Source organism: Sphingopyxis terrae subsp. terrae NBRC 15098, assembly GCF_001610975.1.
GTDB lineage: Bacteria > Pseudomonadota > Alphaproteobacteria > Sphingomonadales > Sphingomonadaceae > Sphingopyxis > Sphingopyxis terrae_A.
Window position 1 is genome coordinate 172,101 of the sequence record NZ_CP013342.1, and the last position, 56,969, is coordinate 229,069.

52 protein-coding genes and 6 pseudogenes (2 of these 58 cut by a window edge) are annotated in these 56,969 nt (G+C 60.8%); 39 read left to right on the plus strand and 19 right to left on the minus strand.

The features are described 5' to 3' along the window. The 5 genes and pseudogenes from AOA14_RS00805 to AOA14_RS19040 all read left to right on the plus strand — a co-directional run. Positions 1-1,116: the 3' portion of an HlyD family secretion protein gene (locus AOA14_RS00805; protein ID WP_054590305.1), read on the plus strand. 12 nt of this gene lie to the left of the window's left edge; only the last 1,116 of its 1,128 coding nucleotides appear in the window; the start codon falls outside the window, past its left edge; its stop codon occupies positions 1,114-1,116. Continuing rightward, a complete protein-coding gene (locus tag AOA14_RS00810; RefSeq protein WP_095385529.1) occupies positions 1,113-2,684 on the plus strand; it encodes an MDR family MFS transporter in 1,572 nt (523 codons plus the stop codon). Before AOA14_RS00805 ends, AOA14_RS00810 begins: the two co-directional genes overlap by 4 nt. A 7-nt stretch (positions 2,685-2,691) precedes the next feature. Continuing rightward, on the plus strand, positions 2,692-4,155 hold the full coding sequence (locus AOA14_RS00815; protein WP_039575413.1) for an efflux transporter outer membrane subunit: 1,464 nt from the start codon (positions 2,692-2,694) through the stop codon (positions 4,153-4,155). A 241-nt stretch (positions 4,156-4,396) separates the two neighbouring features. Beyond that, positions 4,397-5,611, plus strand: a complete 1,215-nt coding sequence (locus AOA14_RS19035; RefSeq protein WP_082819773.1) for an MlaE family ABC transporter permease — start codon at positions 4,397-4,399, stop codon at positions 5,609-5,611. Positions 5,612-5,764: 153 nt separating this feature from the next. Beyond that, positions 5,765-6,546 (plus strand): annotated as a pseudogene (locus tag AOA14_RS19040) (IS5 family transposase). A 298-nt stretch (positions 6,547-6,844) separates the two neighbouring features. Here AOA14_RS19040 and AOA14_RS00840 read toward each other — a convergent pair. Continuing rightward, the gene (locus AOA14_RS00840) at positions 6,845-8,167 is read right to left on the minus strand and encodes an Ivy family c-type lysozyme inhibitor (protein ID WP_039575466.1); all 1,323 of its coding nucleotides are present in this window, start codon (positions 8,165-8,167) and stop codon (positions 6,845-6,847) included. A gap of 687 nt (positions 8,168-8,854) precedes the next feature. Between AOA14_RS00840 and AOA14_RS00845 the strand changes: the two genes are divergently transcribed. Further along, positions 8,855-11,791 (plus strand): TonB-dependent receptor, encoded by a 2,937-nt coding sequence (locus AOA14_RS00845; RefSeq protein ID WP_054588702.1) that lies wholly within the window; start codon positions 8,855-8,857, stop codon positions 11,789-11,791. A 246-nt stretch (positions 11,792-12,037) separates the two neighbouring features. On the opposite strand, the pseudogene AOA14_RS00850 reads toward AOA14_RS00845, so the two are convergent. The 6 genes and pseudogenes from AOA14_RS00850 to AOA14_RS00880 all read right to left on the minus strand — a co-directional run. Then, positions 12,038-12,430 (minus strand): annotated as a pseudogene (locus tag AOA14_RS00850) (integrase core domain-containing protein); the annotation flags it as partial. Positions 12,431-12,529: 99 nt separating this feature from the next. After that, positions 12,530-14,112: pseudogene (gene tnpC, locus AOA14_RS00855) on the minus strand (IS66 family transposase). 70 nt (positions 14,113-14,182) lie between these two features. Continuing rightward, positions 14,183-14,536 carry an IS66 family insertion sequence element accessory protein TnpB gene (gene tnpB, locus AOA14_RS00860; RefSeq protein WP_062900420.1) on the minus strand — a complete coding sequence of 118 codons (354 nt, stop codon included), beginning with the start codon at positions 14,534-14,536 and terminating at the stop codon, positions 14,183-14,185. After that, on the minus strand, positions 14,533-14,937 hold the full coding sequence (gene tnpA, locus AOA14_RS00865; RefSeq protein ID WP_081997356.1) for an IS66-like element accessory protein TnpA: 405 nt from the start codon (positions 14,935-14,937) through the stop codon (positions 14,533-14,535). The genes tnpB and tnpA overlap by 4 nt, the downstream gene beginning before the upstream one ends. Positions 14,938-15,062: 125 nt before the next feature. Then, a protein-coding gene (locus AOA14_RS00870; protein ID WP_202988351.1) for an IS3 family transposase occupies positions 15,063-16,210 on the minus strand; the annotation gives its coding sequence in 2 pieces (ribosomal slippage) (positions 15,063-15,952 and positions 15,952-16,210; 1,149 coding nt in all). A gap of 51 nt (positions 16,211-16,261) precedes the next feature. Beyond that, a pseudogene (locus tag AOA14_RS00880) lies at positions 16,262-16,612 on the minus strand (IS481 family transposase); the annotation flags it as partial. 6 nt (positions 16,613-16,618) lie between these two features. On the opposite strand from AOA14_RS00880, the pseudogene AOA14_RS00885 reads away from it, so the two are divergent. Beyond that, a pseudogene (locus AOA14_RS00885) lies at positions 16,619-16,967 on the plus strand (integrase core domain-containing protein); the annotation flags it as partial. Between the two features lie 197 nt (positions 16,968-17,164). Here AOA14_RS00885 and AOA14_RS19050 read toward each other — a convergent pair. Then, the gene (locus AOA14_RS19050; RefSeq protein WP_081997358.1) at positions 17,165-17,641 is read right to left on the minus strand and encodes a helix-turn-helix domain-containing protein; all 477 of its coding nucleotides are present in this window, start codon (positions 17,639-17,641) and stop codon (positions 17,165-17,167) included. Between the two features lie 364 nt (positions 17,642-18,005). Here AOA14_RS19050 and AOA14_RS00890 point away from each other — a divergent pair, with 364 nt between their 5' ends. From AOA14_RS00890 to AOA14_RS00965, 17 genes are all read left to right on the plus strand, one after another. Next, positions 18,006-18,842 (plus strand): DsbC family protein, encoded by an 837-nt coding sequence (locus AOA14_RS00890; RefSeq protein WP_082665251.1) that lies wholly within the window; start codon positions 18,006-18,008, stop codon positions 18,840-18,842. Between the two features lie 184 nt (positions 18,843-19,026). Beyond that, a complete protein-coding gene (locus AOA14_RS00895; RefSeq protein ID WP_054588705.1) occupies positions 19,027-19,341 on the plus strand; it encodes a hypothetical protein in 315 nt (104 codons plus the stop codon). Positions 19,342-19,478: 137 nt separating this feature from the next. Further along, positions 19,479-19,745, plus strand: a complete 267-nt coding sequence (locus AOA14_RS00900; protein ID WP_054588706.1) for a type IV conjugative transfer system protein TraL — start codon at positions 19,479-19,481, stop codon at positions 19,743-19,745. Positions 19,746-19,753: 8 nt separating this feature from the next. Next, positions 19,754-20,395: a TraE/TraK family type IV conjugative transfer system protein gene (locus AOA14_RS00905; RefSeq protein WP_062900422.1), complete on the plus strand. Its 642-nt coding sequence runs from the start codon at positions 19,754-19,756 to the stop codon at positions 20,393-20,395. Continuing rightward, positions 20,379-21,143: a type-F conjugative transfer system secretin TraK gene (locus AOA14_RS00910; RefSeq protein WP_054588708.1), complete on the plus strand. Its 765-nt coding sequence runs from the start codon at positions 20,379-20,381 to the stop codon at positions 21,141-21,143. Before AOA14_RS00905 ends, AOA14_RS00910 begins: the two co-directional genes overlap by 17 nt. Continuing rightward, positions 21,140-22,432 carry a TraB/VirB10 family protein gene (locus AOA14_RS00915; RefSeq protein WP_054588709.1) on the plus strand — a complete coding sequence of 431 codons (1,293 nt, stop codon included), beginning with the start codon at positions 21,140-21,142 and terminating at the stop codon, positions 22,430-22,432. Before AOA14_RS00910 ends, AOA14_RS00915 begins: the two co-directional genes overlap by 4 nt. Positions 22,433-22,461: 29 nt before the next feature. After that, complete coding sequence (locus AOA14_RS00920; RefSeq protein WP_054588710.1) at positions 22,462-23,070, plus strand: TraV family lipoprotein; 609 nt, start codon at positions 22,462-22,464, stop codon at positions 23,068-23,070. Continuing rightward, positions 23,067-25,595, plus strand: coding sequence for a TraC family protein (locus AOA14_RS00925; RefSeq protein WP_054588711.1), 2,529 nt, complete (start codon positions 23,067-23,069; stop codon positions 25,593-25,595). The genes AOA14_RS00920 and AOA14_RS00925 overlap by 4 nt, the downstream gene beginning before the upstream one ends. Then, positions 25,592-25,924 carry a hypothetical protein gene (locus AOA14_RS00930; protein ID WP_054588712.1) on the plus strand — a complete coding sequence of 111 codons (333 nt, stop codon included), beginning with the start codon at positions 25,592-25,594 and terminating at the stop codon, positions 25,922-25,924. Before AOA14_RS00925 ends, AOA14_RS00930 begins: the two co-directional genes overlap by 4 nt. Continuing rightward, positions 25,921-26,163, plus strand: a complete 243-nt coding sequence (locus AOA14_RS19535; RefSeq protein ID WP_054724994.1) for a hypothetical protein — start codon at positions 25,921-25,923, stop codon at positions 26,161-26,163. Before AOA14_RS00930 ends, AOA14_RS19535 begins: the two co-directional genes overlap by 4 nt. A gap of 46 nt (positions 26,164-26,209) precedes the next feature. Continuing rightward, complete coding sequence (locus AOA14_RS00935) at positions 26,210-26,836, plus strand: hypothetical protein (RefSeq protein ID WP_062902937.1); 627 nt, start codon at positions 26,210-26,212, stop codon at positions 26,834-26,836. 660 nt (positions 26,837-27,496) lie between these two features. Then, complete coding sequence (locus AOA14_RS00940) at positions 27,497-28,450, plus strand: TraU family protein (protein ID WP_039581037.1); 954 nt, start codon at positions 27,497-27,499, stop codon at positions 28,448-28,450. A 369-nt stretch (positions 28,451-28,819) separates the two neighbouring features. Further along, positions 28,820-30,724, plus strand: a complete 1,905-nt coding sequence (locus AOA14_RS00945; RefSeq protein WP_238929702.1) for a hypothetical protein — start codon at positions 28,820-28,822, stop codon at positions 30,722-30,724. After that, positions 30,721-31,830 (plus strand): conjugal transfer protein TraN, encoded by a 1,110-nt coding sequence (gene traN / locus AOA14_RS00950; protein WP_039575491.1) that lies wholly within the window; start codon positions 30,721-30,723, stop codon positions 31,828-31,830. The genes AOA14_RS00945 and traN overlap by 4 nt, the downstream gene beginning before the upstream one ends. After that, positions 31,802-32,695: a type-F conjugative transfer system pilin assembly protein TrbC gene (locus AOA14_RS00955; RefSeq protein ID WP_054588714.1), complete on the plus strand. Its 894-nt coding sequence runs from the start codon at positions 31,802-31,804 to the stop codon at positions 32,693-32,695. Before traN ends, AOA14_RS00955 begins: the two co-directional genes overlap by 29 nt. Then, positions 32,667-33,266: a S26 family signal peptidase gene (locus AOA14_RS00960; RefSeq protein ID WP_054588715.1), complete on the plus strand. Its 600-nt coding sequence runs from the start codon at positions 32,667-32,669 to the stop codon at positions 33,264-33,266. Before AOA14_RS00955 ends, AOA14_RS00960 begins: the two co-directional genes overlap by 29 nt. Beyond that, entirely contained in the window at positions 33,263-34,141 is an 879-nt protein-coding gene (locus AOA14_RS00965) for a conjugal transfer protein TraF (RefSeq protein ID WP_082665250.1), read from the plus strand. The genes AOA14_RS00960 and AOA14_RS00965 overlap by 4 nt, the downstream gene beginning before the upstream one ends. Before the next feature lie 35 nt (positions 34,142-34,176). Here the strand turns inward: AOA14_RS00965 and AOA14_RS00970 are convergent, their stop codons facing one another. Next, positions 34,177-34,587 carry a type II toxin-antitoxin system VapC family toxin gene (locus tag AOA14_RS00970; protein WP_054588716.1) on the minus strand — a complete coding sequence of 137 codons (411 nt, stop codon included), beginning with the start codon at positions 34,585-34,587 and terminating at the stop codon, positions 34,177-34,179. Beyond that, positions 34,584-34,835 (minus strand): AbrB/MazE/SpoVT family DNA-binding domain-containing protein, encoded by a 252-nt coding sequence (locus AOA14_RS00975; RefSeq protein ID WP_039575504.1) that lies wholly within the window; start codon positions 34,833-34,835, stop codon positions 34,584-34,586. The genes AOA14_RS00970 and AOA14_RS00975 overlap by 4 nt, the downstream gene beginning before the upstream one ends. Positions 34,836-34,929: 94 nt before the next feature. Between AOA14_RS00975 and AOA14_RS00980 the strand changes: the two genes are divergently transcribed. From AOA14_RS00980 to AOA14_RS00990, 3 genes are all read left to right on the plus strand, one after another. Beyond that, complete coding sequence (locus tag AOA14_RS00980) at positions 34,930-35,460, plus strand: thioredoxin domain-containing protein (RefSeq protein ID WP_052208289.1); 531 nt, start codon at positions 34,930-34,932, stop codon at positions 35,458-35,460. 192 nt (positions 35,461-35,652) lie between these two features. Then, a complete protein-coding gene (locus tag AOA14_RS00985) occupies positions 35,653-35,928 on the plus strand; it encodes a hypothetical protein (RefSeq protein ID WP_223181289.1) in 276 nt (91 codons plus the stop codon). 4 nt (positions 35,929-35,932) lie between these two features. Beyond that, positions 35,933-36,649, plus strand: coding sequence for a nucleotidyl transferase AbiEii/AbiGii toxin family protein (locus AOA14_RS00990; RefSeq protein ID WP_052208291.1), 717 nt, complete (start codon positions 35,933-35,935; stop codon positions 36,647-36,649). Between the two features lie 300 nt (positions 36,650-36,949). On the opposite strand, the gene vapC is transcribed toward AOA14_RS00990, so the two are convergent. Further along, a complete protein-coding gene (gene vapC, locus AOA14_RS00995; RefSeq protein WP_058804244.1) occupies positions 36,950-37,357 on the minus strand; it encodes a type II toxin-antitoxin system VapC family toxin in 408 nt (135 codons plus the stop codon). Then, positions 37,354-37,548, minus strand: coding sequence for a type II toxin-antitoxin system VapB family antitoxin (locus tag AOA14_RS01000; protein ID WP_058804243.1), 195 nt, complete (start codon positions 37,546-37,548; stop codon positions 37,354-37,356). Before AOA14_RS01000 ends, vapC begins: the two co-directional genes overlap by 4 nt. A 289-nt stretch (positions 37,549-37,837) precedes the next feature. On the opposite strand from AOA14_RS01000, the gene AOA14_RS01005 reads away from it, so the two are divergent. Both AOA14_RS01005 and AOA14_RS01010 read left to right on the plus strand, forming a co-directional pair. Continuing rightward, positions 37,838-39,235: a conjugal transfer protein TraH gene (locus AOA14_RS01005; RefSeq protein WP_234178595.1), complete on the plus strand. Its 1,398-nt coding sequence runs from the start codon at positions 37,838-37,840 to the stop codon at positions 39,233-39,235. 5 nt (positions 39,236-39,240) lie between these two features. After that, positions 39,241-42,981, plus strand: a complete 3,741-nt coding sequence (locus tag AOA14_RS01010) for a conjugal transfer protein TraG N-terminal domain-containing protein (protein ID WP_062900423.1) — start codon at positions 39,241-39,243, stop codon at positions 42,979-42,981. Here AOA14_RS01010 and AOA14_RS01015 read toward each other — a convergent pair. Both AOA14_RS01015 and AOA14_RS19055 read right to left on the minus strand, forming a co-directional pair. Next, a complete protein-coding gene (locus tag AOA14_RS01015; protein WP_232014686.1) occupies positions 42,978-43,499 on the minus strand; it encodes a hypothetical protein in 522 nt (173 codons plus the stop codon). The two genes, AOA14_RS01010 and AOA14_RS01015, sit on opposite strands and share 4 nt — an antisense overlap. 173 nt (positions 43,500-43,672) lie before the next feature. Beyond that, positions 43,673-44,071: a MarR family winged helix-turn-helix transcriptional regulator gene (locus AOA14_RS19055; protein WP_082665249.1), complete on the minus strand. Its 399-nt coding sequence runs from the start codon at positions 44,069-44,071 to the stop codon at positions 43,673-43,675. A gap of 225 nt (positions 44,072-44,296) precedes the next feature. Between AOA14_RS19055 and AOA14_RS01020 the strand changes: the two genes are divergently transcribed. The 3 genes and pseudogenes from AOA14_RS01020 (at position 44,297) to AOA14_RS19060 (ending at position 45,467) form a co-directional block, all read left to right on the plus strand. Beyond that, positions 44,297-44,536, plus strand: coding sequence for a ribbon-helix-helix domain-containing protein (locus tag AOA14_RS01020; protein ID WP_058804239.1), 240 nt, complete (start codon positions 44,297-44,299; stop codon positions 44,534-44,536). Between the two features lie 3 nt (positions 44,537-44,539). Then, complete coding sequence (locus AOA14_RS01025; RefSeq protein WP_062900424.1) at positions 44,540-44,968, plus strand: putative toxin-antitoxin system toxin component, PIN family; 429 nt, start codon at positions 44,540-44,542, stop codon at positions 44,966-44,968. A gap of 118 nt (positions 44,969-45,086) precedes the next feature. Continuing rightward, a pseudogene (locus AOA14_RS19060) lies at positions 45,087-45,467 on the plus strand (PRC-barrel domain-containing protein). A 143-nt stretch (positions 45,468-45,610) separates the two neighbouring features. On the opposite strand, the gene AOA14_RS19540 reads toward AOA14_RS19060, so the two are convergent. Further along, on the minus strand, positions 45,611-45,799 hold the full coding sequence (locus tag AOA14_RS19540) for a hypothetical protein (RefSeq protein WP_160328055.1): 189 nt from the start codon (positions 45,797-45,799) through the stop codon (positions 45,611-45,613). A gap of 255 nt (positions 45,800-46,054) precedes the next feature. Between AOA14_RS19540 and AOA14_RS01035 the strand changes: the two genes are divergently transcribed. From AOA14_RS01035 to AOA14_RS19075, 7 genes are all read left to right on the plus strand, one after another. Further along, positions 46,055-46,558, plus strand: a complete 504-nt coding sequence (locus AOA14_RS01035) for a helix-turn-helix domain-containing protein (protein WP_058804235.1) — start codon at positions 46,055-46,057, stop codon at positions 46,556-46,558. Then, complete coding sequence (locus AOA14_RS01040) at positions 46,497-46,895, plus strand: hypothetical protein (RefSeq protein ID WP_058804234.1); 399 nt, start codon at positions 46,497-46,499, stop codon at positions 46,893-46,895. Before AOA14_RS01035 ends, AOA14_RS01040 begins: the two co-directional genes overlap by 62 nt. A gap of 18 nt (positions 46,896-46,913) precedes the next feature. Next, a complete protein-coding gene (locus AOA14_RS01045) occupies positions 46,914-47,408 on the plus strand; it encodes a hypothetical protein (RefSeq protein ID WP_136173716.1) in 495 nt (164 codons plus the stop codon). Positions 47,409-47,565: 157 nt separating this feature from the next. Then, positions 47,566-48,162, plus strand: a complete 597-nt coding sequence (locus AOA14_RS01050) for a GntR family transcriptional regulator (RefSeq protein WP_160328053.1) — start codon at positions 47,566-47,568, stop codon at positions 48,160-48,162. Positions 48,163-48,300: 138 nt separating this feature from the next. Beyond that, positions 48,301-48,438 carry a hypothetical protein gene (locus AOA14_RS19545; RefSeq protein ID WP_160328052.1) on the plus strand — a complete coding sequence of 46 codons (138 nt, stop codon included), beginning with the start codon at positions 48,301-48,303 and terminating at the stop codon, positions 48,436-48,438. Between the two features lie 312 nt (positions 48,439-48,750). Then, complete coding sequence (locus AOA14_RS19550; RefSeq protein ID WP_202988352.1) at positions 48,751-49,146, plus strand: lasso peptide biosynthesis B2 protein; 396 nt, start codon at positions 48,751-48,753, stop codon at positions 49,144-49,146. A 59-nt stretch (positions 49,147-49,205) separates the two neighbouring features. Continuing rightward, positions 49,206-50,921 (plus strand): asparagine synthase-related protein, encoded by a 1,716-nt coding sequence (locus AOA14_RS19075; RefSeq protein ID WP_202988353.1) that lies wholly within the window; start codon positions 49,206-49,208, stop codon positions 50,919-50,921. Here AOA14_RS19075 and AOA14_RS01070 read toward each other — a convergent pair. From AOA14_RS01070 to AOA14_RS01085, 4 genes are all read right to left on the minus strand, one after another. Beyond that, entirely contained in the window at positions 50,899-53,025 is a 2,127-nt protein-coding gene (locus AOA14_RS01070) for an Atxe2 family lasso peptide isopeptidase (protein WP_082819776.1), read from the minus strand. The genes AOA14_RS19075 and AOA14_RS01070 overlap by 23 nt on opposite strands. Next, a complete protein-coding gene (locus AOA14_RS01075) occupies positions 53,025-55,595 on the minus strand; it encodes a TonB-dependent receptor (protein WP_082665244.1) in 2,571 nt (856 codons plus the stop codon). The genes AOA14_RS01070 and AOA14_RS01075 overlap by 1 nt, the downstream gene beginning before the upstream one ends. A gap of 92 nt (positions 55,596-55,687) precedes the next feature. Beyond that, positions 55,688-56,698 carry a FecR family protein gene (locus AOA14_RS01080; protein WP_058804228.1) on the minus strand — a complete coding sequence of 337 codons (1,011 nt, stop codon included), beginning with the start codon at positions 56,696-56,698 and terminating at the stop codon, positions 55,688-55,690. Further along, positions 56,691-56,969: the end of an RNA polymerase sigma factor gene (locus AOA14_RS01085; RefSeq protein ID WP_082665243.1), read on the minus strand. The gene runs 417 nt beyond the window's last position; 279 of the gene's 696 nt are visible here — the last part of the coding sequence; the start codon falls outside the window, past its right edge — the gene reads right to left on this strand; it ends in the stop codon at positions 56,691-56,693. The genes AOA14_RS01080 and AOA14_RS01085 overlap by 8 nt, the downstream gene beginning before the upstream one ends.

Sequence of the window (56,969 nt, forward strand, 5' to 3'; positions counted from 1 at the left end):
CCAAATGAGCGGGAACAGGATCGCGCGCCCGCATCCAGCCTGAAATCGCAACCCAAATTTCGCCTCATCCTCATCATAGCCATCACTGCTGCGCTGATTGCAGGTGGTTGGTGGTATTACAGGCATGTCACCTATGGGCAGTACATGCAGTCGACCGACAACGCCTATGTCGCGGCCGACAGCGTTGTGGTTTCATCAAAAGTGGCCGGATACGTGGACGCGGTGCTCGTCTCTGAGAACGGGCGGGTCAGTCCCGGCGAGGCGCTCGTGCAACTGGATGTGCGAGATTATAGAGCCCAGGCGCAACAGGCGCGTGCGCAAATTGCGGCGACGCTGGCCGGCGCCGACACAATCCGCTCGCAAGTAACCGAACAGGACTCAGCGATTCGGCAGGCGCGGGCCCAACTCGCCGCCAAGCGCGCGGCGCTCGACCTCGCCAATGAGCAGGTAGCGAGGTATCGCCCCCTTGCCGCGACCGGTGCGGAGCCGCGAGAAAAGCTTCAACAATATGAGACACAGGCGCAGCAAGCGCACGCCGACTTTGTTGCTGCCCAGGCAGCAGTCTCTGCTGCCAACGGTCGGAGGGCCACCTTGTTCAAACAGATCGACCAGACCGAAGCCCAAGCTGACGCGGCCCGCGCGCAGCTGGAAGCGGCCGACCTAGATGTCACATCGACTCTGCTGCGAGCCAGCAAGGGAGGTCGCGTTGGCGATCTAACAGTAAGGGTCGGCCAATTCGTTCAGCCCGGTCAGCGATTGATGACGGTGGTTCCGGTAAACGAAATCTACGTCATCGCTAATTTCAAGGAGACGCAGGTCGGCCTTTTGCGGGCGGGGCAACCGGTCAGGCTCGAGGTCGATGCTCTTCCCGACTTTGAGATTGCTGGACGCGTTGAGAGCATCTCGCCCGGAACCGGAGCAGAATTTTCGATCCTGCCGCCCGAAAACGCCACAGGGAATTTCACCAAGATTGTTCAGCGGATAACGGTTCGTATCGCGATAATAGCCTCGCCCAAAGTGCGTCGTCTGCTCGTCCCGGGCATGTCGGTTGTGGCAGTTGTCGACACGCGAAACGCTGCCGGAGAGCTGAAAGAGATCTCGAGTACCGACAAATGACCGCCGAGTTGGCATCGAACAGCGCCTCTGGTACTCCGACTGCAGAAAGGCGGAATGCCGATATCACCGCGTGGATAGCGGTCGCAGCGGGTGCACTTGGCGCCATGCTCGCAACACTCGATATCTCTATCGTCAATTCCGCGCTTCCGGTGATCCAGGGCGAAATCGGAGCCAGCGGCACCGAGGGCACTTGGATTGCCACCGCATTTCTCGTTGCCGAAATTGTGGTAATTCCGCTTAGCGCCTGGCTTGAACGCCTTTTTGGACTGCGAAACCTGCTCATCATTGCGGTTTCCGCGTTCACCGGCTTCTCAATTCTTTGCGGTATGGCGACCGACCTCACGACCATGATCATCGGTCGCACGGGTCAGGGTTTCATGGGTGGTGCGCTGATACCAACTGCGATGACCATCGTGGCGAAAAGATTGCCGCCCCATCAACAGCCGATCGGCATGGCGCTGTTCGGCATGACAGTGATTCTGGGTCCGGTCATGGGGCCGCTGATCGGTGGCTGGCTGACCGAAAATTTGAGCTGGCACTATGCCTTCTTTGTCAATGTTCCAATCTGCGCCGTACTGCTGCTGCTGCTATTCGTCGGGCTTCCTCACGAAGAGCCGAAGTGGGAGTATCTGACCGATGCTGATTGGGCGGGCATTGCCGGCCTGATTCTGGGGTTGGGCGCTTTGACTGTGTTGCTTGAGGAGGGGCATCGCGAGGAATGGTTTGAATCCGCTCTTATTCGCTGGCTGGCACTCATTGCCGTTATCGGTTTCGCTTCACTCATATACGGGCAGCTGAACGCGTCGAAGCCCGTCCTGAAACTCCGCCTCCTTCTCAATCGCCAATTCGGAAGCGTTGCGGTGATGGCTCTCGCCCTGGGAATGGTCATGTATGGTTCGACCTACGTCATTCCCCAATTTCTTGCGATCATATCCGATTATAACGCTTTTCAAACCGGGCTCGTTATATTTTGGATGGGTATTCCGGCTTTTGTGCTTATGCCGATCCTGCCCTTCATGATCCGCAGACTCCACATTCGCATTGCCGTCGGTGTCGGAATGCTTCTGATGGCGGCCAGCTGTTTCGTCAGCATAAGCCTCACCGCGGAATCTGGGGGCGCCGTATTCATCGAAAGCCAGCTTATTCGGGGTGTTGGCATGATTCTGGCCATGATGTTCCTGAACCAGGCTACCGTAGCCTCGGTGGCAAAGACAGATGCTGGCGATGCCTCCGGTATTTTTAACGCCGCTCGAAATCTCGGAGGATCTTTCGCTTTGGCCGGACTGGCTTCGTTTCAGGACCAGCGGATCTGGCACCATAGCCGGCGCATGGAAGAGACGCTGAATGCCAACAGTGCTTCACTCCAGATTTATCTTGATGAACTCGCGAAAAGCTTCGGCGGGATGGAGGGTGCCATGTCGATGCTAGGCCGGACCATCCAGCGGGACGCGTTCGTAATGACCTACAATGATGTATTCTTGGTGATGGGCGTCCTGACCTTGATGACCGTTCCTTTGGTCATCTTTTTGAAGCCGCTTCCCAAGAATGTTTCCCTTTCGATGCACTGAGCCTGACATGATAAGAAAATCTGTAATATCGCTTCTCGCCTCGTTTCTGCTGGCCGGTTGTGTTGCGGGCCCAGACTACGCCGGGCCTCCAGAAGTATTCTCGGCGAACCGAAATGACGGCTTTGTCCGTGCCGGCGGTAACATCATCGATACCGAGCCCGAGCTGGCAGAGTGGTGGCTCCTTTTGAACGATCCGGAATTGACCAGGCTTATCGAGGCTGCGTTATCGGACAATCCTTCGCTTCAGGCTGCGCAAGCGCGGATTGCGCAGGCGCGGGCATCCGTGAGACAGGAGAAGGCCGGAAGATTTCCGACGCTTGGAACCCAGGCGACGGCTATTCAGGGCCGCTTGCCGGGCCTTGATATTCAGAACAGTGCCCCGCCTTCGGCGAGCGCGCCTGTTAGTCCGCAGGGACAGGCGGATGATAGCCTCAGTGTCTACAATCTCGGGCTCAACGCTAACTGGGAGCTGGATTTCGCAGGAGGAACGCAGCGACGGATCGAGGCCGGCAACGCTCAGGCCGCGGCAGCGGTTGCCAATGTGGAGGATGCCAAGGTCCAGCTGACCGCCGAAGTTGCCAATGCCTATGTCAACCTGCGCGAGGCCCAGTTTCGAGCCAAAGCGTACCGAACCGAGTGCGAGTTGCAGCAGCAAACCCTCTCGCTAACCTATCAACGGTATCAGCAAGGCGTGTTGCCCCTGTTCCCTCTCGGCAATGCAAATGCCGAGCTCGAGCTGCTCAAGTCTCAGCTCGCCGAGGCCGAAGCTGACACGGCGGTATTGCTCGATGCGCTTGCCATTCTAGCTGGACAGATCCCAGGGACAACGGACGAAGCGCTGAAACAGATCTTCGATGTTCCCCTCCCGCCGGAACAGGTCGCCGTGGGCGACCCCTCCAACCTTGTCGCACGTCGGCCCGACATCCGCGCGGCCGAACGCAGCCTGGCGGCAGCAACGGCTCGGATCGGTGTTGCGGAGGCTGCACGATTTCCGAAGCTGTCATTCATGGGAATCTTGGGACTTGGCGGAACGTCGCCAGACGATCTCTTTGATGTGAGCAATCCGTCAATTCTCGCCATTCCACAGTTGCAGTGGAACTTCCTCGATTTCGGAAGGGTCGATGCCTCGGTCGATCAGGCGAGCGCCGTCCGTGCCGAGGCAGTTGCCAACTATCGAAAGACGGTGCTTTCTGCACTTCAGGACGCCGAGCGCGCGTTGTCGCGCTTTAGCCAGCAGCGCTCTGCCCTGGTGGCGTTCGCGCAGATCAAGTCCCAGGCAGATGGCGCAGCCGATCTTGATCGACAACGATTTGCCGGCGGAGTGATCTCGCGCGCCGACCTAAATCGCACGCTTCGCAAACAGCAGCAGGCGGCAACCGACCTCGTCCGGGGAAAGGCGGCGCTCACGCTGTCATGGATCGCCCTGCAAAAATCACTCGGCCTGGGATGGCAAGTGCAAGCAAAGATTTAATGTCACCTACGAGTGTCGTTAATATGAACTCTAAGGTGCGATATCGGTTCAGAAAGAATCTCATAGGGATTTCAACTGACAATTTTATCTAGCCTTAGCAAGAGTATCCTGTGCTTATTCAAACGATCTGTCGGCCGATTTGTGCGCAGCATACTCCTTGCAAGCGACCTGATATAACGCTACGGTGACGTTTACATAATGTCATTGAGGCAAGGCGCGATGTGTGGATCGGCATGGTTAAATGTGTGGGGTCAGTGGTCCCGCTTGCTGGCATGATCCGCTCGATGACGGGTTATGGGAGAGGGAGTTGCCACGGGCGATCCGCTCTCCCGACACCGGTTGGAGACTTGCTGCGATGAATGCGCGCACAGCACCGAACATCTTCGTTCGCGAAGGAGATGGCATTTCAACGTTGGTCGTTGAAGGTGACTGGACAGCGATGTCGATCGCAGGCCTTTCCGGGCATGTTCTGAGTCCCTCGAACCTCTCCTTCTCAAGCGACTTCGGAAACCTGGGAAGGATAGACAGCGCAGGCGCGCTCGCCATCCTGACTCTCGCACCCAATGCGGCATTTACCGCAGACCTGCCCGCCAATCTTGCTGATCTGTTCGCGCTGGTGGGCTCGGCCATGGCCGACCGCGATGTCCCGCCAATCAAAACTCCCCCATTTCACGTGCGTCTTGGCCAAAAAGTTTATCGAGCTGTCCAGGAAATCGGCGCAAGCGCTCGATTTCTCGGCCAACTTGAGGTGGCGCTCATGAAATCTCTTGCACATCCCAAAAGGATGCGATTGATCGCACTGGCGTCGTCAATTCAGAAGGCCGGCTTCGATGCGCTGCCACTCATAGCGATCATGACATTCTTTATCGGCGCAGTGGTGGCTCTCATAGGAAGCGATCTGCTCAAGACATTGGGTGCATCGGAACTGGTCGTCGAACTGGTTGGCATATCCGTCCTCCGCGAGTTCGGCGTCCTCATTCCCGCGATACTACTTGCCGGTCGGTCCGCTTCCACTTTCGCGGCCCAGATCGGCGCAATGCGAATGAATCAAGAGACGCAGGCAATGAAGGTGATGGGCATCGACCTGTTCGACGCGCTGGTTGTGCCACGCGTATTGGCATTGCTTGTAATTATGCCCCTCCTGGCGATTGTTGCCATGCTGGCTGGTTTGGCCGGCGGGCTTGTCGTCAGCTGGGGCATACTCGACGTGAGCCCGACATATTTCGCCGAACGACTCTCAGCTGCGGTCGATATCCGACACTTCTGGGTTGGAATGGCAAAAGTACCGGTGCTGGCCATTGTGATTGCGCTTGCCGGATGTCGCCACGGCCTTTCGGTACGCGGAGATGTTGAGGATCTGGGCGGGCGGGTGACCGTCGCCGTTGTCCAAGCGCTATTCGCAATCATCCTTCTGGATGCCGCCTTTGCAATTCTCTTCAACGTGCTCGAAATATGATTTGCGATCCGGACATCGTTATTCGGGTGGAGAATCTTAAAACCCGATTTGGCGATCACATTATCCACCAGGATTTGAACCTAGGCCGTGTTGACAAAAGGGATTCCCAAATCCTCCTCCTTCTGATTCAAGACTGCTTTTTGAGGATCAGTCATGGGTCGCGGGGATTTGTCGGATGCGGAGTGGGACCTGATTGGGCCGCTGCTGCCGCCTGAACGTGGTCGCTGGGCGCGGCCGTCGGGCGATAATCGTCGCTTTCTCAACGGCATGCTTCACGTGCTGCGGGTCGGCTGCCCTTGGCGCGACATGCACGAGCGCTACGGCAAGTGGAACTCGGTCTATGTCCGCTTCCGGCGCTGGGCCGAACAGGGTGTCTGGGATGCCCTGCTGCAAACGCTGGTCGATCTGGGTCTGACCGACGACTGGCAACATATGATCGACAGCACCAGCGTTCGCGGCCATGTTTCGGCAGCGGGCGGAAAAGGGGGGCTTGTGCGAACGCTCTTGGTCGATCACGCGGCGGCTTTACGAGCAAAATCCACGCCCGCTGCGACAATCAAGGACTGCCTGTCGGCTTCATCCTGACCGGCGGCGAGGCTTCTGATTACACCGCTGCCGAACCGCTGATGGCGATCCCCGTCGCCACACCCAAGGCGCTGCTCGCGGACAAGGGCTATGATGGTGATCGCTTCCGGGAAAGCCTGCTGACCCGGGGCATCCTGCCGATCATCCCGCCCCGCTCGAACCGCAAGGTGCCAGAGCATCCCGACTATCGCCGTTACAAGGACCGCAACCGCGTCGAGCGCATGTTCGGAAAGCTCAAACAGCAACGACGCATCGCCACTCGATATGACAAAACCCTTCTCTCGTTCGAGAGCTTCCTAAACCTCGCCGCCACGCGGCTATGGCTGAAGTCTTTTGTCAACGCGGCCTAGGGACCTCACCGGCGGATTTCCATCAAGGCCAGCGGCACTCAAAACGCCGCACAAACAGGCCGGACATATGAAAGCAACCGATCAAAGCCATCGCGACCACAAAGCCCTTGCCATAGGGGGCGTCCACATATGAATCAGAAAACCGCCCAAAAAAGAATCCCCTTTGAATCAGCCAAATGTCATCCCGCTCTAACTCCTCGCCCAGCCAATGATATCTACGGCGGAAAACTCTAACCGCAACTGGTCCAGAATTCAGGTGGCAGAGCACCTGAAATGGAGGCGGCGCCGTTCTCACAGGTCAGAGCCGCACGCATCCCCGCAGGGTATCGCGCAGCACTGCAATTGAATTGCTGAGCGAGGCTTCGCCTTCCAGCCGCCCGTTGATACGTAGCATCACCGTCCCGCTTTGCTGCATGAGCAGGGGAACAAGTTGCGTACCCGTCACGCCGCCGATCCATTGAGTGCCGTTCGCATTGGCGCGCTGAACGGATATGCTAACGAGCCGACCGGAGAAGTTCCACGTCATCGTCATCGCATTGTCGGCGGAGGGCTTGTTGAGCAGCATCGCCATGTAGGGCTTTCCGCCTTCACAATAGAGACTGAGGGCTTCGATGTTGGGCGATGCCGCGGCGCTCACATAAGCCATGGGCGCGCGACCTTGCACCGGTACAACTTCCCAGGGTGTACCGGGAAGCGGCACTGCCGTTTCGGGCGGGCTTTTGTCCAACAGCGTCTTGATTTCCGGCGCAATCGGCAGCCTAACGCCCGAAGCAGACGGATAAACTGTTAGCTTGCCGCGCTCCCAAAGGCCCACCTGCACCGCACGGCGCGCCGGGTCTATTATTATATAGGCCTGCTCCACACCGCCCTGATGCTGCGCATTGCCGGAAAGATAGTAATAGTTCCCAGCCCGCTGCAATGGCGAGACGGCTGAGAGATTGGTCCGCAGCGCAGCCATCTTCGGCCCCATCCGGGCCTTCAATGCCGCAGCCAAGGTACCCTTATCGAACAGGTCGATATTGTCCTTGGCGTAGCTTCCCGGATATTTGCCGACGAGGCTGGCGAGATTGGTCCATTCCGCTGGAATGCCTTGCACGGCCACCGCCGGCTCAGGCCGTGGCGGCAGTGGCGTGCCAGCAAGAGCGCTGCCCTGGCAGAGCGTGAACGGGCCGCCACCCGTGAAGGCCGCATGGAAAGAAGCCGGGCGTTGGCCGCGCGGCAGATCGGATTCAAAGCGGATGACACCGCGCTTCTCGTCGTCGTTCACATACATGAGAACCCGACCAAAATCATTGCTGCTAACTGGAAAGGGAAAAAATACTGCCATGATGCCGTCATAGCTCTGGCCCATGAAGGTGAGAGCATATTCCACCCGAGGGGGCTTTATTTCCCGACCATTGGCGCGGAACGTCATGCCCTTTTCATCGATGGTTACGCGCGGTTCCTTTGAGCAGTCGCCGCGCGGGGCGTAGCTGCCAAAGATATGGTCGACGCCCTGATCCTTGAAGCTGGATAGTGGTAGCGCCTGCGCACTTGCGGCAGCAATCGTGGCAATCGCACAAGCGGCAAGACCTACACCCGAAAGGCGGATTGTGGACGGCATGTGAAATGGCAATGTCATGTCGAATCCCCATCGAAGTGGTGACGGTTTTCGCGCGCACATGGCTCAGTCACGAGGTAAATTGGTGCGCCGGTCGCCTTGATCCTATTTGGCCAACAGGATAGCTGACTTAAGGGATGGTTTGGTTCTGGTCATGGATGCCCCCACGTGAAAGCCCTGCCCGGCAGGGACCGTGACGTGGTTAATACGATCTTGATGACTCTAAAATGAACGGGAAGGAATAGGTGAACTGACCTGACCCCCTGGTTTCCACCAGCCGGGATCAGAGCCCGGCCTTTTGCACTGCTATCCAACTTTCGACCACGCGGGTCATGCGCTCCGGATCGGGCATGCCGTACCGCAGCCGCATCCAAAAGTCGTCGGCGCGCGCTCGACCGCGCCAAGGCTGAAGCGCTGACAGCAAGCATCGGATGTATAAACTGATATCTTCGGATCTGAGATGGCACACCTCCCACCGCCCCGAGCAAAATAATAAAGTGCCATAATAAAGTTCTTTACCAAATGCCGAAAAACTGCTCATCTTCCAGCCGAGCGGCGAGAATCTTTTCCTCTCCGGAAATCTCCTTCTGGCCACTCCTCAAACTCGGGGCAGCTCGGCGAGCTGCCCCATTTTTGAACATCGACAATCGGGGACAAGGACGGGTTCGCGCAAGAAGCGAAAAAATCGAGACAGGGAGAGATAGGGTGATGAATAAGAAAGCCTATTGGTTGGCAAGCGCCGTCGTGATGGCGTTGCCACAGGTCTCAAATGCTCAGGAAGTCATAGCCGAAGAGCCAGATGGCGGTGACAATGTCATCGTCGTGACAGCGCAACGTCAGGCGCAAAGCTTGCAAGACGTACCGATCGCTGTCAGCGCATTCAGCGCTGAGGCGCTTGAAAGCCAGCAGATCGAAAATGCCTCGGATCTACAGCTGACGCTGCCCAATGTATCTTTCTCGAAAGGCAATTTCACCTCAGCTTCATTCACTATTCGCGGCGTTGGCGACCTGTGCGTCGGCGTCACCTGCGATGCTGCGACCGCAATCCATGTCAATGGATCCCCCTTGTTCGGAACACGCCTGTTCGAGACCGAATATTTCGATCTGGAAAGGATTGAAGTCCTTCGCGGACCTCAAGGCACCCTGTTCGGCCGGAATGCGACCTCCGGGGTCGTGAATGTTGTGACCGCGAAACCCAAACTCTCCCGTTTCGAGGCTGAAGCGCAATTCGAGTATGGCAATTTCAACAGCATCGAAGCGCGTGGCATGGTCAACGTCCCGATCGGGGATATGATCGGCGTGAGGCTGGCGGGCATATATGTGAACCGCGACGGTTATACGACGAATCTCTATGATGGATCGGACATCGACGCTCGGGACCTCTATGCGTTGCGAGGCTCCCTTCGTTTCGAACCCGGTCCTGATACGACGATCGATCTCATGGGCTATTATTTCCGGGAAAAGGACACGCGCCTCAGAAACCAGAAACAAACGTGCCAACGCGATCCATTGGGCGTGCTCGGATGCCTGAACAATCGACGTGATTTCGATACCACGAACGCAAATTCAACGGTCGGTGCGACGCTCAGTTCATCCGAGTTCTTCGCCATTCAGGGCATTCCCGCCGTGCTCGGCCTCGGCAGCCTTTATGGCCCTGATGGGTTTTCCGGGTTTCAGGAGCCTGGCGATGTGCGTGTCGTCAACACGGCCTATACCCCTTTCTATTTTGCCGAAGAGCTACAGGTGCAGGCGCGCCTTGAGCAAAAATTCGGCGCGATGACCCTGACGGCCACCGGCATTTATCAGGATACTGAAGTCGATTCCAGGCAGGACTATTTTCTTGGAATTCAAAGCCGTGCCGGTTTCGCCCCGGCGCTCAATACGTTGGACTTTTTTGCGGCTAACGGATTACCGACAGGTCTTGCTCCGCCGGCGCCAGCCTTCATTCCCGGCTCTTCGGCCTATTTTTCGCCGATTGCCGGCGCTCTAATCCCGGACGGTCCGCAGGGCGTGCTGTGCACGTCGGATAATGATGATGGAAGCAGAGGCGCTTTCGAAGGGAACTCGCTGTGTTCCGAAACGCCGCTTTCTTTCGATCGATCTTCGGAACAACGCGAATCGTGGAGCGGAGAGCTCATCCTCACGAGTGACTTCGACGGGCCGTTCAATTTCCTGTTGGGCGGAATTTACGCGAAATCGAAAACCACCGACAATAGCTATTATGTGAACTCGTTTGCGCTCGATTACGCCAGTGCCGTATTGGGTTCATTCGGCTCCTTGTCGGGCGGCCTTCCGCCATCCTATTTCGCGACGTCGATGTATCGGAACAACTCGCTGGAATCGAATCTAGAGAGCTATGGCATTTTCGGCGAGGTCTATTTCGATCTAAGCGACCGGCTGACGTTGACCGGGGGGCTGCGTTACAATAATGACAAGAAGGATGTGACGGCGCGTACGACGCTGATCAGTTTCCTGAACCCTTATGCCAATGATGGAGATCCGTTCGATACCCCGATAACGCCCCTCACCGGGCCGTCTGGGCTTTTCGATGCCGACCCGGGGACGCCGGGCCAACAGCTCGCCCAGTTTCGCGAAGTAAGCTTCGACGAAATTACCGGACGAGCAGTTCTGGCCTTCGAGGTTACGCCGGACAATTCACTCTATGCATCTTATTCTAGGGGTTACAAATCCGGCGGGATCAATCCTCCGCTTTCTCCGATTTTCGCCGTCAGCGAGAGTTTCGGCTCTGAAACGATCGATGCCTTCGAGATCGGCTCCAAGAACGTCTTCGCAAACGGCGCGTTACAACTCAATGCCACCGCATTTTACTACAAATATAGTGGACTGCAGCTCAGCCGCATCGTGGCAAGAACGTCCGTGAATGACACGGTTGACGCCAATATCTGGGGTGTCGAACTGGAGTCTGTCATCAGGCCGGACCCGAACTGGCTTATCAATCTGTCCTTCAGCTATCTCAATGCCAAGGTCGCCGGCGATCAATTCTTCTCCAATCCGCGTGATCCGGGCGGCGGGGATCCTGATGCCGTGATTATCAAGGACATCAGCAATGGTGCGCACTGCGCTGTCACGGGACCTGCGCCTGGCGTTGCTGATGCGTTCGTTGCGGGCGTAAATGCGGCTCTCGGCCTTCGCGCACCGCAGGAATTTCCTTCGGACGGCAATATCGCCTCCAGCGGCGCGTTCGGCATTTGCGGTGTCCTCGCGAGCGCTATCCCTGCGAACAGCGGGATCCAGGTATTGAGTCCTGGCGTCGAGGTTAACATCAAGGGCAACACATTGCCGCAAGCGCCGAATGTCAAGGTCTCGATGGGCGTGCAGTACACGGCAGAGGTCGGGAATGGTATGACACTCGTCCCCCGCGTCGACATTTCCATGACCGGAAAGCAATATGGCAATATCTTCAACGGCAGAATTAATCGCATCCAACCTTTCGTACAGGCTAATGCAGTTTTGCAGTTGAATGGTGCCGACGAGCGCTGGTTTGTCCGGGGGTTCGTTCAGAATATCTTCGATAGCAACTCAGTTACCGGACTTTATGTCACCGATGCATCTTCCGGTAATTTTACAAATATCTACACGCTTGATCCGCGGCGTTATGGTGTCGCGATCGGCGCAAAATTCTAATGCTTTAGCTGTCCCAATCGATCGGGAAAAATTATACCGCATGAAAATCGCGGCGTCGGAGGGCCAGTAGCAGGCCCTCCGACGCCGATTTCATGCGCCAATTGCAGTCTTGGGCGAGGAATGGGTGTGAGATACGTCCGGCGTGCGCACTGCGGAAACTTGCGTCTCGCGCGAGCGATATGGGAGGCACATTGGCTCCTGCCCCTCGAATCTGACCGGCCCCCACCGAGTGGTCCGCGTGGACTGTTAGGTGTTTAGTCCCAGCATGTGATGGAGTGGTTTCATATTGAAGATATCTGGCTTGGATTTCCGGAGCTCTTCGATGGCCTCGTAGGTTGTCTTGAAGCGCAGAGCCTTCAACTGCTTGGCGAAGTTGTAAGCGACGAGCCAGTCGCGGACATGGCGGCGCAGTTCATTGATCGACGTGTAATGGAAGGATTTGACGGTGGCCTCCTTGATGGTGCGCACCATCCGTTCGGCCTGGCCGTTGGTCCATGGGTGATAGGGCTTGGTGAGGCGATGCTCGATGCCGTTCTGCTCGCAGACACGGCCGAAGATATGGCCGATCCATCCCAGTGGGCCGCCTTGGTCCCGCTGCACGAACTGTACGCCGTTATCTGTCAGGATGGTGTGGATCCTGGTAAGTGATAATTTTCCCCCACGCGGGGCGGACGGGCGCGGGCTTCGATTAGAAGCTGGCGCCTAATTTCGTTGTATCTAATTTCGATCGTGCTTTGCTCAGGCGGCGTTGGCGGTGGCACTCGTTTCGAACGTCATTTCGGCGGCCTTTGTATCGACCCAGTTCCCAGGTAGCAGGTCATCGATGGGCTCGCCGTCGCCGCGGGTGACGATGCGGGCAAGGACGTCGGCCAGGTAGGCGGCGGGGTTGATCGCACCCAGCTTGCAGGTCTCGATCAGCGACGCGATCGCCGCCCAGTTCTCGGCGCCCAGTTCGTGGCCCGCGAACAACGCATTTTTCCGTTGGAGTGCGATCGGCCGCATCGACCGCTCCACCGGGTTGTTGTCGATGTCGATCCGGCCATCGTCGAGGAACCGGACGAGCCCGGCCCAGTGGCTCAGTGCATAGTTGATCGCCTTGAGGGTCGGCGAGCCGCTGAACATGCGCCGGCGCTTGGCGTCGAGCCAGTCATGCAGCTCGTCGACGATCGGGCTGGACCGCGCCTAGCGGACGGCAAGGCGCTCCTCGGGCGTGCGACCGTGGATCTCGCGCTCGATGTTGTAGAGCAGCCCGATCCGGTGCAGCGCTTCGGTGGCGATCGGCGCGCCATCGCCCTTGCCGCCGGCGTCGAAGAAGCCGCGGCGAACATGCGCCCAGCAATAGGCCAGCACCGAGGGTCCGCCGGGACGTCCCGCCTTGCCGAACTGGCCATAGGCTTCATAGCCATCGACCTGCAGGATGCCGTGATACTCGCCGAGGAGCTTCGCCGCCCACATGCCGCCCCGGCCCGGCATGTAGCTGTAAACGATCGCGGGTGGATCGACCCCGCCATGCGGGCGGTCGTCGCGGACCATCGCCCACAGGTAGCCCGTCTTCGTCTTGCCGCTGCTCGGCGCCAGCACCATCGCGGTGGTCTCGTCGACGAACAGGCGATCGCTCTTCAGAAGCTCCGCCTTCTGCCGGTCGACGATCGGCTTCAGATAGCCCGCCGCGCGGCCGACCCAGCCCGCGAGCGTCGCGCGATCGATCGTCACGCCCTGGCGCGCCAACATCTGCGCCTGCCGGTAGAGCGGAAGGTGATCAGCGTATTTCTTGACGAGGATATCGGCGAGCAGCGCTTCCCTCGGCAGGCCGCCCGGCACCACATGCGCGGGAGCCTTCGCCTGCGCGACGCTATCGCCGCACGATCGGCACACCATCCTCGGCCGCACCGTCACGATGACGCGATATTGGGCGGGGATGATGTCGAGTCGTTGGGACCGATCCTCGCCGATCCGGTGCAGCGCACCGCCGCAGCCCGCGCAGCAGCCGGCCTCCGGCGCGATCTCGATCTCGTGACGCGGAAGATGCGCCGGCAGCGAGGCGCGGGTTCGTCCGCCGCACGCTTGCGCCGCGGCGGCGCGATGCCGGTGGCTTCCTCGCCCTGTTCGACCAGCAGTTCGGCTTCGGCCATCGATACGTCGCGATCTTCGAGCGCCAGCGCGAGCTGGCCGCTGTCGATCTTCTCCGACCGCTTGCCGAAGTGCATGCGATTGAGGACATCAAGAAGGTGCTGGAGCCGGGCGGAGCGGAGCCGTTCGGCGATGATCATCGCCTTTAGTGCCTCGACGTCGTCGGGCAGCTCTTCCACCCCCTCGCTCATGGTGCGGATGGATACATTATTTCGCGGTTTTCTGCCCGTTTTGTGCGGCAAGACGAGTCATTTTCACGGCCTATAACGCCATCACCGGACGCGCCACACGCGGGGCATGAACACGCACCCAGTCGAGCCCTTCGATCAGCGCCGAAGCCTGCGCCGCGGTAAGGCTCATCACCCCGTCGCCGAAGCGCGGCCAGCGGAACGTGCCCGTCTCGAGCCGCTTCGTCACCAGCACCAGGCCGGTCCCGTCCCATAGCAGCAGCTTGATCCGATCGGCGCGCTTGCGGCGGAACACGAACATGATTCCGGAGAAGGGGTCGCGGTTCAGCTCGTGCTGCACGAGCGACGCCAGGCCCACCATTCCCTTGCGGAAGTCGACCGGCTTCACCGCCACCAGCACTTTGAGTGGTCCCGGCGGGATGATCATGTCGACACCTGCACCGCGAGCAGCACCCGCTCGATATGGTCGGCAGTCACGCCGTCGGGAATGCGGATCGTCATGCCCTTGATGTTGATGCGGATCTCGGCGCCGCTGCCCTGCGCCTTCGGCTCCTCGACCATTGCCGGAACGAAGGCCGGCGCGTCGTCCGATTCCATCCGTTCGCGCGCTTCCCGGCGCCAGGCGTAGAGCTGCTGCGGCAGGATATCGTTCCGGCGCGCGATATCCGCGACGTTCGCCCGCGGCGCCATACTCTCGGCGATGATCCGGGCCTTCGCTTCCGGCGTCCACTGCCGACGCTCGCGACCCGCCGGGATCACCTCCATCGGGCGAGCACGACCGTTCCCGTTGCTTTCGAAGCTACTTTCGAACGTCGTTACATCGCCCATCGCTAGTTACGCTCCCGATACAGAAGGCGCGCAACATAACGATCTCAGAACATTCGAAAATGTGGGGGTAAATTAGCGCTTACGGTGGCCTGCTGCCGGTTTGGTGGACACCGAGATAAGTTCATTCAGGCTACCCCAGCTTCACGTTCGAAGTCGATAGGACTGAGGTAACCCAAGGTCGAGTGACGCCGGGTCGGGTTGTAGAAGCATTCGATATAATCGAACACGTCGGCCTTCGCCTGCGCCCTCGTGCGGTAGATCTTCTTCCCGATCCGCTCGGTCTTGAGCGAGGAGAAGAAGCTCTCCATGGCGGCATTATCCCATACATTGCCGGACCGGCTCATTGAGCAGGTGACCCCATTGTCGGCCATGAGCCGCTGGAACTGCTCGCTGTTATACTGGCTGCCCTGATCCGAGTGATGCAGGAGAGCATCGGGCTTGCCGCGCCGCCAGATCGCCATGATCAGCGCATCGGTGACGAGCTGGGCTGTCATGTTGGGAGTCATCGACCATCCGACCACCCGGCGCGAGAACAGGTCGATCACCGCAGCAACATAGAGCCATCCCTCGGCCGTCCAGATATAGGTGAAGTCGGCCACCCACTTCTGGTTCGGCCTGTCTGCCGTGAACTGGCGATCGAGCACGTTGCCGGCGATGACCGAACGATCGCCGTGATCCTTGGGAAGCCCGCGTCGCCGCGGCCTCGCTCGCAGACCCTGCGCCCGCATGAGCCGTTCGATCCGGTGCAGGCCGCAGGACACCCCATCGGCCAGCAGGTCGTGCCAGACACGGCGCGCGCCATAAGTGCGATAACTTCCTACATGGCTGGCACGGACCTTCGCACCGATCACCTCGTCGTCGCGGGCACGCTGCGACGGCGGGCGGATCAGCCAGGCATGGAAGCCGCTTCGCGAGACACCGAGCGCCCCGCACATCCATGCCACCGGCCAGATCCCTCGGTGCTTCGCGATGAACTGGAACTTCATATCGAGTCCCTCGCGAAGTAGGCGGCGGCTTTTTTTAGGATGTCGCGCTCCGCCTTCAACTTGGCCAGCTCGCGCCGCAGGCGATCGATCTCCATCTGCTCCGGCTTCATCTGACCGTGACCGGGAAAGGCATGACCCGGATCGGCGGCAAGCTCCCGGACCCATTTACGCAGCACGTTCGCATGCACATCCAGATCGCGCGACGCCTGCGCGATCGTCACCCCGCGTTCGCGGACCATCCTCACCGCCTCAAGCTTGAACTCGCGGCTGAACTTCCTTCTTTGCATTGTGGACCTCCGATAGGTGGAAACACCCTATCTCGGTGTCCACCAAACCGGCAGCAGGCCACGGATCCTGTATGGCACCGTCTTGATAAGCACGCGCAGGAACGCTGCCGCGGCAAGCTTGGTCGCCCGGCGATAGATGCGGGCGAACACCAGCTTCGAGGTGCGGTCCACTTCGACATAGAGGAAGCCTCTTCCGCCTTCATAGCGCAGTTCCGCGATATCGACGTGGAAGTAGCCAATCTCATATTTCTTGAACTTCTTCGGCTTCTCCCGATCGGCTTTGGGCAACCGACTGATCCCGTGGCGTTGCAGGCAACGGTGCAGCGACGAGCGTGTCAGGTGTGGGATCACGTCCTTCAGCGCGATGAACACGTCGTCGAGCGGCAATCGCGCCTGCACCGGACACCGGATGTGTTCGAGGTGCTGGAACGGGGCTGCGCGCAAGTGGGTTATCCCGCCTCGATCAGGGCTGACAATGGCAGCGAATTTTATCTCCCGCGAGCTCGATCTGTGGGCCTACATGAAGGGCGTGACGCTCGACTTCTCGCGGCCTGGCAAGCCCACCGACAACGCGTTCATCGAGAGCTTCAACGGCAAGGAATGCCTTAACGCCCACTGGTTCATGAGCCTGGATGACGCGGTGCGAAAATGCGAGGCTTGGCGTAGGGACTACAACGAGGTACGACCGCACAGCGCGATCGAAAACAAATCACCGATATCGCTCATGTTGGCATCAGCGGCACATGGCCCGCCCTGATGTCAGCACGCTGGAAGGCTGCCAGCAGGGCGGTCCAGAAACGGGTAGCAGCTCAGAAGCCATCGAGTATCTTGGCAAGTTCTGGACGATCCTGGGATGTCGGTTTGCCCCGAACTTCGTCGTTCTGATCGCAATGCAACTCGGGTACGCAAATCCTTGTCCCTGGTTCACTTGACAAATTTTCAGAAGTAGCAATTTTAGCTCCTATCCTGAGTAGCAGGTAAAGATTGTGCTGTTCTTGACTGATTTTCAGCAGGGACTCGAACCTCGGCGCGCAGAGGTTCCTGGGCGCGTTCAAATTCGCCGCGGTGTGCAGCCCATCCTGCTCGTCTGCCGATATGAGTCCAGATCAGATATTCGATGTCGGCCCATTCGAATGGCGCTGGATCGATCGACGAAGCTTGGCTGTAGTCAGGGTCCAACAAGGGAAGAAGGACGAACGCGGGCGCGAGACGGAGCGCCGCTGCGCAACGTAAATGGTCATCGAGCGCCACGGCCGGGTTACCGCTCTCGATCTCTCGTAGCCAACGAACGCTCAATCCAACTCTGCGGGCAAGATGCTCCTGACTCAAGCGACGGCGAAGACGCTCGCTTTCGATGCGCCGCCCAGAGAACTCCTTGAGCTGATCCAGCGAAGCGACGCCGCCCTTCTCGCATGTCCTGGTGTCCGACATGAGCTTCCGTCCGAATAGTATGTGGTGCGCTAGCGCTCCATGCGAGGCTGGCTATCGCTGAGCGACACAGCAAGTAGAGATGCTTTCAGTCTATTAGCTTCGTTCATCTTCAAGGATTTCAGTCTGTGTCGCGCCTGACGCAATTCCCTTCAATTCATTGATTCCAATATGAAAGTTGGAATCACGATGCTCGGCTGCGGCACAATCGTGCCGCCTTGGGGAACGCGCCTGCCCTCACGATTGCCGCTGGCTCACAGCGCGTCCATCTATCCCTCCGTTCCGACCGGCTGACTTATCACTGGCTGCCTCATCGGACGTTCACGCAACCCACATCGAACGGGCGCCGTCGCGCCAGGGAGGACTCATGTCATGCGATTCCGCGAACGATCGTGCTGCGCCTCGATTCCGGTTATCGTCATTATCGGCGAACGGCCCCTTCAAGAAACCTGCCGTCTTACTGGCGGCGGCCGCACTTCTCGCCTCGCCGGTCGTTTGTGCACAAGAGAAGACGGAGAAGGTGTTGCTGGCAAAAGCCGCAGCGGAGGCGGAGCAGCAACTCAAGCAAACCTTCACAAATCTCCAGTTCGATGATTTCGAACCGGCGCCGGTGAAAGGCGCGATCTATCAAGCGAGTGCTGGCGGCCGGATCGTCTATTATGCGCCCGAGAGCGAGCATCTCTTGTTCGCGTCGATCTTCGACAAGAACGGCGTCAATCTGACAGCCCTCGCGCAGGAAGCCGGCATCTCCAACCGTCTGAAATCGATAGACTCCTCACAGGCGCTTGAAATCGGCCCCAAGGATGCGCCGACGGTGATCGAATTTACCGATCCCGACTGCCCCTATTGTCGCGCGCTTAATCGATATTGGGCAGCGAAGGCCGCCGAGGGAAAACCGGTCCGGCGTCTCATATTCTTCGTGAGCGGCATTCATCCGGAAGCCGCGGCAAAGTCCGAGCACATCCTGTGCTCAGTCGATAAGGCGGTAGCCTTTAAAGCCATCTATTCGGGTGCCGCGCCGACAGCGCTGCGAACCTGCGCTGAAGGCCGCGGAAAGGTCGAAGCTCACGCCAAAGTGGTCAGCGCCGCTGGTGTCAGCGGGACGCCGACCTTGATCGCGGGCGGCAAGCTCATCTCCGGATTTCAGCAGGCCGAGATCGAGGCCTTTCTATCCTCGGCGAAGACCAACCGTGTCTCTCGCTGAATTCCATCTCTTCATGGCGGCTGCTCGGACGCAGAGAGCATCATCGCTCTCGGTCCCAACGCACCGGAATGCCGGCGGCGACGCCCCTTCGGGCCGTCCAGCACCGCCGTCGGCCGACAACGATCACCATCGATGCCGGCAGGCAGAGTTCAGGGCGGCCCAATGCCCAAGAAAGCAATCATTCATGGTCAAAAAACTTACCAGAACCGTACTTTCGGCCGCCGATGTCGGCGTACCGGTCCTGCTTCTGTCGCTCCTCGCGGCAAGCGCCCACGCCTTTACCGCGCCCGTGGCGGGGGATCTCGGCTACGACATCTACGACATTGTCGTGAACCAGGGTGTCAAAGGCCCGCTCGGCTTCGTCGGGGGCGTCGCCGCCTTCCTGTTCGGCGTGTCGCGACTGTTCAGCAATATCATGATCGGCATCCCGACGATCGTCGCTGCCGTCTGCCTCATTAAGGCGGACAGCATCCTTCAAACCTTCGGCATGGTGATCTGACGGCATCGGAACGTGGGCAAGCATTCGGGTTCCACGCTCGCCCACGTTCCGGTCACCGGGAGGAAGTGCTCCCGGACCCTCGTCTTCGCTTTCGATTTGCTTCGCTGGTGAGGACCGTAGCAGGAGGAGAAGGGTCGATGGACGAACGCTTGCCCCAATATCTGCACAAGCCGGTTCAGATCCTGTGGTTCGGATCGGACGAGTTCGTGTTGGTGGTCACCACCATCTTCGTCGCCGTCATCGTCGGCGGACTGGTCGGTTGGGCGTTCATCGCGGCCCTTCTCCTTTTCCTGCCATGGAAGCGCGCGCAGCCGCGCGGTTTCCTCGCCCATCTCGCATGGCGCTGGGGGATGCTTCGCTTTCGCCATTATCCGGGTCCGACCCAAACCCGATTTTACGAGTGAGGCCGCAGATGTTCTCGCGTCATCGCAAACCCCGAAGCGCGCCGGTCGACCCGCTGCTCGGTAAACCCGCCAGCTTCGGGATCCATCGGTACATTCAGGGCTCATCGAACCTCTTCGAAGAGAACCGGCTGCTCAAGTTCGCGATCGTCGGGCTGTTCGGCATTACCGCGGTGCTTGGCACGGTCATTTACAGCTCGGACCAGAAAGAGCGCACGGTGGTCGTGCCGTTCGGTTCGGGCGGCGATCTCTATGTGACCGGCTCGAAGCCATCGGCCGCCTATATCCGCACGATGACGCGCAATATCGTCGCGCTCGCCGGGACCTATTCGGCCTACTCGGCCGACCGGCAGTTCCAGGAACTGCTCTCGATCGTCCATCCATCGGCGTACGACAGCATGCGCGACAGCCTGAACGGCATATTGGACGAGCTCGCGGGCAATCCGACGCTGTCGATCGCGACCTACATCCGCCCCGATCAGCCGGTCCAGTGGACCGAGCGTGACATCCTGGTCCCGATCGAGAAGGTCCGCGTGATCGGCGGTGTCATCCGCAAGTTCCGCGGCGAACTTCGCGTCCGCTACGCCATCGAGAACGGACGCTTCTGGGTCATTTCGCTCACCGAGGAGAAATTCGATGTCCAGCCTCGCTAGGCTCGCGGCGGCGCTGCCCGTTGCCGCGCTGCTGTTGCCCGCGCCCGCATCAGCGCAAGCCATCACCGTCCTTCCCGACCAGATGAGCACGATCCGCCTCTCAAACCGCGACGTCAATCATATCGTCTGCGTCGGCGGCGAGATCGAGGATGTAAAATTCTCGGCCGAGAAGGCGATCGCGGTCGAGCGCGCGGGCTCCGACGCCTGGATCAAGTTTCTCGTCAAGGAAGTCGACGATATGGGTATGGTGACGCGCAGCTATGTGACGACACCCTCTGAGTTCTTCATCAGCTGCAACGGGGCCATCTATCCGCTCTATGCCGAGCCTACGGAAATTCCCGCGCAAACGGTCACGCTTGCTCCCGGACGGCCGCAGCGCGCACGGGCCAATGAGGAGCTGCTCGGGCCGCTAGTCGAGGAAGAGAGGGCAGTGTCGATCACGCTCGCGATGCTTCAGGACCGCGTGCCGGCAAGCTTCACCGAGGTCGCGCCGCGGTCGGGAACGATCACGATTGCCGGCCTCCCCTCGGCGCAGCTCGTCGAGCGCCGGCGTCTCGCGATCGAAGGCTCCGGCCTTTCCGTCTCCGAGTATCGCCTCGGTAGCGACAGCGATGTCGTGCTCGAGGAACAGCAGTTCCTCGACCGCGCGCTTGGCATCGACATCTTCGCAGTCACGCTCGACCGACTGAGCCTCAAGGCGGGCGAAAGCGCGCGGCTGATCGTTATCCGCCGGGGAGACGGCGAATGAACGACACGCCCGAACAAGAGCCGCTCGATCTCGGCGAGGTCGGCAAACCGCTTCCGCCCGAGGCCACTCGCGGCCCCGCTCTTCTCGCATTCAAGGAGCGCTGGGCGACGCTGGGCTCGAAACAGAAGCTGCGCGCCAAGCAGTTGAGTGTCGCGGGCGTCGTCGCGATGCTCGGTACCGGTCTCTACGCGGCGAGTACAGGCGGAGATGAGAAGGCGCCCGAGGCGCCAGCGGTGACCAAGCTCGACATGGGCGCCGGCCTGCGCGGCGACAGCCTCGAGACCAAGCTGCGGGGCGACCTCCAGAAGATTCTCGATGGCCAGACCTTGCTCGGCGACCGCGTCACCGCGATCGAGGAGGGCAAGGTCGTGCCCGGCAGCAAGCCAGGCGCACCTCCCGACGGCGACCCCGGGCTTCCCCCGGCTCTGCCGGGCGCGATACCGGATTATCCACCCGCGCCCGGCGATGCCGAAATCGCGACGGGCGAGATCCCGCCACCTCCTTCACCACCCGCGGCGCCCCCTGCTCCTCCTGCGCCCCCGGTTGAAAAGGCCGTCGGCGCGATCGGCGCCGCGGTGACCGCCCCCGGCACGATTGCCGCGGCCGATGGCAAGGGCGCGCCGTCTGGCGCTAAAAAAAAGACCCGGACGATCTATTTGCCACCTGGTTTCATGAAGGCGCGGCTGCTGACCGGGATCGACGCGCTCGCGAGCCGCGATGCTACCTCGAACCCCGAGCCGCTGATTGCGCGCGTCCAGGCGCCCGCCGTGCTGCCGAATGACGTCAAGGCCAATCTCTCGGGCTGCTTCGTCATCGGCAACGCGACGGGCAGCCTCGCCAAGGAGCGGGTCGAGGTCCAGCTCGTATCGCTGTCCTGCGTCGATTTCGACGAACGCTCGGTGGTCGACCAGCCGATCAAGGGTTTCTTCGTCGACACCGACGGCAAGAAGGGGCTGTCGGGCAAGGTGGTAACGCGCGCCGGCGCGAGTCTCGCGCGCGCCTTCATCGCCGGCACGATCAGCGGGATCAGCCAGACGGTCGAGAACACGGTCGGTGACGTGTCGACATCGGCCTTGGGTTCGGTGCGGACGCTCGATGTCGGCGACGCCGCCAAGGTGGGGATCGCAGGCGGCCTCTCGAAGTCGTCCGACAAGCTCACCGACTTCTATCTCGATCTCGCGCGGCAGGCGGGACCTATCGTCGAAGTGGGCGCCGCCAAGGACGTCGTCGTCGTCATCCAGGAAGGCGTCACGCTCGAGATCAAGCCGACCGCCGGGAGCAAGTTCTGATGCCCCCGCCCATCCTCGGAGGAATATCGATGACCGATATGTCAAACCGGCGCCGCGCGCGCCTCTGCTCAGCCGCACTCTTGCTTGCCGGCGTCTTGCCACTCTCAGGGTGCGCAACGCTCGGCTCAGCGATGTCGCCGTACAGCGAAAAGTTCAGCTGCAAGAACGACGATCACGGCCAGTGCATCCATCCCGAGAAAGCCTATGAGGATGCGGCGGAGGGCCGGGCTTCGCGTTCGGACCCGGCGGTGACACGCGACAAGATATTGCTCAAGGCGAACCAGCGCGGCACCGCGCGCCGAGGACGCAGCGATGCTGATGCCTATGGTGATTACCGCGACAGCGTCTACCGGGAGCTTCAGGGGCTGATCGAGGCGCCCGAGGCGCCGATGCTGCGGCCGGCGCAGGCGGTGCGAACACTGATCCTGCCCTATGCCGATCGGAACCGGCCCGACCGGCTCTATATGCCGCGTTTCGTCTATTCGGTGCTTGAGCCCCCCTCCTGGGTCGTCGGCGGCTATCTCGTGCCGCCGGTCTCAGCCGCGGCGCGCGTGCCGGTGCTCGAGCAGATCCGCGAGGTGCCCGGAAGCGAACTGACGCCGCCGGTTGTGCCCGCGCGCGCGGAGCCGCGGCCATGAAGGCGCCCGGAACCGGCGGTGGTCTTACCTTCTCCGACCTGCACCGCGCCGTTGCGCGCGACCGCTATTCGGATTTCCTCCCGCTCGTCGCCTGGGTCGAGGAAGAGGAAGCCTTTCTCTGCATCGATGATGGCTGGGGCTATGCTTGGGAGTTGACCCCTACCGCCTATATGTTCGCGCATGTTCACCAGGCGCTGCTCGGCCTGTTCAACGTCCAGTTTCCCGAGAACAGCGTCGTCCAGCTTATCAGCTTCGCCGACCCGCTGATTGCGCCAGCGCTCGACGCCTATCTCGACCTCAAGACCCGGCCAGATCCGCTGATCCAGGCATCGGCGCGCCGGACGCACGCTTATCTAAACGAAGGCCGGAACGGGCTTGGCGCGCTCCACGGCATTCCGGTGCGTGATTTCCGGACCTTCCTCGCTGTCAAAACGCGCGCCCCCATGCACAGCGACCTGCGCCGCCAGATCGAAGAGCAGCTTGCCAAGCTCGGCATTCGCCGCGTCGAGCCGCACGAAATGATCTCCTTCTATCGCCGTATCTTCAACGGCGTCTTCGAGGACGCTCCTGGCGTATTCGCCAGCGGTGCAGCCGGGCACCCCGCCCCGCCGATCCGCAAGCAGATCGTCGATGCCGGCCCCGATCTCGCTTTCGACGGACCCGAAGTGTTCCTCGGGGGCCAGGTCGCACGCTGCCTGACGCCGAAAGCGCCGGCGAGGCGGGTTACCGCGGAACACATGAACCGGCTGATGGGCGGGATGCGCGGGAGCGCCGAGGACAGCGACCAGATTGGCGGCCCCTTCCTCTATTGCCTCAACATCCTCTTCGACCATTCGCAGTTCGAAATTCACAAGCGCGCCCAGATATTGTCGGCGCAGAAAGCGGCGGGCAGCTTTGCGGTCGAGGTCGGCAAACAGATCGAGGAAATCGGCTGGGTGCTCGACGAGGCCGGCAACAGCCGTTTCGTCTCGGTCATGCCGACCGTCTGGGTGTTCGGCCGCGATTCCCATCACGCCCGCGAGATGGCCGCGCGCGCCAAGCGCCTCTGGGAAAGTGAACCGCTGCCCTGGATGGTGCAGGAAGAATCCTACCTCAATCCGATCTTGCTGACCGCGAGCCTGCCGTTCGGCCTTTATCCCGAGCGCCGAACGATCAAGATGCTCGAGCGCGATTTCCGGATGCCGGTGAAGGCGGCAGCGCTGATGGCGCCGATCCAGACCGACTTTCGCGGAGGCGGCCGCCCTGCCCTGCTCTATGTGGGCCGCAAGGGTCAGCTCGTCACACTCGACCTCTTCGATCCGCGCATCAACAATTATAATTTTGTGGTCGCGGCCGAAAGCGGCGCGGGCAAGAGTTTCCTCCTCAACGATCTCTGCCGGCAATATTATGCCCAGAACGCCCTCATCCGCATCATCGACATTGGCGGATCCTACCGCAAGCTCTGCACCCTCTGCTCGGGTCGTTATATCGACGTCGGCGAGGAACGGCTGGTTCTGAACCCGTTCGACCTCGGGCTCGCGCTAGACGGCGAGGACAAGCATTCGGCGATCGCGATGGCGGTCGCGATCGTTGCCGAGATGGGGAACGCGGCGACGCGCAAAGGCGTTTCGACCTCAGAATGGAATCTCATCAAGTCGGCCGTCCAGTGGACGATCGATGGGGGCTATGCCGATGAAGGCATCGACTCGGTCCGCGCCTGGCTCGGTGCCTATCCGCAATTTGCCGCAGCCGATCTCGACCGTGTCGAGCATCTGAAGCCGGTCGCGCGCGAGCTCGCGTTCAATCTCAGGGATTTCGGCTCGGATGGCGCTTACGGGCACTTCTTCAACGGGCCGTCGACCTTCGACATCTCCGCCGACGAGTTCGTCGTCCTCGAGCTCGAGCGGCTGAAAGCCATGCCTGACCTGTTCAACGTCATCGTCATGGTGGTGGTAAATGCGGTGACGCAGGAGCTCTACCTCTCGGCGCGCGACCGGCCCCGCTTCGTGCTTTGTGACGAAGCAGCGCAGTTCATGACGAAAAGCGATGGTCAGGATCTGTCGCGGCTGGCTGAAGCCTTCGCACAAGGCTACCGCCGTGCCCGCAAATATCAGGGCAGCTTCGGCATCGTCCTCCAGTCTATGAACGACCTCACGCTGTTCGGCGGCACAGGCCAAGTCATCCTCGAGAATGCGGCGACGCGGTTCCTCCTGCAAGGCTCCACCTATGATCGTGCTGTCGAGAGCAAAATTCTTGACTATTCCGGGTTCGTCCTCGACCTCCTGAAATCGGTCCGCAACAACAAGCCGAACTATAGCGAGGTCTTCATCGACTCTCCGCTCGGGCTCGGGGTCGCGCGGCTTGTCGTCGATCCCTTCAGCTACTGGATCAACACCAGCGCGCCCGGCGAAGTCGCGGCGTTCGAAGCACTGATCCGGGCCGGGCGATCGCCGCTCGAGGCTGTGTGCGAGCTCGCCGACGTCGATCCCCGCGAGATATTGGGCGATAGCCGCGACTTGCCGCGAGCATCGGAGCCAGCGGCATGAAGCGGCCTTCGCTCCATCCCGACGAGCTAGCGATGCAGCTCGACGCCATGTTGCCCGCCGATCGGGCGCTGTTCGACGCGGCCGTTGCGGCAGTGGCCGAGCGGCAGGCACTGGGTTGGCGGTTCCGGCTCGTCATGATCGAATCCGTCATGATGGCTGGCCTCGTTCTCATCGCCGGACTGCTGGTTGACCAGCCGACGTCGCTGTTTACGCAGGCGTCGGTGACGGTCGGAATCGCTTGCTTCGCAAGCGGGCTGGTCCTGATCTGGCTCTCGTCCGTGACGAGCGGTCTGATGCTCCGGTGGCGCGGTCATCGGCGGACACGATGAACGGCCTCCTCTCCCACGCTCCTTCGCCCATCGCGGTCAGGTTGGCCGTCGGTGGCCTGATGCTCGGCCAGGCGCAAGCCCTCATCCTCTTCGCCGCGCCCGGCCCAATCGCGAACTCGCCGCGATCGCTCATCGTCGTGCTGAGCCTTCTCTCGTTGGTTTCACTTGTCGGTGCGATCATCGGTGTTGGCAGCTCCGATCCGCGAGAAAGATGGAGGAGATATCGTCGTGGAACATGATCGCGGTAGCATTCGAGTGGCCGCCTGGCAGTTTGGCACCTCGTTGATGCTCGTGTTTGGGGCATTCGTCATCGCCGCCACGGCGCGTGGACAGACCGCGGCGATCGGGCGCACCTGGGCGATCGCTGAACCCGATGCCCTTTCTGAAATCGAGGCGCGCGTTGCGCAGCAGCCGAAAAGCATCGCGGGTCGTTTCGGTCCGCGTGAGAAGTGGAGCGCAATGCAGTCAGCCGCCCTCGGCGTTGCGCGCGCGAACAGGAAACGAAGCGTCGTGCCGTTCCACACGCTCGATTTTGAGGTCCGGTTGGACGACGGCAAACTGCTCTATCCCAAAGGCTACACCTTCAACCCCCTCACCTATGTGTCGATGCCGCAGCGCCTGATCGTGGTTCATTCGCGCGACCTGAACTGGGCGCTTGGCCACGCGCGGGCGAGCGACTGGATATTGCTCGCCGGAGGCGGCCCGGAGGTGACCGACCCGATCGCACTCGGAGAGAAGGTTGCGCGCCCGCTGTTCATTCTCGAAGAGCGCGTGAAGGAGCGGCTCGATCTTCGCGTTGCGCCGGTCATAGTCGCGCAGGTCGGACAAAAGCTCGAGCTCAGCGAGTTCGCGCTTGAACGAAAAGGCCCGGCTCCCGCGAGCCAAATCCTACGCTCGGCGAGCACGCCGTAATTTCGCCAGCTCTTTTTTGGCGCCTTCATCCAATCGCAAATCCGGTCATCCGCCTATTCGGACGCCGCGACCCAGGGGAGCTCTAATCGGAAACGAAGACAGAGTTCTTCATCTTGACGCCCGCCTGGCTCCGGCTGGACGGGCGTCTTTTTTTACTTCGATGAAGTTCGCAAGATTCCGCAGGGTCCCATTTGGCCCGATCGTCGACTTCGTTGATGCCTGGAGGAACTCGCTTCGCAAGAAGCGAGCTTTGGTGCCTTCCCTTCGCCATGGTCTGGTCCGCAAGGACGCGACGGGACCGCGAGCAGACATCTGATCGGCAAATCCAACCTCAGCGTCACGGAAGCCGGCCCCGCACCGCTGATAGCGGCAACGATGTGCCCATCCGCGGCATATCCTTTCCCATCTGGTTGCGACGAGCATGTCGGCGGGTCCATCTCCGCTTCGGGCAGGCCAATCGCCCATACAGAGCGCCGAAGCCTCATCCAACCTTTTCAGCGCCCTACCTGGCGGAACGGAGAAGTCATGCCAGCTTGCCGACACTTGCGCGCGACTTCCGCATCGGGGAGCAGCGGCGCCAGGCGCCAAGTCGAGCCGAAGAAGACGCGCCGGTCCTTTCGCTGGGCGGTACCCGTCGGGCTCGGCGCAGTTCTCGCTTTCATCCCCGCTCCAGCGCAAGCATCCAAATGTCCGAGCGACACGATCTTCAACCCGATCACCAAGGTGCGTTGGAACTGCATCTTCCCCATCACCATCGGCGGCGTGCGCGCCGGCAGCTACGACAAGCTCGACAAGGCGCTCGACGCACAATCGGCGTCGAAACCGCTGTGTGCGTGCCGCAAAGGTGCAACCTTCTGGTTCGGTGTCAAGGTCAGTTTCTGGACTCCGAACCGGATGATCGACGTGGTGACCGAACCCGGCTGCATGATGGCGCTCGGCACGGACATCATGGCGACCGGCGGCAAGCTCCAGGGCAGCCAGTCGTCGATTTCGGACGGCACGAACACGACGAAGTTGTTCGCGCAGATGCACTATTATGTCGCGCCGGTCTGGAAGATGCTCGACATGTTCAGCGATCTTCCGTGCCTCGAGGATGACGGTTTCGACGTCGCGCTGATGACCGAGGTGATGCCGACCTGGCAGTCGGGGACGCTGGGAGCGATCATCCAGCCCGAAGGCATCCTGTTCGGCAATCCCGCGGCCGGCCTTGCCTGCATGTCCGACAGCGCCGCGGCGGCAGCGGGCAAGGTCATCGACCCGCTCTTCTGGTGCATGGGCAGTTGGGGAAGCACCTATCCTGTCGCCGGCGACATTCACATGGGCGACCGCGTCGAAGCCTGGGCGGGGCTGGCAGCGCGCGGCACGTTCATGATGGGCCGGCTCGGCGCGCTGACCATCCATTCGGCGGACGGCTGCTCGTTCAAGCCGCAGCCGATCTGGACCAAGAGCCGATACAAACTCCAGCTCATGGAGCCGGTGAAGGGCGGCAAGTGCGTCAACATCGGCCGTCCCGGCGCGCTCTGGACCTCCGGCAAACACGCGCCGGGCAAGGACAACGCCCAGTTCATGCTCTTCGAGAAAGCGATCTGCTGTGCCGGCATTTCGACGCCCTGACCCGGCACTTCCCGATCGTCTCGTGCGCAGCCCGGAATCGGCCCGGTCTGCCCGCCACAGCCCCGGTGGCTGCCGGCAGGCGCGCGAGGCGGGAGCGGCGCCCTGCCCCCTCTCGGGCGCCGCTCCACCTGCAGACGATACGGGTAAATTGCCATCGCCACAAGCGAGACCGGCCCTGATCCCGCCGTGTCCTCGGGTAAAAGCGGTGCTCACGGTGTTCGACGGCCAGGCCGTCTATCGGCACCTCTCGCCCGGATCCGATGACTTCCGGGCGGGAGACCTGTTTCGGCTCGCGCATGGATCGCGCACTGTGGACGGTGATCGTTCGTGAAGCGCTCGGTTTCTCTCCTGTTGCTGCCGATGGCGGCAATGGCTTCCGCCAGCACACTGGCGCAGTCAGTCGAGGACCGCGCGCGCGCAGCCGCGGAAGCTTCTCGCGCGAAGTCCTCGACCAGCAAGGCGATCCAGGAGAATTACCTCACCCCCGGCCTCAGCGGACAGCCGATCGCGACGGTCGATCGCAGCCAGAGCTTTACGCCGAGTCTCGCCTGCCAGAAAACATCGAGCCTCCTCGAAATCCTGATCCAGCCTGACGGCACGGGCGACATCAACACCGTCCGCATCGCCCGCGACACCGATCTCGACGGCAGCTTCGACCGCGTGTCCACCTTGCCCGTGCCCGTCTCGGGCATCTGCGCCAACGGCGTCATCGCTTGCCAGCCCGGAAGCTGGAACGCGTGCAACTATCATCGTTGGAACGTCGATGTCTCGGGCGACCTGGGGCTCGCCGCCGCCGAAATGGCCGAACTCGCGGGCTGTTACTGCGTCAACAACAGCTGCGGCGCGAATCTCGTGATGGACAATCTGCCGTCGGTGCTCAAGGATCTCGGCGGCGGCGCGATCGGCGCACTCACGAGCCACGATCCCCGCGTCGGCGTGGCCGAGGCGCGCATCAACGGCCCGCTGATCCAGTATGTCGGAGCGCAATCAACCGCCTGCACGGCTTTGCCGGACCTTCCGCAAACAGCCTATCGCGGCCGTCCGACTTCGATCCTCGGCGACGCCGCGGCGACCGCAGCCGGAAGCTCGCTGTTCCAGAGCCTCAAGGGATCGCCCGCCGGCATCGGCAAGGCCGAACAGGTCCGCGCCTGCACGATCGAACGCGACGTCACACTGCGGCCGCTCGCGTATGAGGATATCGTCTCCGCGACGGGCGTCATCTATTCGGTTCAGGGCTGCGGCGAAGGCTGCCGACGCTTTCGCATCATCGGAGATGGCAATTGCAGTAGCGCGCCGCCGATCTTCACCGCGCGCTTCGAAGTCAGCGACCCCGCGAAGCTCCTGTCGGCGCGGATCGTCGAGATGGGCGCCGACGACTGGGTCCAGGGCCGCATCAACGGCCGCGTCGTCGGCTCCGCGGGGCCGCGTCCGTGGCTGACGACAGGATTGCCTTCAGGCGACTGCCGCACCGATGGCGGCGCGGCGCGCAATTACACCTCCTATGATTTTACCACCGACCTGCGGGCGGGGCCGACGACGGTGTCGGCACGCGTGCGCGGCGGCGGCGGCGGTGCGCCTCTCACGACCGAATGGGGACTGGTCGACGTCGAGATTCGCGTTTCGGACGCATGCGAACCGAGCGACCGGCTCGTCGACCAGTGCGAAGATATTGGCGCCAATCAAAAGTGCCGCCTCGACAGCGAGAGCGTCGATGGCGTCCAGACGTTTCTGAACGGCGTCGGCACCGGCCTTCGCCCCCTCCCGCGGTCGCGCCAGTTCGGCACGGGCAGTTGCACCGCTACCCTTACCCGCGACTTTTTCCTGCGCCAGCGGACCTATAAATGCGCGATCGACACCGGCGCGATGCCCGAACCCGACCTGTCGCGCGGCGCCTATATCATCGATCGTTCGACCGAGACGCTGCTCGCCGACCGCGTTCGGACGGCCGACGGCGGCAGCGCCGCGTCTACGCGCGCCTTCGCGCTTCCCGATCGCGGCTCGGTTCCAGCTTGCGAGGCGGTCTGCAAGACGCGCTCTGCGAAAGCCAATACCGACGCGGCGCCTGCGGGCGTCGTCGGCGCGCAGCAGACCAGCCCGACCGGCTTCGACACCTTCTATCACGCCTGCTCACCGGGCAATGTCTGTCCCGCCGGTCCCGGCGAGACCATCGTCACGCCCTGCGGCTGCCTTGATACCTTTCCCGAGGCGGTGGTCATGATGCAAACGGTCAGGCTCGCTGGCGCCGATCTCGCCTGCACGGCGACAGCGCGATGATGGGCCGCTTTCTCTTCTGGCCGTCGCGCCTCGCGCTGATCCTGTTCGGCATCGTCGCCTTCGCGCTCGCCGTTTACGCGTCGGCAGCGCAGGCGCAGCAGATTTGCGCGGTCGACCTCAATGGCAATGGTGACGCCGACGACGCGGGCGAGACCGCTAGCTGCGTCGGGATGCAAGGTGGTAGCTGGCAGTGCCCGATCGAACGGGCATCGTGCGCGCCCGAGCCCGGCGGCGCGTCGTCCTGCCCGCTTGGTTCGCAATATGCGTGCGAGACGCTGGCGAGCGGCGGCGTGCCGAGTTGCTCGCCGAACGCCTGCATCGATACCGCGGCAAACCCGATCGAGGATGAACCCGTCGTCGACGATCCGGGCGCGCCCGCCGACGGCGAAGTCGACACCGACGGCAATTGTCTCGGGAACATCGAGATATTCGGCGGCCGCGCGCTGCGCTGCCGCCCAGCGGGCCTCAAGACAACCTTTTCCAACTGCTGCAAGGACAAGGGTAAGATCGTCAAGGACGGAATGGGCTCGTCGATCGCGTCGACGCAGACGAAGATCGCGATCGCCAAGGGCGTGTTCACCGGAGCCCAAGCCGCCTATGCCGCCTTCCAGGCGGGCGCGACGGCAAGCCAGGCGGCGAGCGCGGGCGCCAATGCGATCATTGTCGGCATCGATCCGACCTCGATCGCGATCAGCCTCGCGGTCAACGTCATGATCGAGTTCCTCCTCTCCTCCTGCGACCAGCAGGACATGGAGACGGGCATGCTACGCGGCTCGGGCATGTGCGTCGAGGTCGGCTCCTATTGCTCGTCGAAGATCCTCGGCATCTGCGTCCAGAAGTCGCGCAGCCATTGCTGCTTCAATACCAAGCTCGGCCGCATCATCCAGGAACAGGGCCGCCCGCAGCTGAAGTCGTTCGCGGATGGCTGGGGACCGGTGAAGACGCCGAACTGCCGCGGGTTCACGCCCGAAGAGTTCCAAGCGCTCGACTTCAGCCGAATGGACCTCTCCGAATATTATTCGGAAGTTCAGGCCCGCGCGCAGGCCGACATCCAGTCAGACATGAAGGATCGTATCGATGCCTATATGCAGGCCATCGGCCGCTAGGCGCCGCGCCGTACTCGCGGTGGCGCTCGCCGACGTAGCCGGCATCGCCGGCCTTGCCGCAGCGCAAATATCGCCGGGCATCGACGACAACCCGTCGGCGCGCGAGAAGGTAGAACGCGAGGGCGAAGCGGCGATGGACCGGCTGAAGGGCGCGGTGTCGCGCCGCAAAGCCCAACAGCAAAACGGCCCATCTGACCTGCCGAAGCCGAGCGAGGTCGAACGCCGGCGCGCCTTCGAGGCGATGCGCGACCGTGCCAAGTCGCCAGCGATGGAAGCCCGCGCCCGCGATGCGCTTGAGACCGGCAAAGACCGCTTCGCCGCAGAGCGCGAGGCGATGGCGAAGCGGCTCGGCCAGGCACTCGGGCTCGAAGCGCCCGAGATCAAGGCCGTCGCCGATGCCGGTCCGGCGCCGGCGGCGAAAGGCTGGGTGCCTGTGCTGTTCGTCTCCTCGTCGATGCCGTCGTCAACGCTGCGCACCTATGCAGCGCAGCTCGAGAAGGCACGCGGTGTCCTCGCGTTTCGCGGCATGCCGGGCGGGATGGCCAAGGTCGCGCCGATGGCGAAGCTCACCGCCGAGATTCTCCGCCTCGATCCCGGCTGCGAGGGACCGGCATGCGTGATGCGCGACGTGCAGGTGATCGTCGACCCGCTGGTCTTTCGCCAGCACGGCGTCACCCGCGTGCCCGCGCTCGCCATGATCCCGGGCGATCCGGTGCTCCCCTATTGCGAGCGCGAGGAGGAAAGTCCGCGCGGGAGCCATATCGCTTACGGCGATGCCGCCCTTTCCGGTTTGCTCGAAGAAATTGCCCGCCTCGGCGGAAAAGAGGAGGTGCGCGATGCTCAGTCTCGCCTGGAAGGCCGGTAAGCATCTGGCGATCGGTTTGAAGGGACTGCCGCGGCGCGCAGCCGTTGCGCTCGGCAGTCCGGGGCTCGGCGAGCCCGCGCGCCCCGACCGGCTCTGGAAGGCGACGGCGATCGTTGTGCCACTCGGGCTTCTGACGTGCTGGGCGATGCAGCAAGCCATTCTCGTGATGTCGCCGTCGATCGACGCCTGGGCGGTGCGCGCGGCGCCGGGGCCGATCGAGAAGGGCGATTTCGTCCTGTTCATGCTCTCCCATCCGCTGGCCGGCCCCGAACCGGTCAAGGTGACCAAGCGCGCGCTTTGCATGCCCGGCGAGCGCATATCGCTGATCGAGAAACCGTCGACGATGGAGCCCCACGCCATGGACGGGTGGTATTATTGCGACGGCGTCCTGCTCGGCGTGACCAAGCCCTACGGGCGAAATGGCCAGCGGCTCGACTATTGGCGGCCCGATCACGGGCTGATCCCGCCGGGATTGATCTATGTCGGCTCGCTGCACCCGAGCGGGTTCGACAGCCGCTATTACGGACCGGTGCCGATCGCGCGCCTCACCCGCATGGAGAAGCTGCTGTGATCCGCCCTGCCCTCCTCGCGGCGCTCATCACGGCCTTCCCCGCCGCCGCGCAGCCGACCTCACCCACCCGCGAACCGAAGCAGGGCTATTGGTGGTATCAGGCACCGCCGCCGGTCGAAGATGCGGATGCCGAGCCCGACGCGCTGATGAAGCCGGCGATACCGCCGATGGCGGAACTGGCGACATGGACGCCGCCCAAAATCCGCAAGCTGATCGAGCAGCAACGCGACTATGCAGCGACCGTGCTCACCGTCGACGCGGTCGCGGACTTCTGGCGGCTGCAGGACTTCGCGCGGCGCAAGGCACGTGCGTTCGCAGGCGTGACTCAGATCGCCTTGCTTCAGAACCCCGAACTCAATGCCAAGTCCGCCAACCCGATCGTCGGCGACGCGCGCGCGGCGATGGGTGCCGAGAAGGAAGCGGTTCGCCGCCGGTATCTCCGCGCCCACGCAAGCCAGTTCGCGCTCGTCATGTTCTCGCGGAATTCCTGTGGCTATTGCCGGGTGCAATGGCCGATCCTCGAACGGTTCCGCGAGGAGACGGGCTGGCAGGTCACACAGATGGATCTCGAGCGCCGACCGGAGCTCGGACAGCGCTTCGGCGTCGAGGTGACACCGACGACGATGGTGATCCGCCGCGACAGCTCGGCAAGGATGGTGATCGCGTCGGGTGTCGAATCCTATCCCAATCTCGCGCAGACCACATACCAGGCCGTGCGGCTGATGCTCGGCGACATTCGGCCCGAACAGTTCCTGACCGGCGCGGGCGAGGAAGATGGTTTCTTCGACGCACTCGGCAATGGGCCGGTTTCCGCGACCGATCCCCGTGTGTTGGGCGGCGACCTCGTCGGTGCGGGCTTGGAGCCGCGTCGATGACAGCGTCTATTGCCGAGCAGCGCAGCGCAGTTGGATCAAGCTTTCGATTGATCGGGGTTCATCGCAGATTGCCCATGCTTTGCCAGAAGGCCAACAGCGCCTCGATCGAAGCTCACGAAGGTCTCGCCTCCCAGCCATTGGCCATCGTGGGCGATGACCCCATCAGCGAAGTCTCCACCTTGCTCCAGTATTGCAAGCCCCGCTTCAACAGCCTGTCGGTCCGCTGCGACATTGCCGGCGTCGATAAGCAATCTGACCGATGCAGCGACCCTTGCCGCCTCATAGCGATACACTTTTCTGAGCACCCAGCAGAACTCGCACAAGGCCGGAAGCGTCACAGCAACAAGTTCTGCTTCCTTCAGGAGCTTTTTTGCCAAGGGGCTTTGAACGGGATCGTCCAGCGTTGCGGATCGGACGAGGATATTGGTGTCGGCAGTAATTTTCACAGCTGTCCGGCCCAGCCCTTTTCAATGGCCTCATTCATCTCCTCGATCGAGATGGGCCGCTGGCCTTCCCGCTTGAGTGACCCGAAGAAATCCTCAATCTTTCCGGAAGGCCTGATGGCCCGAATCTTGATTTCACCGCCGGGGAGTTTGTCAAAGCTGATCTTGTCGCCTGGATGGACGCCGAGATGCCTGAGCAATTCCTTCCGCAGCGTGACCTGCCCTTTCGCGGTAATGGTAACAGCGTTCATGTGGCGAGTCCTTTCAATAGCACAAGGTAAGAGCAAATCCCCTTACCTGCAAGGCGAGTTCAGTATGTTGGCGCGATGTGCAAGCGCGCTGAGCATGAGCATCCTAGTCATTTCGCCCGGCATGGCGCAGACTGTCAGCCGCGAGGATGCAGCGCGCGCCGCGATCCATCCGGTCGGAACAACTGCGGCGATGAACCACTGGCTCTCGCGCGTTCCGGTGACGCGCGCTTTCCCGCCGGACTTTACCGAGGAACTGCGCGGACGCAGTTCGGCCTTCGTCGTCGAGATGAGCACCGCGCCCGGCTGCGTTCCCTGCGCCGATCTCTGGACCAAGCTCGGAAGTCTGGGAAGGCGATATGGCTGGCAGGTCCGCGCCATTTCCGCGCAGGAAGCGATGCTGCGATCGGGCCGGCTCGGCTTGCCCTGGATCGGGCATCCGGTCGCATGGGTGCGTCCGATGAACGATACGAACCGGATCATTCCAATCGCCGTCGGGACCGATCATGCGCCCAATTTAGCGCGCAACCTCTATCTCGCCGCGAAGATGCTGACGGGCGTTCGCCCAGCGGTAGGCGTCCGCGCACTCTCGAAATTCACTGGAATCGTTGGGGGCCCGTCGCGATAAGCCGGACGGAACTTTCTTAGCTCTGGCGCGGAATCTGCTTGAAACATCAAAGCCATGATGCATGCTTCATAAGCTGAATCTGGTCTTGTCATTATTGCCTCGCGTCGGGCGTAGGACGCGACCTGAGCGAGATTCTTGTTTTGATAACCGCTCGCGACTATATGAAAACAACGATCCAAACAGGATCGTGTTATGAGTGGAATGATGGCAAACGCTGTAACTCAAGTGCTGACGACGGTGAACGCCCCTTATGGGGCGGCCGTTTCCGCACATCAGCTTGCTGCCATGATCGTCGACTTGAAGAGCGCGATTGACTGCAACGCGCCGGTTTTCGCTTTCTTCTCCGAAGTGCCGCTGAACGTCCAGGAACAGTTCATGGCAGCGATGGGCGTAGACGCAAGTCAAGCGAGCCAAGTCGCCGATAAAATCTCCGAACTTTCGGGCTACACGCTACCGCTGGCGGCCTGACGCCGTGTCTGCAAAGCGGCCGAGCGAATGGCCGGTCCTTTTCAATCTCGCCGTAGATATTCTTGACCATTTCAGGAAGGCGAACGGCTTCGCGCCTCAGTGGAGCTTCGGCGGCGGAACCGCACTGATGCTGCAGATCGATCATCGTGAAAGTCACGACATCGACCTGTTTCTGGACGATCCACAAATCCTCCCATTTCTCAATCCGGAAACGCAAGGCATCAAACTCGATCACGCTCCTGACAGCTATCAGGCAGGCACCGATATGCTGAAGCTTGCTTATCACGATCTGGGCGAAATTGATTTCATCTGCTGCGACAGCATCATTCCAGATCCAACACGAGCGCACGACGTTCAAGGTCACGCCATCGCGCTTGAAACGCCAGCGGAAATCATCGCTAAAAAGGTCTTCTATCGCGGTTGGAGTTTCCAGCCGCGCGATATGTTCGACCTTGCAGCGGTCGCCGAGCATTTTGGACCCGACTATGTAGTCGGGGCTATTGAGCATTGCGGCCGCGCGAGGTGCGAAACGGCTCTGGCAGTCATCAACAAAACGAATCCCGCCTATGTTGAAGGGATTATTGGCCAGCTCATGCTTCGCGAAAAGACGCGCAATCTCGTTGCCCACTCCCGAGAAATCAGTCGAGACCTGATCGGACGAGCTTCAGCGAAACAGCCTATCCTGAATCCGGATACCCGGCCGCATGAGTCCGACCGGTGAACGATACGAACCGGATCATTCCGATTGCCGTTGGCACCGAATCATGCGCCCAATATCGCGCGCAATTTATATCTCGCCGTAAAGATACTGACCGGCATGCGCCCTGCAAGCCGGGGTCCGGGCGTTTTCGAAATTCACGGGAATTGTTGCTCAAGGGCCGGACATCTCACCGCAACGCCGAGCAAAGCCATAACTTCGAGCTTATTCCGGTTGGATATCCGTTCAGGGCGAAGAAGCGAAATCGAGCAACGACTTATCCCTGCAAATCTGGAGCTACGATCCAGATTTGCAGGGATCACATCATCGGCGTGCGTCCGACATGGCCGACGAGAGTCCGAGATGTTCCACGAAAGGATCAAAATCGCGGTCGCTGTAGAGCAGTGCTAACCCGTCTTCTATGCAACGGGTGGCGATAAGCGTATCGATGGTCTTGCGAATAGTGGCCCCTTTGCCGCGTAGTGCCCGAAAGTTTCGGGCCGCCTGGATCGCGATATCGCGACCTCCGATATCGATCTGGTCGAGAGACCCCATCAATCTCAGCCCGACGTTGAAGTCGCGGTCGCTGGTGAAACCCTGCAGGACTTCAGCCAGAATGATGTCGCCGGTCAGCAGTGGCTCGGCGCCTAGCAATGCGTCTAATCGTTCCGTCTGCGGTGTGGCATCGCCCCGGAAATAATCGATCCAGACGCTGGAATCGACGAGGATCACCCGTCGGTTCTCATGGCATCAAGATCGCCCGTCCAAGCGAGCTTACCCCGAAACTTCCGAATCTCGTCCTGTTTGCGAAGCCGAAGCAACGTCCGCAAGCCGAGCTCAACGGCCTCACGCTTTGTCTTGAGGCCCGTTGCCCGGAGAGCTTCGCTCATAAGATTATCGTCGATGACGATGTTGGTCCGCATGATGTGTATCCTTTTCTTAGATCATACACATACGAACCTTTGAAAGCGTTTGCAATCCATCACGGCATCTTGCCGACCCTGAAACATGGGACGAGGCGATGATCGACATGGCAGTGGCCCATTTCGCGTGGGACATATTGGCGGAAGGACCTTGCCTCTGAGAGGCGCGTACGTGCCTCTGCCCTTGTCGCGAGAGGTCAACACAAGCGACCCTGAGCGGGTTCAGCCTGCCACATCCCGCCCCTGAGAAAGAACGCTGATGTCCTCGCTTGGCGGCCGCCGCGCCATTATGATCGCCCTCATCCTGTCAACCTGCGGAGCCGGCGCGCCGGGAGCCTATGCCCAAAGCTGGGCCGAGCATTGGTTCGACAATGTGACCTACACGTCGCCCGGCAGTTTCGAGGACCAGGCGCGCGGTTATGTGACCGCGGGCGGCTTCTCGGGCCGCGTCGACGTCCACAACGACTATCTGATGAGCGTGACGCTGCCCAAGGTGCGCGCGGGCTGCGGTGGCATCGACATGTTCCTCGGCGGCATGTCGTTTCTCGATCCCGACTATCTCGTCCAGAAGCTCGAGAGCATCCTGCAGGCCGCGCCCGCCGTCGCCTTCCAGTATCTCCTCGAAACCCTCGACGAGAAGATGGGCAACATCATCTCGAAGATGGAGGCGGCGACCAACTTCCTGAACTCGATCCAGGTCAACGACTGCCGCCTTGCGAACCGCATGGTTCAGATCGCTCGAGGAGACGACAATATGTCGGGGATCATCGAGGAGATGACCGGCTATCGCTCGATCAAGCAGGGTTATGCGAAAAGTTATCAGCAAAGCCGCGAGAAGATTGAGGCGAACAATAATAATCCGACCGAGGATCTGAAGGAAGCGCTCGCCAACTGCCCGCGCGAGGTCACCGACATCTTCCGCACCGGCTCGCTGCTCGCGCACGCCGCCGCGCGCGTCGGCGCCAGCGAATGGACCAGCGTGATGCGTGCGCGGGTCGGCGATGTTTACATGCGTTGGGACGCGACCGACAAGGTGCCGCTCTTTTCGGCCATCCCTGCCTGCCCGCGTCAGGACACCGAAGGCGTCGAGGATTTCCTGACCGGACGTGTCCAGGCCCGGTCGCTCAACGTCCCGCCGACCAGCGCTGACTGCGCGACTGACGGGCCGGGCCGCGGCGCGCTCGTCCTCGCGCGTGAACGGATGCAGACGATCGCGACCAAGATCCGCACCCGCGCCGCGCTGACTGCCGAAGAGCGCCAGTTCGTCGCCAATGTGAAGACGCTCCCCATCTACCGGATGCTCGAATGGGGCGTGCGCGAAGGCGTCGAGGATGCCGTGATCGGCGATACCGACGAACTGGTCGCCCTGACCCTCGCCTACCAGATGCTCAATGATCTCACTCGCAGCATCGATTTCGCGCTGTCGAATGCCGAGCGCGGCACGTCGGCCGCCGGTGCCGCCGACGCAGGCAATGCCAATATCTGCCAGACGCGCATCCTCACCAAGGGGATAGAGCAGCTGCGCGATCTTCGCGAGGAAGTGCTGCGCCAGCGCGCGCAGATGCGCCAGTCCTATATGGCGGCGCTGAACCAGGCCAACCTCTCGGCGAACTATGCCGGGCTCGTCCGCCAGCGCGACCGCGACGCGCGCGACGCCGCCGGTGCCGCCGCTAACCGCAATCGCTGATCGCGATGTGCTCCCGATTCCTTTCCGCGCTGATCGCCGCCCTCGCCGCCACCGTGCCGACCGCTGCGCTAGCGCTCGAAACCAGCTTCCACACCTATGACGGGTTCAACGAGACCGTCGACGCGTTCCGGCTCGTCTCGATGATCTTTGCCGATCCGCGCTACGAAACGCTGGTGCTCATCGTCGCGGTCGCCGGGATCGCGCTCGGCGCGCTACTCGCGAGCGTGCGCGGCAACGGCATGGGGATCGTCGCTTTCGGCTTTCAGACGCTCGTCGGCATCGGGCTTTTCGTCGGCATGGTTGCGACCACGGGCACCGTCCATGTCTACGACCGGGTCCGCAACGCCTATCAGCCCGTTGGCGACGTCCCGAACCTGATCGTTCTCGTCGCGGGCGTCACCAATATGATGGAGCGGGCGATCGCCGAGACGATCGACGATAATACGATCGACCCCAATGCCAAGCTCGAGTTCGGTGCGGGTGGTCACAGCTTTGACTTGTTCCTGAACGCTGTTAGCCCGCGAGGGCCGATGACCGACACCTTCCTCGATGCAACGATCAAGGATTATGTCCGGCAATGCTATCCCGTCGCGCGCGTCTCTCCCGCCTATGGCATCGACGACGATCAACTCTTTCGTACCACGAACGATCTTCCCGCGGCTTTTGCCGCGATGTCTGGGCCGGCGACCTTCAGCACCGTCTTCACTGCCACCGACAAGGGCGGAACAACGGTGAGCTGCACCGAGACTTGGACGCATATCTCGGACCGGCTTTCCGATCCGTCGCTGTTCCACGGTTACAGTCAACAGGTCTGCGAGCGCACCGGCTATGACGTCTCGAACGCGGCTCAGCTCCAGCGCTGCCGGTCGAACCTCGGAGCGCTCGGTGACAAGATGCTCGCGACGCCGCTGACGCTCCAGCAGCTGATGACGAACATCAACCTCGGCAACGCCGTCGGCGACGTGCTGTTCGAAGATAGCCCTGCGACCGCCGCGCGCGTCATGGCGAACCGTGCCGTCGTCTCGAGCGGTCTCGCCACCATGTCGACGGCGAACGAATGGATGCCGACGATCCGCGCCACTGTCTTCGGCATCATGCTGTTCATGATGCCGATCGCGCTGCTCTTCATCCTGACCCCGATCAACCTGCGCGTCGCGAGCTTCGCGCTTGGCCTCTTCGTCTTCGTCGCCATGTGGGGCGTGATCGATGCCGGAATCTACCAGCTCACGCTCGGCCGCGCGATGGACGTGCTTGCCGAGATGCGCTCGAACCATGTCGCGGCGAACGCCTGGATGCTGGCGCCAGGTTCGGCGATGAAGGCGCTCGCAATCTTCGGAAGCTTTCGCACCGCGGCCGCCGGGCTGGCCGGCGCCTTTGTCTTCACCGTGTTCCGCTTCTCGGGCAATGTGTTCACCTCCTTCACCAGCGGCGCGCTCGGCGTGCAGGGCCAGGGCACCGCGGCCGCCACCCCGATCATGACGCATGAAGGCCGCGCGCAGGCGCTCGAGGCGCAGGCCTCGGCGACCGGCACGACCGCACGGCGCAGTGCGGCGTCGAGCTTCGGCGACTTCGGAGAGCGGTCTACCTTCGGTACCAATCGCGCCTTCGGCGCCGCAGGTGGCTATCTCAGCGATCGCACGCCTGGCGCGCCGGGAGCGACCGGCTTCGGGCTCGGCGTCACGGACGCCGCACGCGAGCTCGGGGGGCTCGCCCCTGCCCTCGTCGGCCGCGACCTCACTCATCCCGCGACGGCCGCAGCGGTGCGCGCCAATGCGACGACGTCGGCGATCCACAATTTCGCCGAGAAGGACGCGCTACGTAGTCTCGGCACGAGCTATTTTGGGCCGGGCCAGGCGGGCGAACGCGCCTTCGCCGGCTTCGCGCAGAACATGGTGCAGTGGAAAGCCTTCGGCGATACGCGCGCCTACGACATGATGATGCGGGGCGCGCAGCGGCATTTCGAGCGCAATGGCTATGATCAGAAAGACGCTGCGCTGAAGGCCTCGACCGTGATCGCGCAGGCATCGGCCGACCCGACCTTCGCGAAGTTGATCGCCAACACGTACGACCAGGAGGCAATGCTGCGGAACGATCTCACGGCTGCGCAGGTCAACGTCGGCGCTATGGAAGGCCGACGCGACTATGCGGGCGACAATGTCGCGGGGATCGAACGCCGCAACGTCGCGACCGAGCAGGCGTGGCGCACCGGGAACAACGAGGGGCAGCGCAATTCCGCGTCGATGCTCGGCCTCTCCATCGACGAAACCTCGCGCCGCATCGGCTTCATCAACACCCTCTCGGGCGAGGCGCGCTCGTCGGCGATTACCTCCCTCTCCCGCGCGACGGGCCGCAATGAGGCGCAGGTCATGCGTGCGCTGGAAACCTATAACGCCTCGGTCCAGCTCGGCACCGCCGACGGCGCGACCGCCGAGGCGGCACGCGAAGGCACGAGCGTCTATGGCCGCACGCGCGAGGCCGCTGGTTACGATTTTGCCGAGCGCTCGGGCAAGCTCGATGCCCAGCGCGAAGTCGGCCACGATGGCGTGCGCGGCGCCGCGCGCATCGGCGAGCAGCGACGGCAGAGCGATAATTTCGGGTTTGCGGAAGGTGCGGCGGCTGCCGGCGTATCGACGCGCGAGGCGGCCCGGCTCGACGCCTTCATCCAGGCACTGAGCCGCACGGCGGGCAACCAGGTCGACATGGCCGAGGGTGGCGCGGCCGGAATTGCCGATCGTGCGCGCAACGAGCGGCTGACGCGGATCGTGGACAATGAGCGGTTGACACGCATGCAGGGGCTGCTGCGCAGCGAGGGCATCAACATGACCAAGCGCGAGCTCGCCATGGCGCAGAATGGCGATCTCAATCTCAATGTCTCGCCCGACGTCGCGCGGCAGCTCCGCGCCGCAGGCCTCATCAACGACAGCCAATATGGCACGATCGCCGAGGGAGGCCGCGCCCGGTTCAGCTTCGCGGACAACGACCTGCTCGTGTCGAGCAGCACCGGGTTCACGCAGTCCGCACGCAGCGACACCAGCACCAAATATGAGGCCGGCAAGCAAGCCGGACCCGATACCATCGAAAACATGCTAAGCAGCGGACCCGAGGGTCAGGCGATGATGGCGAACTGGCTGCGCGGTGGCTTCGAAATGGACCGCAACGGCGAGTGGCGGCTCAATCCGCAGGTTGCGGATACGCTTCAACGCGACGTGTCGGCGATCATGGCCCAGACGGGATGGCAGCGGGCTATATCTCGCTCGGCGCAAGACCAAATCTCAATGGGAACTGCGGTTGGCGGCAATGTCGGCGCAAGTGCCCAAAGCAGTGACTATGCGTCGCGTGGTGGTCCGGCCAAGGGTAAGGAACGATCACAGACAGCAACGTCAGGGAGCGTCGGCGGGAGCTTGGGATATAGCAGCAGCGACATGGGCACGAGTAACGAGACAGCTCGGGCCTCGCTCGATATCGTAAACTATGATGTACGCGAGGCGATATCCGCCGCAGAGCGGGCGGCTGCGCGCTCTGCAAACCCTGAAATGACATTTACGAGCGAGCTGAACCGTCAGGTGCTTGGCCCCGAGGGGCTGCGAAATCGCTACCTTGGGCAAGCCGATTCCGCACGTGGAACCGCCGATATTACTGGACCGATGACGTCGCTCGAACAATCCTCGATCTTGAGCAGTGGCCGATTTTCGACCGACCTAGCAAATGGTCCATTCGACGGAGATAGCAGCTACAAGAAGCGCTAATCTCGACGTCCAGGGTGCTGAAGGCTGAGTGGGTTGCCGATATATAGTCCGCCGGAGCGCGGATCATAGATGTCGACCGACCAATGAGGTCGCCCAAGACGCTCCCAGTGCTCGTCCTCCATCCTCATCTGCTCGAGTTCGCCGATTTCCTCGTCCGAGAGAGGCTCGCCAGATAGCGGCCTGTCGAGCCAAGCTTTGACGAACCCGAAACCAAGCACCAGTAGTGCCGTCGGCGGAAAGAACAGCATGTTGAGATAGCCTGCGAGAGCGCTGGTGTAGAACTCCGCCAGTGCCGGGACCTTCAGCGAGGCCACCGCGCCTGTCCAGTAGACCGGGATCGCCGCCCACCAGAGCTTCGCGTACCAAGGCTTCCAGAGCCAATTGCGCGCAACGGGCGGCCGCGCGGTCTCGGCTGTTGATACGTTGGAAGGTTGGCTCGCCTGCATGGGTTTCCTCGGTCGGCAGCCTATCAGAAGATGCCGATTGAAGGAATCGAAAGAGTTTCCGGAAATGGACATATTGCCTTCCCTGATCCGGTGAGCATCCAGCCATCTCCTGTTCCCATTTGCAACTTCACACCAACGTCAGCTTCCCTCCTCCTCCCTTGGACTTGAGGCCGGATTCCCCGTCCCTCGCTTAGGTATGATAGATTGTGTTCTGGACGATCGAGAACGCGGCGGCCAATCAGATTCTATCGGAGCGGCACATTCGCCCGGGACTTCGCATAGTCGTCTAGAATGCACCGCAGGGTCGCTCGACCGCGAGCGGTCAGGGCGATGTTCGTTCGGCGCCCGTCGTGAGGATCGCGCTCGCGAGCCACAAGTTTCCGCGATTCCATCTCAGTTGTCTGCCGCGTCGCCGTCGGAACCGAAACGCCACTCGCATATCCTAGGCTTGAAACCGGCAGCCCTTTACCGACCGTATCCGCGACATAGAGTTCCAGTAGCATGATCCAGCCCGCATGGCTCCAGTCTTGCTTCTTGAGGTACCGCGCAATGATCTGCCGTTCGACAAGTAGTTCACGGCAAAGGCCAAGTCGTCGAGCTTCGACATCGAACGGTGGATCATCTTGTTCGATCCGCGTCGCCATGCGTCCGTTTGCGCCTCGCGTCAGTTTGACGTGGAGAGCCGGAACGTCCGGCGCCGAGGTGGATGCTGCGATCTATTGTGTTCCGTGCAGAGGCTCGAAAATCGGGTAGGCTAAAATCGAGCCCCCCTGTGGTAAAGTCGATCCAGCGCATATGTCGGAATCGAATCTTGGCGTAAAAGATGGTCAGCGCTTATCCGCATAGGCGTCCATGAGGAGTTTTTGATTATGGGTGGTGCGACGCGCTGGACCGTCAATGTCGCGCCCGAAACCGACATTGATGTCCGCACATACCTAGCTCAGCGCGGAATGAAAAAGGGCGACCTATCGCGCTTCATTGAAGAGTCCGTGAAATGGCGCCTGCTCGATCTTACGCTCGCCGAGGCCCGCGCCGGTTTCGATGACGTCTCGCCGGAAGAGATGAGCCAGTTGATCGATGAAGCGATTGCGGATGCGCGTCGGAACTGATCAATGCGCGTTGTCATCGACACCAATGTGCTTGTCAGCGCCCTTTTGCACGGGCGGTCGCTTCCCTTTCACCTGATTGCCTTGTGGTGCCAAGGCAAGATCACCTTAATCACCTCTGCTGAACAGCTAGAGGAAATTCGGCGCGGTACGCGCTATCCCAAACTGCGGGCTCGCTTGAATCCAGCCGTTGTCGGCAGACTCGTCAATGAACTCAAGGGCAGCGCCATTGTTATAGAGAATCTGCCCGACGTGTCCGTCAGCCCGGATCCCTGGGACAACTATCTTCTGGCGACGATTGAGGCCGGGATGGCCGAACTTTTGATCACCGGCGATAAGGCCGACTTGTTGAGTCTCGGGCGCCACGGCGGGGCGCGGATTATCACGGTTCGGGAATGCCTGAGGCTGATCACAGGAACCGAGCCTGATATCTAGCGCCTCGTCGGCGCCAGAGCCGGCGTCCCTTCAGCCGAGACGACTCCATCTCATCGGCCGAAACTGTGAGAGCACGGCAAAGGGCCGCTTTGACTTCATCGACGCAGAGCCCGTGACGATGCCGAGTTCGCTATCGCTCGCGTGGTCGACTGGGGAGCCTAAGGAAACTCGGCGCAAGCAGAGGCGCTGGGCGATTGCGAAGCGCCAGGCGGGACTCGACCGCGACCGCGACCGCGAGAAGCTCGGACCGATCTACAATTTCATGGTCACCAAGCGCTAAGGTCGCGTCGAATATGCGGTCCTCCAGTTCGGCGGTCTATTCGGTCTTGGCAGCGACTATTATCCGCTGCCCTGGGACGTCCTGACTTACGACACCGAACAGGGCGGCTATGTCGTCGATCTCGACAAGAAGGTTCTCGAACAGGCGCCGCGCTATGGCGCCGATAGCAAGCCGACCTTTGATCACGACTATGGTCGCGGGATCAATTATCCGTTCTAGTTTCCGGCGCAGGATTCGGATGCGAGGTAACCGCATCGGAGGGCTGCCTCATCGGCGCGGACTGTCCCTGCGCGGCAGCACGAGCGGCAATCCGCCGACCGCCTGCCGCCGGCGATGCATATCATCTGCGACCGCATCAATGATCACGACGAAATGCTGCGGTCGATCGCACGGATGGATTTCACGGTCGCGCCGGGCCGCGGTGACGGGGCGAAGAATGGCGGCGGCCCCGATCCGCGCGATCCGACATGGGCGCCGCGCGGGCGCACATCGGCGTCACGGCCGTTCGGACGACCCCCGAACAAGATGAAATCCTCCGTATCCGCAGCCATGATTTTCACTAACCGGACCTTATCGCAGAGCACCCATACGAGATACTCGGTGAAGAAAAGCAAATCGTTGCCAAGGGTTGCCTGAAAATTCCGGTCCGCCTACTCCCGTGTTAAGTTGAAATTCAGAGAGAGTCGGGAACCGGCTCTGTTGACGGAATGCACGGGGAGCCGCTTGCAGAATCCGTCGGAAAGCAATGCTCGGGTCGAGAAAAAGAGGTGCTGTTTTAGATAGCGTAAGGGACTTGCCGTCCATTGATGGCAAGCAGCGCGCACTTGTCTGCTAGTGATGTAAAAGAGCCGAGCATCGCTCTCTGCGAACGCTTGGCCCCGCGCCAACGCGAGTGCCTCCGCCATGTCTATCGGCTCAAGACCTCCAAGGAAATCGCCCTCGAATTGGGTCTGGGCGTCGGCACCGTCGACACTTACATCAGCGAGGCTGTCGCCATTTTGCGCGCCCGCAATCGCCGGCACGCAGCGGAACTTTTCCACGCCTTCGAAGACGCCGCGATGACCCCCCGCAAAATGCAGTTGGAGAATACGGGGGTAGGCACCGGCCAGGCCGATGAGCCACCGGAGAAGGCGGAACCACCGCCCACCTCCTGGGTCAGGTTGCTTCCTCTACGAACCATGGGAGTATCTGCAAATGACCTCGACCCGTACCTCCGTTACTTCTGGCTCGTCTTCCTTGCGATCGCGCTTGCAGTCGGCTTCGGCATGCTCGCCGTCGGACTCGACGTCCTCTCCCGGCTTCTCGGATAGAAGGTCCGACGATGAAGAGCGCATCAAGCATCTGACCGAATCGCTGTTCGGCTACGAAAAACTGCTGCAGCAGATTTTCGCGGAAGGCGGGCGGCTCGCCACTGCGGCAATCGACGCGCAGACGCACCAAAATCTTTCGCCGCTGGTCGGACATCAGATATTGTCGGCCCTGACCAACGCGCAGCTCTCGGTTACCGGAGCGCTCGGTTACATGGCCGAAGGTCATCGACAGCTTGAAGTGCTGGCACAAAAGCTGGGCATTGATCCTGAAGCTTTCGGGGATGTCGTCAAGCGCCCAAGCGCGCGCGGCGCGACGCCCCTTGAATTGGCCGCCTGACCAAGGGGGCCGCTGCTCGTGATCGTCATTGTGGCATTCATGATCCTGCTCTTCCTCGTCTCTGCCTATGCGCAGTGGCGAGGCGGAGCCCCGGAAAGGACTGCGTCGATCTGCATGGTCATCGCCACGATGGGAACTTTTTGGGCCGGACTAAGCAATCCATCCTATCGCGACGTCGAATGGGAAATGTTACTTATCGATTTCGGGCTCCTGCTGGCGCTTTCGGCAATCGCCGGGGCGGCAGACAGATTCTGGCCGATCTGGCTGGCAGCCTTTCAGTTGGTTGCGGTCGCGGCACACGGCGTCACGGCATACAATCCCGAGATCTTGCCCGTCGCCTATTGGTGGATCGTAGGTAAGATCGCCTATCCAATGGTCGCAATCCTCGCCATTGGGACACGGCGACATCACCGCAGGACACGTGACGGGCTCCAGGAATATGCTTGGACTCATCAGCGACATCGCGCCGCATCTTCGCGCGCGAAGACGATCACACCCGCCCCGCGTTCCTGACTGATTCGTCGCATCGTCGCCGACGCGCGAACCGTGGAGGGGCTCTGTGGCGACCATTCCACGCCGGGATTGACCACAATGCTCAGTCCGAGACTCCACTAAGCATCGGTCATGTCCGCGACTGGCGCACGGGCGCTCGAACTCGGAGTGTATGAAGATGAGCGCAGATCACGGGCTTAGCCAAAGAGCCTACACCAGCCTTAAACTCGATCTCATTGAAGGTCGTATCGCGTCTGGGCGAATCAATATCGGACAACTAGCTGATCGATATGGAATGAGCGCGACTCCGGTCCGCGAGGCGATGTTGCGGCTCGTCGGCGAAGCTTTACTCGACATGCCGGTAACTGGCGGATTTGAAATACCGTCGCTCGACGAGAATGCGGCTCGCCACCTCTATATTCTGAGCCAATATGTAATGCTCACAGCCGCCTCGTGCCGGAGCAGTCTCCTTGTTTCCCATGACTTTAATCAACAGGACGAGCTCGGCGCGCCGCCGCCGATTGAACTACTCTTCGACTCGATCTCCCAGGTGACCCAGAACGTCTTTTTCATGCATTTGGTCCGGAATCTCAACGATCGAATGCGTCGGATCCGGCGCGCCGAAGAGCGTAAATTGAGCGGTTTGCGCCGCGAATTCGATGCTTTGCTCGGGAAGATTGAACGCGGAAACAGGCAGTCAATCAGGCGATCGGTAGTCGCATATCATCGACGCCGTATCCGTAATCTTCCTGAAATCATGAGTGGACTTACCTAGGGCGGCCTCAAGAATGCCGATACCGGGGTTCGCCCCTTCCATATATAGCTTCAGATTCAGAACATATATGTTTGGATATATCCTCTGAAACTGGGATTCTTTCGGTGTCGCATTTGTGCGGCGGGAAAGGAGACTATCATGGACAAGGAACCGAACTATCGCGACGCTGAACTGATCGACCTCGGCACCGTCACCGAAGAGACCCACGGGTCGAACGAAAACATCGCGCCGGACGGTGTGCAGCCGCGCCAGCCGCTCGGCATCGTCGTCGACTGATCAATGGCCGGCCGGGAATGGATAAATTCCCGGCCGGCTTTTTCCGCCAAGGCGTCACTCATGCTTCCTTCGTGGGTTTCGAGCTGCGAAATCGATGGTCAGGTCGTCTTTCTGGATGTCCTCGCAAATCGATATTCACGCTTGGAAAAGGAGGCTGCGTCTGCCCTCGGAAGAGGAGACGTTGATTCACTGCAACCGAGCCTTCGGCGCCTGATTGAGGATCGCCACTGGTTGAACTCCAATGCGGAAGGAGCCCGTAGTTCCTGCTGCGCAATTACTCGCCCAGCTCGTGAACATTCCGCGGAATTCGATATGCGTTCGCCATCCGGCCGGCAAATTGCATCGGCATTCAGATCTCTCGCCAGCGCACGATTCACCATTGCACTGCGCGGATTCGATGAATTGCTGTGGTGGGTGCAACGCAATAACATGATCGCCCAGACAGAAGGCCCTCCGGCGTCAAACCGCAGCGGTCTGATATCAGCATTCGAATATGTAGAACGGTTTGCGATCAGGAGGGATCGCTGCCTGCTCCGTTCAATCGGCCTTCAGCATCTTTTGGCCCAAAACGGGTATGAGAGCACACTGGTTTTCGGTGTTCGGCTTCATCCATTCGAAGCCCATTGCTGGCTTCAGGATGATGACCTCATCCTCAACGATACGATCGAAATGGTCGGCCCCTTCGAACCTATCAGAGCAGTGCGATGATCGGCAGATTCTTAGCCGTCAGCTCGCCGACCCAGGTCCCATGCGCCCTCGACCTACATTTGGATGAAATAGCTCATCAGTCGGGGCTGAGCGTGACCCATCGTGACGAACGCCTTGTTGTCTATTCCGACAGCGGGTTGGAAATCAACCACCTCACCGATGGCACTGGCGTCGTCGTTGGCGACGTCTTCTGCCGGCATGTCCCGTCGCGCGCATTTGGAAAGAACATCGACGAAGGGGCGCGTGTCACGGCGGCGTATCGAGGCGGCCATTTGAACAATGAATATTGGGGTTCCTATATCGTCCTGGCCAGTTTGCCCAACGGCGTGATCACCTGCGAACGATCCCCATTCTGTAGCATCAATGCCTATTACATAGTCGAGGGCGGAGTCCTCGTTGTTGCCTCGGACACAAGGCTATTGCTGGAAATGGCAAGGCGCCCGCCGTCGATAAACTGGGAATCAGTCGCCAGACATCTGATTTGGGATAATCTCAGCATGTCATCCACATGCCTCTCCGGAGTTTCCGAGATCAGGTGTGGAGAATCGATCAAGTTTGAAGCCCCACGGGCGCTTGAGGCCAGTTTTCACTGGGACCCTTGGAAGTTCACCAATCCCGACGTCCTGATCACCGATCCAGATGAAGCCATGGAACTTGTTCGCCGGGAAATTCTTCGCTGCATCGGAGCGCAGATGCCGCGCGGACGGTTTTACGCCCTCGATCTTTCAGGGGGCTTGGATTCGTCGATAATCGCGGCGGGGTCCGCCACTGCTGGGCGTGAAATTCACGCGATCACGATGTTCAGCGAAGGAAACGATGGGGACGAGAGGAATTTTGCAAGAAGCGTAGCCAGCCACTTACATATCTCCCTGGACGAGGGTGCGCCTGATCATCGAAGACCAGATCTTCTTCATTCGGCGCGGCCGCACTTGCCCCGACCCCACTCGCGGTCCTTTGTTCAAGAAACCGATCGCATCTCCCTCGAAATGGCAACGGACCGGTCGATCGACACATTTGTCAACGGTCAGGGCGGCGACGCCGTATTCTGCCATCTGCAGAGTTCCGGACCCGCGGCGGACACCCTTCGAGCGAAAGGTCCGAGTCCAAATTTTGCACGAACCGTCTTTGAGGTGGCGCGTGCAAATCAGTGCAACGCGTGGGATCTCGGCTGGAAGGCGATCAGGAAGGGATGGAAAGGCAAGCACCACGCCAACTGGCGCGCGAATGATGCATTTCTTTCCAAAGATCTTCCATCCAATGAATCGCCACCTGGGCTGCCGTGGCCTCCGCCAAAAAACCGACCGCTTCCCGGAAAGGTTGAACATGTTCATGGACTATACAACAGCTGCTATAACATGAATGGTTATCGGCGCTCCGATTTGATGAAGGGGATATTTCCCCTATTGTCGCAGCCCCTTGTCGAGACTTGCCTACGCATACCGACTTGGCTTTGGGTCGGCCGGGGGCGAAGTCGTTACATAGCCCGCCGAGCCATGGAGCGGGATCTTCCCGCCAAAGTCGCATGGCGGATCTCAAAAGGAGGCCTCGGCCAGTTTCAATTGCAGATGCTGCGCGAGCGACGAGTTCTCATTCGCGAAATGCTGATGGACGGACTACTCAGCGGCGCGGGTATTCTTGATCGCAGCATGATCGAACAGCAGCTGAAGGACGACCTGACATTTGGCGTGAATGATATGGGACGAATTCTCCGCCTGTGCGACGTCGAGGCTTGGTGCAGAGCATCGCCGCAAGTCACCTTGAACACCGCGCCTTAGGCAATCGCCGCCAGTCGTCGAGTTCCATGAGCGTTCGTCTGAAAACGGCCTGACGATGAACCGGCTGCCATTTCACATGATACTCATCGGGGAAAATGAACATTGTCACATCACGGCCGAATTGCCGCAGCGCCCGAAGGGAGGCAGTGGCCAGGCGCGCTTCCCGATCCGCGCTCTGAATTATAATCTTCGCGCACACGCGGCTTGCGTTCATCGCGAGACTGACGCGCTTCCAACTCGATTTGTGCTGTTCCCAAGGCAGTGGATATTCATTCGTGCGCAAAATGCTCGCATAGGCTTCCCCAACACCGGTCTCCAAAATGCTCGGGTCTTCACAGCATGAGCTAATGAGCGCCAGCGAGAATATATCGGCATGGATTAGCGCATATGTCGCGGTGGACGCGCCATCGCTGAGTCCCGTGATCGCGATATGGTCGGCATCGATCGGGTGCGTGTCAGCCGCCAGCTTGATTCCGCGCATAAGAGAATCGTGAACGCTCGCACGATCGGTCCACGCGTTCGCGATGTGCTGTCGGGATACCGATCGGCCGGCGCGAGACATCGCGGTCCGGTAGTCGAGCGGACGGTCAAAACTCAGGACGGCAAAGCCTTTCGCCGCGATAGCCTGAATCGGATATTCGTCGCCAGTTCCGCCTCTGAGAAAGCCGCGACTGCTGTACTGCACGACAACAAGTGGCAAACGCTCATCGTGCCGAGCGTCCGGTGGAAGCACGAGATCGCCAAACGTTTCGATTCCATATTTGTTGGTCCAACGCAGGCGGGTCACTGTTCCGAGCCTGCGCGCGATCCATTCGGGGTTGAGCTCGATAAGTTGATGGATTTTTCCCGACCTCAGATCGATTTCAACGATGTCGCGGGGTTGAAGAGAAGCTTCTCGGGCGCAAACCAAAAGGAGTTGAAAATCACATCCGCGGATCGCGTCGTCTGTTGTGAGGATATTCGTCAGCTTGTTCTCACCCAGAGCCCATCGATAAATGCCGGTTCGCGCTGCGGCGAACCCTTCTCGGCGCATGAAGACAATTTCGTCGGCTCCCGGAACCGTCCATGCCGCTGCGACGCGGGCGCATTCCTTAAATTGGCAAACTATATTTTTGTCGCCGACCCTCGCCGCGAGTTGTCGATGGTCGATGATCGCAACAGCGGCGCCTTTGCGCGTCGGAGCGCGGCCTGCCTCCTCCGCCATTCTATCCTGCTGTGATGCACTGCCGGACCCACCGAACGTATCGGCCTCTCCGATCATGACAAAACGTTCGACTTCCGCAGGTGTCTCGCGTGGATATGGCGTGAGCTCGGCAAGCGGCCAAAATCGCTCGTCGAATTGGAAACCGCTTCGCCCCTCGGTTTGCAGTCGTTCTATGGCAGCGGCGTGATTTTCCCGTTGTCGATAGCGCAACTGCGATGCGTCATCTGACCAGGCGAAGTCGGCGACGTCGAAACGCCCGTCAGAGATACTTCTCGTGCCACCTTCGGACAGCGCGGTCACGAAAAGTCGCGTGATTCCTTCTTCTCGTTTCAGGAAGGCCAGCCACTTGCCATCTTTTGACCATTTCGGCGTCAAAGGTTCCGGAGTGCCGGTGGGGAAGCCCTCGAGACCGTAGAGCGTAATCGTCCGGCGCACGTAGTCGCCGCCCATGTCGACAATGCGCGGCGCAGTTCGAACATTGCCGAGATCATAAATCAGCAGGGCTTGGCAGTAGCTGTTGGAGACGGGGTCCGCCTGTCGAAGCTGGATTGCCAGATATCTTCCGTCGGGCGACACAGCAAAGCCGCCCGGGTCTGCCTCAGACGCATCCATCTTTCCGAAATCGCGGAGGCGAATGATATCATCCGCCTCCACACTTCGTGCTATCGATTGCGATGCGACCGGAGGAACTATCGTCGGACATGACGGGCTTGTGTCCCTCGCTGATTGCAAGTCGACGCCGGTCGCATTCGTAGCCACAACTTGCAGAGCGGGCGCCGTCGGTGGCAGCGGCGCAGCTTGTGAGAAAGCCGCACCCGGCAGCGCTGCGGTAGTAAGGAAAATTAACGTGAACGCGCGGTTCGCCGATCGCCGCGCGATGCATTCCATGACGAGGGCCATTAGAAAGACTGCGATAGCGACAACGCGACAAAGCGCCCCATTGGGGAATAATTGGTCGAGTCATAGGGTTCCGTGAAGGGTGCCGGCGCCAAATAGGGGGGCCGCTTGTCGAACAGATTCTCGACGCTGAGACCGATACGGAAACCGTTCGGAAAGCCGCCGGAAGTGGACGTTCGATAGCTGAGCGAAAGATCGACGGTAAACATTGATCGCCCGTCAATCGGGAGCGCCGCACGACGATCTTCGACGCCTCCAATATAGTTGAAATAGACGAATGCTTCGGCGGAATTCCCTTCCCAACCGACACTGGCGCGCGATCGAAAATGGGGTGGGTTCCAGATCGTTCCGGCAAGGTCAAAATAGGGGAAAGCTGATCCGTTCTTCTGGCGGCTGCGAAGCCAACTGCCATTCAACGCTGTGACCAGCGCGCCGTCGTGCAGATCCAGGCGATAGGACAAATTGACATCCACGCCCTCGATTTTTTGCGCCGCGACATTCATATTTCTGTTGTCGATGAGGTACAGGACCGACGCCGGGTCGTAGGCCCCGGCGGTATAATTGAGGAAGCCGCCGGACGCGCCATTGATGGCTGCCTGGAGCGCCACTTCGCTGGGATTCAGTGTGACATAGTTCGCATAATTCGGACTGAGTGCTTCGGGGTAAAACCCGATTGGAGTGCGAACACGGTCGATATATTTCACCCGGAAGTAGGACAGGTCCGCGTTAAGCCCCGGCAACGACTTGGGGTGAAAGGCGACCGTCGCAGTCCAGGTTGTGGCTCGCTCCGGCCGCAATGATGTGGAACCGCCATCAAGATAGAGGGCTGATTCATCTGGTGCAGCGTCGCTCCTCCCAAAATATGTCAGCGGAAGGAGGTACGCATATTGCGTCTGATAAATGGACGCGAGGGTGGGAGCTTTGAACGAACGCCCCCAGGAGAATTTCAGGTCGACGGCATTATTTGGGCTGTAAATCAGGCCGATCTTCGGCGTTGTGACGCTACCGCTATAATTGTACCGGTCGTAGCGGCCGGCTACCGAGATCGTCAGTGCCTTTGCGAATGCCGTTTCGTTCAGCCCTGAAATGACCGGGATCTGGATTTCGCCGAATGCGTAGGTATCGCTCTGATCCCCTCCAGTTGTGACGAATTGATCTCCGTTCGCCGACGATCTCCCGTGAACGCGATAGCGATTTTTCCGGTAGCCGGCGCCCAGCACCGCCCGCACATCCCCTGCGGGCAACGACAGCGCTGAGCCTTCCAGATAGGCTTCAACGGCGTGGAGCGAATGGCAGTAACAAAAGTCTTCGCGGAGGAATACGGTGCCGTTCGATGACGACGCGGTTTGGCGCCGATTCCGACTTCTCGCATAGGTGCTCGCGACCGAAAGCGACCAGTTGTCATCGACGGGGATGGTCAGAGACGGGCTGATCGAAAGCGAGCGATCGGTCGTATGGGAGACGCTAAGGATGTTATTCGTGTTGTAGCTCCCGTCCATGGCCCGATCCACGAAGGTAGCGTCGAGACTGAAGCGCACATCATCGAACAGGCTTTGTGACCCGCTTACGAGCGCGGAGTGCACGCGCTGCCCTTTGATCAGCGGATAAGGTTCCGGGAGATAGTTGGTATAGTCCCGATCCTCTGCATCCACCTCCTCATTTCGGCGAAAACCATATGCGACGAGCAGGTTACCGCTCTGCCACTGCTTGCCAGCCACGATCTGATAAAGCTGCGAAGTGCCGCCTCCATCGGTTGCCGTGCCGACGCGCGCGTTAGCGGTAACGCCGTCAAAGGAACGCCGCAAAATGACGTTCACGACGCCAGCCACCGCATCGGAACCATAAAGCGCCGATGAGCCGTCAGGAATGATTTCGACGCGCTCGATGGCTTCAGTCGGGATACCGGAAATATCGATGCCCTGCGCCGAACCCCCAAAAGACAATCTGTGACCGTTCAGAAGGGTGAGCGTTGCATCGGCTCCGAGGCCGCGCAAGTTGACGGCGGAACCTCCGGTCACATTATCGTTAGTATTTGCACCAGAGCGAGCGCCCTTCCCGACCCCCGGGTTTTGGCCCCCGCCGAAATTTTGCGGGATCGATCTCACGGCTTCGCCAAGATCACCAAACCCGGCTCGCTGAATATCGCCGCGATCAATTCTGATCTCGGGCGATGCAAGTCGCGCGCCTTTGATGCGCGATCCCGTAACGGTGATCTCCTGCTCGGCTGTCTCGACTTGGTCCGGAGAACGCGGTGTACCGGCCCGGCCGATTATAATCGCACTTTTCGTATTTCGGACGACCAGACCGGATCCCTCGATCAGACGCCTGACGGCTTCCTCAGGAGTGAAGTTTCCCGCCAACCGCGGCGCCTTTCGCTGTCGGACGTCTTCATTGTCGAAGACGATGTTTGTGCCGGAAATTCGGCGCACTGTATTCAGCGCGGAAGACAGATCCTGGGCAGGAAGATCATAGCTGGCGGTGATGGCGGACTCAGCAGCGATCGCTGAAGCAACCGGCACAAAGCTGGTGGTCGCGGCGAGCACGAAGCCCGCCACGCTGTAACGAAATTGCATGGACTCTCCCCTCAGTACAGCCAGGCGAGTTCTTGCCCGTGCCTACAGGGTATGAGCGTTGCGCACGCTGCGCAGGGTAGTCGAAGGAAGCGTTATTTCTGCGGATCGCCTAAAATAATGCGGTTCCCGCTCCGCGTTATCTGCAGATCGTAAAGATTCGACAGATTCTCAGCGAGCAATTCCGGGTCATCGATCCCGTTTAGCCCAGACACGATGCGCGGCGCGATGGCGGGGTCTTCAAGGTAGATTTTAGTCGCTGATCGATTGTTCACTCTGGCTATGAGATCTGCAACGCGCGCTTCCTGCGCTTCGGACACGCCCTCCGTCCAGTCGGCTTCCGTTCCTCGTTTTTGAACACTTGCCGAGTTGCCCGAACCTTCGATCGCATAGCGGAGCTCGTCACCTGGCTCGAGCCGGATCGGTTCAGCCTTCCCTGCCGACTGCGCTCGGCGAACGTCAATGGCGCCCCGCAGGAGATGAATCTCCACCGTGCGCTTGTCGCGAAAAGCTACGTCAAAGACAGTTCCCACGGCAACGATCTCGCTGTCGCCCGCGTCAACGACAAACGGACGTTCTTCGTGCGCGACATCGAAGCGCGCTCGGCCGCGGCCTAGTCGTAGACGGCGCTCGCCAGATCGAAACCATGCTCGGATCGTGGTGTCACCGTCCAAGGTCAGGCGAGACCCATCCGGAAGTGAAAACTCGCGCACCTCGCCAGCTTCGGTCGAATATTGGAGCGATGCGTCCGCGTGGCCCTGCGCCATTTGTGTCGTATCCGCTTCCGGCCAGAAGGCTGGTGCTCCGCTCGCGCGCCATGCGACGAAGCCTATGAGCGCCATGCATCCGATTACGGTGATCCAGACGCGTTTGGCCGTCCCGCGCACCGGCTTGGGCGGCGGCAGGTTTTCCCAATCGACGCGCTTGCCGGCGGAATGAAGGCCAGCGATGCGATTATAGGTCGCGCGATGCAGCGCACCACGCGCGAGCCATCGCTTAAATTCCCGCTCGTCTTCCTCACTCACATTCTCATCGTTCATGATAACGAACCATTCGCCGGCCTCGCGGCGGAGCTGATCTTGCTCATAGCGATGTGTTTCAGCCATTGGCGTTCACCCTGTGATCGAGATAGAGCAGTGCCTTCTTCATATGGTATTTGACACCGTCAACGGTGATACCGAGCTTCTCGGCGATCTCCTGATAGGTCAGTTCTTCCTGCCGATGGAGCCGGAATACTTCCCGCGTTCGCGATGGAAGTTCTGAAAGCGCCTCCTCGTAGCGGCGCATGAAATCCGACGCCTCCATCATCCATTCCTGTTCCGGATCGACCCACAACTCGTGGGCCTCGTCCACCGGGACATGGTTTGCTCGATCATG

Bases quoted from the DNA above. Each gene is read 5' to 3' on its own strand.
- AOA14_RS01020 (WP_058804239.1), top strand. From the start codon at position 44,297: ATGGGTGGTGCGACGCGCTGGACCGTCAATGTCGCGCCCGAAACCGAC.
- AOA14_RS00975 (WP_039575504.1), bottom strand. From the start codon at position 34,835: ATGAACGCTGTTACCATTACCGCGAAAGGGCAGGTCACGCTGCGGAAG.
- AOA14_RS00815 (WP_039575413.1), top strand. From the start codon at position 2,692: ATGATAAGAAAATCTGTAATATCGCTTCTCGCCTCGTTTCTGCTGGCC.
- AOA14_RS01000 (WP_058804243.1), bottom strand. From the start codon at position 37,548: ATGCGGACCAACATCGTCATCGACGATAATCTTATGAGCGAAGCTCTC.
- tnpB (WP_062900420.1), bottom strand. From the start codon at position 14,536: ATGATCATCCCGCCGGGACCACTCAAAGTGCTGGTGGCGGTGAAGCCG.
- AOA14_RS00905 (WP_062900422.1), top strand. From the start codon at position 19,754: ATGTTCTCGCGTCATCGCAAACCCCGAAGCGCGCCGGTCGACCCGCTG.
- AOA14_RS00915 (WP_054588709.1), top strand. From the start codon at position 21,140: ATGAACGACACGCCCGAACAAGAGCCGCTCGATCTCGGCGAGGTCGGC.
- AOA14_RS01025 (WP_062900424.1), top strand. From the start codon at position 44,540: ATGCGCGTTGTCATCGACACCAATGTGCTTGTCAGCGCCCTTTTGCAC.
- AOA14_RS00920 (WP_054588710.1), top strand. From the start codon at position 22,462: ATGACCGATATGTCAAACCGGCGCCGCGCGCGCCTCTGCTCAGCCGCA.
- AOA14_RS00985 (WP_223181289.1), top strand. From the start codon at position 35,653: ATGAGTGGAATGATGGCAAACGCTGTAACTCAAGTGCTGACGACGGTG.
- AOA14_RS19050 (WP_081997358.1), bottom strand. From the start codon at position 17,641: ATGTCGGACACCAGGACATGCGAGAAGGGCGGCGTCGCTTCGCTGGAT.
- AOA14_RS01080 (WP_058804228.1), bottom strand. From the start codon at position 56,698: ATGGCTGAAACACATCGCTATGAGCAAGATCAGCTCCGCCGCGAGGCC.
- AOA14_RS19035 (WP_082819773.1), top strand. From the start codon at position 4,397: ATGTGTGGGGTCAGTGGTCCCGCTTGCTGGCATGATCCGCTCGATGAC.
- AOA14_RS00890 (WP_082665251.1), top strand. From the start codon at position 18,006: ATGTCATGCGATTCCGCGAACGATCGTGCTGCGCCTCGATTCCGGTTA.
- AOA14_RS00980 (WP_052208289.1), top strand. From the start codon at position 34,930: ATGAGCATCCTAGTCATTTCGCCCGGCATGGCGCAGACTGTCAGCCGC.
- AOA14_RS19535 (WP_054724994.1), top strand. From the start codon at position 25,921: ATGAACGGCCTCCTCTCCCACGCTCCTTCGCCCATCGCGGTCAGGTTG.
- AOA14_RS01005 (WP_234178595.1), top strand. From the start codon at position 37,838: ATGATCGCCCTCATCCTGTCAACCTGCGGAGCCGGCGCGCCGGGAGCC.
- AOA14_RS00960 (WP_054588715.1), top strand. From the start codon at position 32,667: ATGCTCAGTCTCGCCTGGAAGGCCGGTAAGCATCTGGCGATCGGTTTG.
- AOA14_RS00895 (WP_054588705.1), top strand. From the start codon at position 19,027: ATGGTCAAAAAACTTACCAGAACCGTACTTTCGGCCGCCGATGTCGGC.
- AOA14_RS01035 (WP_058804235.1), top strand. From the start codon at position 46,055: ATGGCAAGCAGCGCGCACTTGTCTGCTAGTGATGTAAAAGAGCCGAGC.
- traN (WP_039575491.1), top strand. From the start codon at position 30,721: ATGATGGGCCGCTTTCTCTTCTGGCCGTCGCGCCTCGCGCTGATCCTG.
- AOA14_RS01050 (WP_160328053.1), top strand. From the start codon at position 47,566: ATGAGCGCAGATCACGGGCTTAGCCAAAGAGCCTACACCAGCCTTAAA.
- AOA14_RS00930 (WP_054588712.1), top strand. From the start codon at position 25,592: ATGAAGCGGCCTTCGCTCCATCCCGACGAGCTAGCGATGCAGCTCGAC.
- AOA14_RS01015 (WP_232014686.1), bottom strand. From the start codon at position 43,499: ATGTCCATTTCCGGAAACTCTTTCGATTCCTTCAATCGGCATCTTCTG.
- AOA14_RS00955 (WP_054588714.1), top strand. From the start codon at position 31,802: ATGCCTATATGCAGGCCATCGGCCGCTAGGCGCCGCGCCGTACTCGCG.
- AOA14_RS00910 (WP_054588708.1), top strand. From the start codon at position 20,379: ATGTCCAGCCTCGCTAGGCTCGCGGCGGCGCTGCCCGTTGCCGCGCTG.
- AOA14_RS01075 (WP_082665244.1), bottom strand. From the start codon at position 55,595: ATGCAATTTCGTTACAGCGTGGCGGGCTTCGTGCTCGCCGCGACCACC.
- AOA14_RS19540 (WP_160328055.1), bottom strand. From the start codon at position 45,799: ATGGCTGCGGATACGGAGGATTTCATCTTGTTCGGGGGTCGTCCGAAC.
- AOA14_RS01010 (WP_062900423.1), top strand. From the start codon at position 39,241: ATGTGCTCCCGATTCCTTTCCGCGCTGATCGCCGCCCTCGCCGCCACC.
- AOA14_RS19550 (WP_202988352.1), top strand. From the start codon at position 48,751: ATGCGTTCGCCATCCGGCCGGCAAATTGCATCGGCATTCAGATCTCTC.
- AOA14_RS00945 (WP_238929702.1), top strand. From the start codon at position 28,820: ATGGCTTCCGCCAGCACACTGGCGCAGTCAGTCGAGGACCGCGCGCGC.
- AOA14_RS01070 (WP_082819776.1), bottom strand. From the start codon at position 53,025: ATGGCCCTCGTCATGGAATGCATCGCGCGGCGATCGGCGAACCGCGCG.
- AOA14_RS00935 (WP_062902937.1), top strand. From the start codon at position 26,210: ATGCTCGTGTTTGGGGCATTCGTCATCGCCGCCACGGCGCGTGGACAG.
- AOA14_RS00845 (WP_054588702.1), top strand. From the start codon at position 8,855: ATGAATAAGAAAGCCTATTGGTTGGCAAGCGCCGTCGTGATGGCGTTG.
- AOA14_RS00925 (WP_054588711.1), top strand. From the start codon at position 23,067: ATGAAGGCGCCCGGAACCGGCGGTGGTCTTACCTTCTCCGACCTGCAC.
- AOA14_RS19545 (WP_160328052.1), top strand. From the start codon at position 48,301: ATGGACAAGGAACCGAACTATCGCGACGCTGAACTGATCGACCTCGGC.
- AOA14_RS00900 (WP_054588706.1), top strand. From the start codon at position 19,479: ATGGACGAACGCTTGCCCCAATATCTGCACAAGCCGGTTCAGATCCTG.
- AOA14_RS00810 (WP_095385529.1), top strand. From the start codon at position 1,113: ATGACCGCCGAGTTGGCATCGAACAGCGCCTCTGGTACTCCGACTGCA.
- AOA14_RS19055 (WP_082665249.1), bottom strand. From the start codon at position 44,071: ATGGCGACGCGGATCGAACAAGATGATCCACCGTTCGATGTCGAAGCT.
- AOA14_RS00840 (WP_039575466.1), bottom strand. From the start codon at position 8,167: ATGACATTGCCATTTCACATGCCGTCCACAATCCGCCTTTCGGGTGTA.
- tnpA (WP_081997356.1), bottom strand. From the start codon at position 14,937: ATGGGCGATGTAACGACGTTCGAAAGTAGCTTCGAAAGCAACGGGAAC.